The sequence below is a fragment of the Dolichospermum sp. UHCC 0406 genome, assembly GCF_009712025.1.
Lineage (GTDB): Bacteria > Cyanobacteriota > Cyanobacteriia > Cyanobacteriales > Nostocaceae > Dolichospermum > Dolichospermum lemmermannii.
On sequence record NZ_VILA01000017.1, the window covers coordinates 113,022 to 170,692 of the forward strand.

At 38.4% G+C, this 57,671-nt stretch carries 50 protein-coding genes, 1 tRNA gene and 1 pseudogene (2 of these 52 cut by a window edge); 24 read left to right on the top strand and 28 right to left on the bottom strand.

Annotation, left to right across the window (positions count from 1 at the left end):
• The 3 genes from FJR09_RS16660 to FJR09_RS16670 form a co-directional block, all read left to right on the top strand.
• Window positions 1–883, top strand: the 3' portion of a protein-coding gene (locus FJR09_RS16660; RefSeq protein WP_168653561.1) for a Glu/Leu/Phe/Val dehydrogenase. It extends 407 nt beyond the left edge of the window; 883 of the gene's 1,290 nt are visible here — the last part of the coding sequence; its start codon lies beyond the left edge, outside the window; its stop codon occupies window positions 881–883.
• A gap of 120 nt (window positions 884–1,003) precedes the next feature.
• Window positions 1,004–2,107 carry an AAA family ATPase gene (locus FJR09_RS16665; protein WP_015078418.1) on the top strand — a complete coding sequence of 368 codons (1,104 nt, stop codon included), beginning with the start codon at window positions 1,004–1,006 and terminating at the stop codon, window positions 2,105–2,107.
• The gene (locus FJR09_RS16670) at window positions 2,107–2,796 is read left to right on the top strand and encodes a DUF4276 family protein (RefSeq protein ID WP_015078419.1); all 690 of its coding nucleotides are present in this window, start codon (window positions 2,107–2,109) and stop codon (window positions 2,794–2,796) included. The genes FJR09_RS16665 and FJR09_RS16670 overlap by 1 nt, the downstream gene beginning before the upstream one ends.
• 186 nt (window positions 2,797–2,982) lie before the next feature.
• Here the strand turns inward: FJR09_RS16670 and FJR09_RS16675 are convergent, their stop codons facing one another.
• Window positions 2,983–4,233 carry a hypothetical protein gene (locus FJR09_RS16675; protein ID WP_015078420.1) on the bottom strand — a complete coding sequence of 417 codons (1,251 nt, stop codon included), beginning with the start codon at window positions 4,231–4,233 and terminating at the stop codon, window positions 2,983–2,985.
• A gap of 881 nt (window positions 4,234–5,114) precedes the next feature.
• Here FJR09_RS16675 and fmt point away from each other — a divergent pair.
• On the top strand, window positions 5,115–6,116 hold the full coding sequence (fmt, locus tag FJR09_RS16680; protein WP_168653560.1) for a methionyl-tRNA formyltransferase: 1,002 nt from the start codon (window positions 5,115–5,117) through the stop codon (window positions 6,114–6,116).
• 7 nt (window positions 6,117–6,123) lie between these two features.
• On the opposite strand, the gene FJR09_RS16685 is transcribed toward fmt, so the two are convergent.
• The 3 genes from FJR09_RS16685 to FJR09_RS16695 are packed head-to-tail and all read right to left on the bottom strand — an operon-like array spanning window position 6,124 to window position 6,713.
• Entirely contained in the window at window positions 6,124–6,291 is a 168-nt protein-coding gene (locus tag FJR09_RS16685; protein WP_168654133.1) for a hypothetical protein, read from the bottom strand.
• The gene (locus FJR09_RS16690; protein ID WP_168654134.1) at window positions 6,236–6,373 is read right to left on the bottom strand and encodes a hypothetical protein; all 138 of its coding nucleotides are present in this window, start codon (window positions 6,371–6,373) and stop codon (window positions 6,236–6,238) included. Before FJR09_RS16690 ends, FJR09_RS16685 begins: the two co-directional genes overlap by 56 nt.
• Window positions 6,363–6,713 carry a DUF6464 family protein gene (locus FJR09_RS16695; RefSeq protein ID WP_015078422.1) on the bottom strand — a complete coding sequence of 117 codons (351 nt, stop codon included), beginning with the start codon at window positions 6,711–6,713 and terminating at the stop codon, window positions 6,363–6,365. Before FJR09_RS16695 ends, FJR09_RS16690 begins: the two co-directional genes overlap by 11 nt.
• A 205-nt stretch (window positions 6,714–6,918) precedes the next feature.
• On the opposite strand from FJR09_RS16695, the gene FJR09_RS16700 reads away from it, so the two are divergent.
• Window positions 6,919–7,803, top strand: coding sequence for an ABC transporter permease (locus FJR09_RS16700; RefSeq protein WP_168653558.1), 885 nt, complete (start codon window positions 6,919–6,921; stop codon window positions 7,801–7,803).
• A gap of 21 nt (window positions 7,804–7,824) precedes the next feature.
• Complete coding sequence (locus FJR09_RS16705) at window positions 7,825–8,229, top strand: hypothetical protein (protein WP_168653557.1); 405 nt, start codon at window positions 7,825–7,827, stop codon at window positions 8,227–8,229.
• 175 nt (window positions 8,230–8,404) lie between these two features.
• Here the strand turns inward: FJR09_RS16705 and FJR09_RS16710 are convergent, their stop codons facing one another.
• Entirely contained in the window at window positions 8,405–8,842 is a 438-nt protein-coding gene (locus FJR09_RS16710) for a peroxiredoxin (protein ID WP_015078425.1), read from the bottom strand.
• Window positions 8,843–8,990: 148 nt separating this feature from the next.
• On the opposite strand from FJR09_RS16710, the gene FJR09_RS16715 reads away from it, so the two are divergent.
• From FJR09_RS16715 to FJR09_RS16725, 3 genes are all read left to right on the top strand, one after another.
• The gene (locus FJR09_RS16715; RefSeq protein WP_015078426.1) at window positions 8,991–9,395 is read left to right on the top strand and encodes an Npun_F0494 family protein; all 405 of its coding nucleotides are present in this window, start codon (window positions 8,991–8,993) and stop codon (window positions 9,393–9,395) included.
• A 196-nt stretch (window positions 9,396–9,591) separates the two neighbouring features.
• Window positions 9,592–11,064, top strand: coding sequence for a cobyric acid synthase CobQ (gene cobQ / locus FJR09_RS16720; RefSeq protein ID WP_015078427.1), 1,473 nt, complete (start codon window positions 9,592–9,594; stop codon window positions 11,062–11,064).
• 506 nt (window positions 11,065–11,570) lie between these two features.
• Window positions 11,571–14,405 carry a DUF4347 domain-containing protein gene (locus FJR09_RS16725; RefSeq protein ID WP_168654135.1) on the top strand — a complete coding sequence of 945 codons (2,835 nt, stop codon included), beginning with the start codon at window positions 11,571–11,573 and terminating at the stop codon, window positions 14,403–14,405.
• Between the two features lie 588 nt (window positions 14,406–14,993).
• On the opposite strand, the gene ftsH2 is transcribed toward FJR09_RS16725, so the two are convergent.
• On the bottom strand, window positions 14,994–16,880 hold the full coding sequence (gene ftsH2, locus FJR09_RS16730) for an ATP-dependent zinc metalloprotease FtsH2 (protein ID WP_041457570.1): 1,887 nt from the start codon (window positions 16,878–16,880) through the stop codon (window positions 14,994–14,996).
• Window positions 16,881–17,347: 467 nt separating this feature from the next.
• Here ftsH2 and FJR09_RS16735 point away from each other — a divergent pair, with 467 nt between their 5' ends.
• Complete coding sequence (locus FJR09_RS16735; RefSeq protein WP_015078431.1) at window positions 17,348–17,566, top strand: type II toxin-antitoxin system HicB family antitoxin; 219 nt, start codon at window positions 17,348–17,350, stop codon at window positions 17,564–17,566.
• A 363-nt stretch (window positions 17,567–17,929) separates the two neighbouring features.
• Here FJR09_RS16735 and FJR09_RS16745 read toward each other — a convergent pair whose 3' ends face one another.
• From FJR09_RS16745 to FJR09_RS16775, 7 genes are all read right to left on the bottom strand, one after another.
• Window positions 17,930–18,442: a hypothetical protein gene (locus tag FJR09_RS16745; RefSeq protein ID WP_015078432.1), complete on the bottom strand. Its 513-nt coding sequence runs from the start codon at window positions 18,440–18,442 to the stop codon at window positions 17,930–17,932.
• A gap of 654 nt (window positions 18,443–19,096) precedes the next feature.
• Window positions 19,097–19,696, bottom strand: a complete 600-nt coding sequence (locus FJR09_RS16750; RefSeq protein WP_015078433.1) for a Uma2 family endonuclease — start codon at window positions 19,694–19,696, stop codon at window positions 19,097–19,099.
• A 600-nt stretch (window positions 19,697–20,296) separates the two neighbouring features.
• Window positions 20,297–20,779, bottom strand: a complete 483-nt coding sequence (locus tag FJR09_RS16755; RefSeq protein WP_015078435.1) for a hypothetical protein — start codon at window positions 20,777–20,779, stop codon at window positions 20,297–20,299.
• A 139-nt stretch (window positions 20,780–20,918) separates the two neighbouring features.
• Window positions 20,919–22,364, bottom strand: a complete 1,446-nt coding sequence (gene gltX / locus FJR09_RS16760) for a glutamate--tRNA ligase (RefSeq protein WP_168653722.1) — start codon at window positions 22,362–22,364, stop codon at window positions 20,919–20,921.
• A 98-nt stretch (window positions 22,365–22,462) separates the two neighbouring features.
• Window positions 22,463–22,536, bottom strand: a tRNA-Asp gene (locus FJR09_RS16765).
• Between the two features lie 225 nt (window positions 22,537–22,761).
• Entirely contained in the window at window positions 22,762–23,943 is a 1,182-nt protein-coding gene (locus tag FJR09_RS16770) for an esterase-like activity of phytase family protein (protein ID WP_015078437.1), read from the bottom strand.
• Window positions 23,944–23,965: 22 nt separating this feature from the next.
• Entirely contained in the window at window positions 23,966–25,426 is a 1,461-nt protein-coding gene (locus tag FJR09_RS16775; protein ID WP_015078438.1) for a TM0106 family RecB-like putative nuclease, read from the bottom strand.
• 607 nt (window positions 25,427–26,033) lie between these two features.
• Here FJR09_RS16775 and acsF point away from each other — a divergent pair.
• Entirely contained in the window at window positions 26,034–27,110 is a 1,077-nt protein-coding gene (gene acsF / locus FJR09_RS16785) for a magnesium-protoporphyrin IX monomethyl ester (oxidative) cyclase (RefSeq protein ID WP_015078439.1), read from the top strand.
• Between the two features lie 371 nt (window positions 27,111–27,481).
• Here acsF and FJR09_RS16790 read toward each other — a convergent pair whose 3' ends face one another.
• Genes FJR09_RS16790 through FJR09_RS16800 form a run of 3 tightly spaced genes read right to left on the bottom strand, consistent with a single transcriptional unit; the run spans window position 27,482 to window position 29,150 of the window.
• Window positions 27,482–28,060, bottom strand: coding sequence for a TIGR04376 family protein (locus FJR09_RS16790; RefSeq protein ID WP_015078441.1), 579 nt, complete (start codon window positions 28,058–28,060; stop codon window positions 27,482–27,484).
• Window positions 28,061–28,089: 29 nt separating this feature from the next.
• Entirely contained in the window at window positions 28,090–28,305 is a 216-nt protein-coding gene (locus tag FJR09_RS16795) for a hypothetical protein (protein ID WP_168654136.1), read from the bottom strand.
• A gap of 8 nt (window positions 28,306–28,313) precedes the next feature.
• Window positions 28,314–29,150: a D-alanyl-D-alanine carboxypeptidase family protein gene (locus FJR09_RS16800; protein ID WP_041458202.1), complete on the bottom strand. Its 837-nt coding sequence runs from the start codon at window positions 29,148–29,150 to the stop codon at window positions 28,314–28,316.
• Between the two features lie 235 nt (window positions 29,151–29,385).
• On the opposite strand from FJR09_RS16800, the gene FJR09_RS16805 reads away from it, so the two are divergent.
• Entirely contained in the window at window positions 29,386–30,219 is an 834-nt protein-coding gene (locus tag FJR09_RS16805; RefSeq protein ID WP_015078444.1) for a carbohydrate ABC transporter permease, read from the top strand.
• Window positions 30,220–30,329: 110 nt separating this feature from the next.
• Window positions 30,330–31,667, top strand: coding sequence for a lipid-A-disaccharide synthase-related protein (locus FJR09_RS16810; protein WP_015078445.1), 1,338 nt, complete (start codon window positions 30,330–30,332; stop codon window positions 31,665–31,667).
• Here the strand turns inward: FJR09_RS16810 and FJR09_RS16815 are convergent.
• A complete protein-coding gene (locus tag FJR09_RS16815; RefSeq protein WP_015078446.1) occupies window positions 31,644–32,366 on the bottom strand; it encodes a response regulator transcription factor in 723 nt (240 codons plus the stop codon). The genes FJR09_RS16810 and FJR09_RS16815 overlap by 24 nt on opposite strands.
• A 1,361-nt stretch (window positions 32,367–33,727) precedes the next feature.
• Here FJR09_RS16815 and FJR09_RS16820 point away from each other — a divergent pair.
• Together FJR09_RS16820 and FJR09_RS16825 are read left to right on the top strand one after the other, a co-directional pair.
• Entirely contained in the window at window positions 33,728–35,035 is a 1,308-nt protein-coding gene (locus tag FJR09_RS16820; RefSeq protein WP_168653224.1) for an ATP-binding protein, read from the top strand.
• A gap of 18 nt (window positions 35,036–35,053) precedes the next feature.
• Window positions 35,054–36,172: a hybrid sensor histidine kinase/response regulator gene (locus FJR09_RS16825; RefSeq protein ID WP_168652272.1), complete on the top strand. Its 1,119-nt coding sequence runs from the start codon at window positions 35,054–35,056 to the stop codon at window positions 36,170–36,172.
• A 3-nt stretch (window positions 36,173–36,175) separates the two neighbouring features.
• Here the strand turns inward: FJR09_RS16825 and FJR09_RS16830 are convergent, their stop codons facing one another.
• Entirely contained in the window at window positions 36,176–36,634 is a 459-nt protein-coding gene (locus tag FJR09_RS16830) for a response regulator (RefSeq protein WP_148763928.1), read from the bottom strand.
• Between the two features lie 653 nt (window positions 36,635–37,287).
• Between FJR09_RS16830 and FJR09_RS16835 the strand changes: the two are divergent.
• From FJR09_RS16835 to FJR09_RS16845, 3 genes and pseudogenes are all read left to right on the top strand, one after another.
• Window positions 37,288–38,081: pseudogene (locus tag FJR09_RS16835) on the top strand (hypothetical protein).
• A 77-nt stretch (window positions 38,082–38,158) separates the two neighbouring features.
• Window positions 38,159–39,457 carry an amino acid permease gene (locus tag FJR09_RS16840; RefSeq protein ID WP_168653743.1) on the top strand — a complete coding sequence of 433 codons (1,299 nt, stop codon included), beginning with the start codon at window positions 38,159–38,161 and terminating at the stop codon, window positions 39,455–39,457.
• 680 nt (window positions 39,458–40,137) lie between these two features.
• Entirely contained in the window at window positions 40,138–40,704 is a 567-nt protein-coding gene (locus FJR09_RS16845) for a Uma2 family endonuclease (protein ID WP_168653742.1), read from the top strand.
• Between the two features lie 118 nt (window positions 40,705–40,822).
• On the opposite strand, the gene FJR09_RS16850 is transcribed toward FJR09_RS16845, so the two are convergent.
• Complete coding sequence (locus FJR09_RS16850; RefSeq protein WP_168653741.1) at window positions 40,823–41,008, bottom strand: hypothetical protein; 186 nt, start codon at window positions 41,006–41,008, stop codon at window positions 40,823–40,825.
• Between the two features lie 19 nt (window positions 41,009–41,027).
• On the opposite strand from FJR09_RS16850, the gene FJR09_RS26220 reads away from it, so the two are divergent.
• Entirely contained in the window at window positions 41,028–43,679 is a 2,652-nt protein-coding gene (locus FJR09_RS26220) for an SUMF1/EgtB/PvdO family nonheme iron enzyme (protein ID WP_371416438.1), read from the top strand.
• A gap of 840 nt (window positions 43,680–44,519) precedes the next feature.
• Here FJR09_RS26220 and FJR09_RS16860 read toward each other — a convergent pair.
• From FJR09_RS16860 to fdxB, 4 genes are all read right to left on the bottom strand, one after another.
• Window positions 44,520–45,116: a heme-copper oxidase subunit III gene (locus FJR09_RS16860; protein ID WP_015078454.1), complete on the bottom strand. Its 597-nt coding sequence runs from the start codon at window positions 45,114–45,116 to the stop codon at window positions 44,520–44,522.
• 179 nt (window positions 45,117–45,295) lie between these two features.
• Complete coding sequence (gene ctaD / locus FJR09_RS16865) at window positions 45,296–46,969, bottom strand: cytochrome c oxidase subunit I (protein ID WP_015078455.1); 1,674 nt, start codon at window positions 46,967–46,969, stop codon at window positions 45,296–45,298.
• Between the two features lie 49 nt (window positions 46,970–47,018).
• Window positions 47,019–47,954: a cytochrome c oxidase subunit II gene (coxB, locus tag FJR09_RS16870; RefSeq protein WP_015078456.1), complete on the bottom strand. Its 936-nt coding sequence runs from the start codon at window positions 47,952–47,954 to the stop codon at window positions 47,019–47,021.
• Between the two features lie 431 nt (window positions 47,955–48,385).
• Window positions 48,386–48,679 carry a ferredoxin III, nif-specific gene (gene fdxB, locus FJR09_RS16875; RefSeq protein WP_015078457.1) on the bottom strand — a complete coding sequence of 98 codons (294 nt, stop codon included), beginning with the start codon at window positions 48,677–48,679 and terminating at the stop codon, window positions 48,386–48,388.
• Window positions 48,680–49,500: 821 nt separating this feature from the next.
• Between fdxB and FJR09_RS16880 the strand changes: the two genes are divergently transcribed.
• Together FJR09_RS16880 and FJR09_RS16885 are read left to right on the top strand one after the other, a co-directional pair.
• Entirely contained in the window at window positions 49,501–51,087 is a 1,587-nt protein-coding gene (locus FJR09_RS16880) for a 4Fe-4S ferredoxin (protein WP_015078458.1), read from the top strand.
• Between the two features lie 314 nt (window positions 51,088–51,401).
• Window positions 51,402–52,130: a hypothetical protein gene (locus FJR09_RS16885; protein ID WP_015078459.1), complete on the top strand. Its 729-nt coding sequence runs from the start codon at window positions 51,402–51,404 to the stop codon at window positions 52,128–52,130.
• 101 nt (window positions 52,131–52,231) lie between these two features.
• Here FJR09_RS16885 and FJR09_RS25385 read toward each other — a convergent pair whose 3' ends face one another.
• The 3 genes from FJR09_RS25385 to FJR09_RS25395 are packed head-to-tail and all read right to left on the bottom strand — an operon-like array spanning window position 52,232 to window position 52,575.
• Window positions 52,232–52,402 (bottom strand): hypothetical protein, encoded by a 171-nt coding sequence (locus FJR09_RS25385; RefSeq protein WP_235081931.1) that lies wholly within the window; start codon window positions 52,400–52,402, stop codon window positions 52,232–52,234.
• Window positions 52,347–52,490: a hypothetical protein gene (locus FJR09_RS25390; RefSeq protein WP_235081933.1), complete on the bottom strand. Its 144-nt coding sequence runs from the start codon at window positions 52,488–52,490 to the stop codon at window positions 52,347–52,349. The genes FJR09_RS25385 and FJR09_RS25390 overlap by 56 nt, the downstream gene beginning before the upstream one ends.
• Window positions 52,435–52,575, bottom strand: a complete 141-nt coding sequence (locus tag FJR09_RS25395; RefSeq protein ID WP_254433133.1) for a hypothetical protein — start codon at window positions 52,573–52,575, stop codon at window positions 52,435–52,437. The genes FJR09_RS25390 and FJR09_RS25395 overlap by 56 nt, the downstream gene beginning before the upstream one ends.
• Here FJR09_RS25395 and proB point away from each other — a divergent pair, their 5' ends adjacent.
• The 3 genes from proB to FJR09_RS16905 all read left to right on the top strand — a co-directional run bounded on the left by proB (window position 52,576) and on the right by FJR09_RS16905 (window position 56,281).
• The gene (proB, locus tag FJR09_RS16895) at window positions 52,576–53,685 is read left to right on the top strand and encodes a glutamate 5-kinase (RefSeq protein WP_015078460.1); all 1,110 of its coding nucleotides are present in this window, start codon (window positions 52,576–52,578) and stop codon (window positions 53,683–53,685) included. It abuts the gene before it with no gap.
• 102 nt (window positions 53,686–53,787) lie between these two features.
• Window positions 53,788–54,975 (top strand): FtsW/RodA/SpoVE family cell cycle protein, encoded by a 1,188-nt coding sequence (locus tag FJR09_RS16900; RefSeq protein WP_148763946.1) that lies wholly within the window; start codon window positions 53,788–53,790, stop codon window positions 54,973–54,975.
• Between the two features lie 289 nt (window positions 54,976–55,264).
• Complete coding sequence (locus FJR09_RS16905) at window positions 55,265–56,281, top strand: sulfate/molybdate ABC transporter ATP-binding protein (protein WP_015078462.1); 1,017 nt, start codon at window positions 55,265–55,267, stop codon at window positions 56,279–56,281.
• Between the two features lie 85 nt (window positions 56,282–56,366).
• Here FJR09_RS16905 and FJR09_RS16910 read toward each other — a convergent pair whose 3' ends face one another.
• Both FJR09_RS16910 and FJR09_RS16915 read right to left on the bottom strand, forming a co-directional pair.
• Window positions 56,367–57,362, bottom strand: a complete 996-nt coding sequence (locus tag FJR09_RS16910) for a protochlorophyllide reductase (protein WP_148763948.1) — start codon at window positions 57,360–57,362, stop codon at window positions 56,367–56,369.
• A gap of 215 nt (window positions 57,363–57,577) precedes the next feature.
• Window positions 57,578–57,671 carry the 3' end of a hypothetical protein gene (locus tag FJR09_RS16915; protein ID WP_015078464.1) on the bottom strand. It continues 911 nt past the right edge of the window, so 94 of the gene's 1,005 nt are visible here — the last part of the coding sequence; its start codon lies off the right edge, out of view; its stop codon occupies window positions 57,578–57,580.

The following is a 57,671-nucleotide window of genomic DNA, read 5'->3' on the forward strand; positions in this document are numbered from 1 at the left end:
TAGTCGTCGTTATATTAGTGAATTAATTAAAGACATTGGACCATCCGTAGATATACCCGCACCAGACATGGGAACATCAGCGCGGGAAATGGCATGGATGATGGATACTTACTCTGTCAATGTTGGTCATTCTGTCCCCGGAGTAGTTACAGGTAAACCCTTATCTATTGGTGGTTCCCTGGGACGAGAAATGGCGACTGGACGCGGTGTGATGATTATTGTCCGTGAAGCACTTGCAGATCACGGTAAATCCCTCGTAGGAGTCAGGGTAGCAATTCAAGGCTTCGGTAATGTAGGTGGGGCAGCCGCCGAATTGCTACACCAAGAAGGAGCAAAAATTATCGCTGTTTCCAGTGCTAGTGGGGGTATCTTTGCCGAAAATGGTCTTGATATTTCCGCTGTCAAAGCCTACGCTGCGGCAAACCATCGCAGTGTGGTGGGATTTCCCCAAGGAACACCCATTAGTAATGCAGACTTATTAACTTTACCTTGCGATGTCCTGATTCCTGCCGCTTTGGAAAACCAAATTACCGCAGAAAATGTCCATCAAATCAAAGCCCAATTTGTCGCAGAAGCGGCTAATGGTCCAGTGACTTTGGAAGCTAACCGCGTTCTAGAAGCCCAAGGTGTCACCGTGTTACCGGATATTTTAGCCAATGCCGGGGGTGTGGTGGTCAGTTATTTAGAATGGGTACAAGGTCTTTCTTACCTATTCTGGGACGAAGAACGAGTCAACCGGGAAATGGAACATTTGATGGTTCAGGCTTACCGCAAGGTGATTCATGAGTCGCAAGCACGGGGGGTAAATCTGCGATTAGCTGCTTATACTTTGGGTGTAGGTAGAGTCGCGCAAGCTTTGAATGATCGGGGTTTGTATCCTTAGTTGTATTTGCAATTTAGTTTAATTGGGGTGTGTTATGGCTTTAGCCTAACGCACCTTTTTTTTAATCCCTGTACATCATCTACATATATAATCATTTTGTATAAATACTGATTGTTGATTATGCTACAACGAGTAATTATCAAGGGCTTCAAGTCCATTAAGACAATGGATCTTGAGTTGCGTCCCTTAAACATATTGATTGGAGCTAATGGAGCAGGTAAAAGTAATCTCATTTCCTTTTTTAAGATGCTGAATGAGATGATGGCCGGGCGACTTCAACAATATATCGGCATATCCGGTTACGCTCAATCCTTATTGCACTTTGGACCTAAGATAACACCGCAAATCGAGGCACAACTAGAGTTCAAGATTGACAATGGGAGTTTGGATATTATCTATACCATGTGTCTAGGTCATGCGGCAGGTGATACTTTGATATTTGCTGAAGAAACAGCGACGCGAAACGGCTTACACCTACCTCAACCTTCAACCACTTACTCGTTAGGTGCAGGACATCAGGAAACAAAAATCAACAAAGCAGCACAAGAAGGTACGCCAACAATTGCCAACGCTATCAAACATTTGCTCAATGGCTGTTGTGTTTACCACTTTCACGATACGTCATCTACCGCGCGAGTTCGTCAATCCTGTTATATTGATGACAACCGCTCGCTGGTGTCTGATGCTGGAAATCTAGCCGCATTACTTCTGAGATTTCGTGAATATCATAATACAGCCTATCAGCGTATTATTAAAACTATCCGTTTGATTGCCCCATTTTTTGATGATTTTGTTCTTGAGCCTAGAGCGAATAATGTTATTCTCAACTGGCAGGGAAAAGACTCAGATCAAGTATTTGGTCCACACCAGTTTTCAGATGGTACGTTGCGTGCTATATGCCTTACCACGTTGCTTTTGCAGCCAGAAGATGAACTCCCAAAACTAATTGTTGTTGATGAACCGGAACTTGGTCTTCATCCCTACGCGCTCAATGTTGTAGCTGCGATGTTTGCTAAGGCTTCCTATCATACACAAATTCTCATCAGCACCCAATCTACTTCTTTTTTAGATAACTTTAATCCTGAAGATGTAATTACAGTAGATAGAGTGGGTAAAGAATCGCAATTTAAGCGGTTAAATTCTGAAGAATTAGAAGCTTGGTTAGAAGAATATAGTTTAGGAGAAATTTGGGAGAAAAATATCATTGGTGGAGGTCCACACTAATGGTAAGACTCTATTTATTTGCAGAAGGACAAACAGAACAAACATTTGCTTCTATTATCCTGCAACCATATCTGACTCAATATCAAGTATTTATGCACCACCCTAGACTTATTGCTCATGGAAGAAAAAAGGGTAAAACTAATCGTGGTGGTAGTGGTTATGGTGATTATCAGCCAATGAAGAATGATATTTTGCGATCGCTTGCGGAGGATAAAAATACAGATGTTTTCTTTACAACGATGATTGATCTGTATGCAATTCATCATAATTTTCCGGGATTAGATGAAGCTGAAATCATGCGCCAAAATCCCACAAAGCGAGTCGAGTTTTTGGAGAAAAGCTTTGCTGATGATATTAATGATCCTCGATTCATACCGTACATTCAATTGCATGAATATGAGGCATATCTTTTTTCTGATCCTACTTGTTTTGAGTCCTGTTATGATAATTGCTCAGATAGGGTTGCAATTCTCAAGACTATTGCTGATAAACATGAAACTCCTGAGTTAATTAATGATAGCAGGGCAACAGCCCCCAGTAAACGTATTATTGCTCAATTTCCTGATTATGAAAGAGCAAAATCTACTTATGGTCCGCTATTGGCTGAATCAATTGGATTAGAAGTAATTCGGAATAAATGCCCTCATTTTAATTCATGGCTATTACGACTCGAATTATTGGGTAAATAAGGCATTGATACCCCGAACATTAATGGGGGTACATTTTTCTGTTCACGAAATGCGATCGCAGAATAAATTCTAATACAATTCATTGAATTGTATGAAGGATAAAAGCAATGAATCAGGGTAAAGCGCAATGCTAAACCCCTATCTAGAGAATCACAGGATTAAGCCATTTTGAGGGCAATTAATCAATTAGCGCGAAGCAACTTGTGGATCTGCCCAAATGCTACCTTTTTCACCAAAAGTCACAGCCTGATCACCTTCTGCCGAGATATCTACAGTTCTGCCATCATTAGCTACTTGTAACAAAGGCCAATTTTCTTCACCTAATTCACCAGCACGGAATAATACATTATTAGGCTGCTTTTTACTCCAACCTAACAAAATAGCTATTTTTTCGTGATCATCTTGTGATTGTACCGGACTAACCACATTGAGATGATCCTGTTGACGATTCCAAATTACAGCCTGATCTGTAGCATCTGCTGTATTAAAAATAGCCACAAACTTACGGGCGAGAAAGCGATCGCCTTTTTCAGACCAGCTAACAGGCACTAATACCCCAATTTTACCATCATTATCCCCTTGTGCTGACAAAATTGCCTGTCTTTTTAACAGGGGATCAATCACCACACTGGTTGATGTCATCACCCGTAACCGCTTAGTTTGTCTATCCTCCACAAACAACACGCTATTAACTCGGCTATTGTGCATTTCCGGTTTTACTTCCATTTGCACCCGACTATAAATCGCATATTTGCCATCAGGAGAAATCACCGGAATACTCCGATAGTAGCGAACACCAGAACCACCTTTAGCACCAATCGCTTCCTGAGTAGCCAGAATCCATTGCCAAGGTATCGGATGGGGACTACCTATAGGGTCAGTCTGTGCCATTTCCGACTCATTTGGCCGTTCACTAACAGGTATTTCTCCATTTTTAGGAGTAACTGTTGATATTGCTAATTCTTGAGATTGAGAATTCCCACTGACTGGAGAATTTAAATCAGTTTCTTCTTTGGCATCTTTTAATTTTTGAATTAAATTAGCTTGATTAATAGATGTCTTGCTTTGAAGTTGTGCAACATTAACTGATGGTACAGTTTTGCTAACAACATCATCCCCCAGTTGAGAATTTTCTCTTTCTGCCCCTGAAATAACTATATCTTTTGGTAATGACTGTATTCCTTCACCAACAAGTATTTTTCCTGTGTGAGAGTTAACTTGAGCAAATTGTAAATTTAACTGCCTCGTAGCAGCACTTTCTGCCAATTTTATCTGAGATTTGCTATTTTTCGCCCTACTATTTGCTACTTCTGATTGTTTCGCTAAGGTAGCATGAATAGACATTCCCAGGAAGGGTGAAATTACTATAACAATGGCAATGTACTTGAGAAATGGTTTAACACGGAACCATCCTGACACCAAAAGGGGTTTAAGCATGATGAGACTCTCTAGGGGCAGTTGCTAAGTGCGGGCAGTATCTATACAGGAATGAAAAAAAGCTATGACTATATGTTTACCAACAAACCAAAAGCTTCGACAAGATAATTGATTCAAATGTTGTATTGCTTTACAAAAGTTTTAGTATCACCATTTACCCCCTCATAATCTTTACATAATATCCAAAATAACGGGATTAAAGTTAACAGTAAATTACATCTGTTAATAACTGCCGTTATTATTGTTAGCATCAGTAACATCCATATTCAATTTAAGTGGAACATAGATGAATTTTTAATTGACTAAAGCTAGTAGCCAAGATTTAGAGATGCTCTTGCTCTTGAAAACATTCTTAGCTAAAGCCAGTCTAAAATAAGATACCCTGTTTATAGCCGGACCAACAGCGCGGGCTTTACCCAACTAAAACCTATCTATTGCTGGCAACTTGAGATTAACCGCTGCACAATCAACAATAAACAAAAACATTAAATTCATACACCCAACCTACAAACTGAAGTTTAGACTCGTAAATGCTGCGATTAAGCAAATACAGTTTATTTTTAACTTGGGTAATTATTGAATAATTTTGATTTCGTAGAGAAATAACTGACTGCAAAACACAGATAGACACACAAAAATCATCAATAGTAGATGCAAATGGCGATAGTTCAACTAATTACCGAAAGTATTATAATGTATTGAGGCTGTTTTCGCTGAACCAATAGTAAACACTATACCATCAAACTGCGAAAATTCCTTGCCCTTAATCAAAAATTCTCAACATAATTCTATTAATATTCAGATGTCGCAGTTGTCAGTGATGAGGAACACACTTACCATTGATTAATGACTCATGACTCGTAATTAATAATTAATAAGTAATGAAAATAGTATTTTTTGGCACTCCTGACTTTGCAGTTCCCACTTTGGAAAAACTCTTAGAAAACAAGGATTTTCACGTGATGTCCGTAGTCACTCAACCGGATAAACGTCGAGAACGAGGGAATAAATTGACACCTTCACCAGTAAAAGTCTTTGCTACAGATCATCATATTCCAGTATGGCAACCGGAAAGAGTTAAAAAAGATGTTGAAACCTTAACACAACTCAAGCAGATAGAAGCAGATATATTTGTGGTTATTGCTTATGGGCAAATTTTGTCTAAGAAGATATTAGATATGCCTAAGCTAGGTTGTATTAACGTTCATGGTTCAATTTTACCTCAGTATCGAGGGGCTGCGCCAATTCAGTGGAGTATATATAACGGAGAAAAAGAAACGGGGATCACAACTATGCTCATGGATAGGGGCATGGATACAGGGGATATGCTTCTAAAAGCGACTATACCAATTCAATTACTAGATAATGCTCAGGTTTTAGCCGAAAAGTTGGCTATTACTGGTGCAGATTTACTCATAGAAACCCTATACAAACTAGAACGTCAAGAAGTTACACCGATTCCCCAAGATCATGCCGCAGCTACTTACGCATCTTTGATTCAGAAGCCAGATTATAACTTGGACTGGGGACAAAGTGCCATCCAATTACATAATCAAATTCGCGGATTTTATCCTAACTGTACAGCAACTTTTCGCAACCAAGCATTGAAAATTACTGCTACTGTCCCCCTATATCCTGCGTATATTCACGAGTTACCAGAGCCATTACTAGAAAAAGTTCATAAAATACCCAATTTGTCAACCATATCAGGACAGCCTGGAGAGGTAGTTAATATTACTAAAGGACTAGGAGCAATTGTCCAAACAGGGGTAGGTTTATTGCTATTGCGAGAAGTACAGCTAACGGGTAAACGTCCCCAGTCAGGATGGGATTTTGTCAATGGGACTCGGTTAACTGTCGGTGAGGTAATGGGTAATGGGTAATAGGTAATTAACAACGAACAACTAACAACTGACAACGAACAACGAACAACTGACAACGAACAACTGACAACTGTACGGGCGAAGCATTTAGAGAACTATTTTTGGCAATGACCGATAATTTATCTTCCAAATGCTTCGCCCCTACTGACAACGAACAACTGTACGGGCGAAGCATTTGGAGAACTATTTTTGGCAATGACCGATAATTTATCTTCCAAATGCTTCGCCCCTACTGACAACTGACAACTAACTTTCATAGAACCGGCAAGATTTACAAGGTCCTTCTGGATTAACTGCACAACGCATAATTTCTGAAAGAGCATTATAGTTACAGGTAGCATCACCTATAACCCAACGTCCTTCTACTAAACTTTTCTGTTCTGGTCTTTGGGCTTTTTGTACGTAAATAGCGATATTGTGTAAACTATAGCGTCCTCCTTTAAGCTGATATCTATGGCAACGCTCTAAAACTACGTAGGTTTTTTCGGCAAAATCAAGATAATTTCCCGGTTGGGGTGTCCAATCAAGTTGTAATTTACCAAGAGACTGACGCGGATGTGTCAAAATTACCTCTGTCGGTAAGGAATTTAGCTCCATGATCAGTTTATATTATGTGATTTATGTATAGAGTATAGTATCGCAGTATTTTGGCTTCGACAGTAACAGCATCAAAATGGCAATTTCTCTACTTTGATCTTGTTGGGGATTCGTTGTAATATAGGGTTAAGAATTATAAATATTTTTTGCTAACTAACAAGTTGCAGGAATGTTTATGATTGATGCCTTTTAATTTTTACATTCTATGAGTAATGATAAAGTAGCTGTGAATTGGCAACAATTAACCTCATCTTCTGTAGTTGCTGATACAACCTCCAATTTTTTCGCAGAAATTGTTCAAGAAACTTTTGCCTTAACTCGTCGTCTGTTTATTCAACTCCAACGCCGCCCTTCTAGCCTGATAGCCGGGATTATTCAGCCCGTCATGTGGTTAGTTTTATTTGGGGCATTATTCCAAAATGCACCCACAGGCTTATTTGGTAGTACGACAAATTACGGAAAATTTCTAGCAGCAGGTGTCATAGTCTTTACTGCTTTTGCTGGGGCTTTGAATGCTGGTTTACCTGTAATGTTCGATAGGGAATTTGGCTTTTTAAATCGGTTGCTAGTTGCACCTCTAGCCTCGCGCTTTTCAATTGTTTTTGCTTCTGCTATTTTTATTATTAGCCAAAGTTTACTACAAGCAGCGGTAATTGTGGCAGCAGCGGCATTTTTAGGGGCTGGCTTACCTGATTTTACAGGATTATGTGCGATCGCTCTCATTGTCTTTCTACTGGCTTTGGGTGTCACCGCTATTTCCTTGGGTTTAGCCTTTGCATTACCCGGACACATTGAACTTATCGCCGTAATTTTTGTCACTAACCTCCCATTATTATTTGCCAGCACAGCCTTAGCGCCTTTATCCTTTATGCCCGGTTGGTTACAGGTTATTGCTACCCTCAACCCTCTCAGTTATGCGATTGAACCGATTCGCTATTTATATCTACACAGCAGTTGGGGATTAAATGATATAGTAATGCACGCCTTTTGGGGTGATGTTACCTTTGGGGGAGCGTTGTTAGTGTTACTAGGTTTTGCATTAGTGGCTTTACTGAGTATTCAACCCCAACTACGCCGGAGTCTTGCTTAAAAATATATAAGGAGAAATTTCATGAAAAGACCATTTTTACCAGTTCACAAAATTATCGTTGCCACTATCGTCGGGATTAGCTTTGTTTCTATCCTAGGAGGAGAACCTACCTTAGCTGATACTAATCAACCCTTTGGTAGTTTGGAAAGCGATACCTTGGGTCAGCAAGGCTATCGCAGTAGTAATCCTTTATCTGGCAATGGCTCAGGTTTCGATATGATGAACATGATTCATCAAGCCAACTTTGGGACTATTCAATGGAATGCTGATGAACAAAATCAACAGCTAGACCTAGCCGCAGCCACATTTAAAGCTGCACAACAAAAACTTCTTCAGCCTCAACTAAAACAAAATCCAGGATCTTCTGCAATTATCCCTGGACAAAATCTACTTCCCTTACAGATTTTACCATCATCAGGTAAATAACACTTAAATGGGAAATAATGGGCGCAAGTCCTGCGCCCCTATGGAGTTATACTAAACACGGGTGAGATTTAAACTTTTGCCAAATGACAAAGAACCCAGATGTGTAGGGGTTTACCACTGCTAAACCCCTAGGTTTAGAATCAAACAGTCAAGCCGTTTTGAGTATACTTAATGATCAAAGTCCCAGTTTTGCTAAAACATCACTAGCTTGAGTAGTAGTGTTAACAGCAGCATCAACATCAATGATTTTGCCATTACCATCAATGATGTAGGTAACACGCTTGGCGTAACCACCACCATCAACATCATAAGCTGTAATGATGCTTTTCTGGGTATCAGCTAATAAAGGGAAATTCAGATTATATTTATTGGTGAATGCTTGATGAGAAACTTCATCATCAGCACTTACTCCCAAGACAACTACATCTTTGTCTTTGTATTCAGCTTGAGAATCACGGAAACTACAAGCTTGTTTGGTGCAGCCTGGTGTGTCATCTTTGGGGTAAAAGTAGAGAACTACTGTTTTACCAGCAAAATCAGATAATGAAATTGTATTGCCGTTAGTGTCTTTGGCGGTAAATGCAGGTGCGTCTGTACCAACTGATAGAGGCATAATTCACCTTGTCCTGTTTAAAAATCTTTATGCAATCAAGATTTTACAATAATTTACAATATTTAAATAACTTGCTTACGGAATATTCTGCCAAAGAGGTATTTATTTTCAAAGCATTGACAAAAAGCACAACTTAGAGTAATGAAAAATGTCTACTGTGGATTCCCCAAACCTTAAACCCTTAGTTTATACTAGTGAAGCCCTAGAAAGAGCCGAGCGATCGCTAATCTGTTCGCCCTTCAACCTCAATTTGTTTATAGCCATGACTAGCCAAAGTATCCAACTAGGTGCTATAGCAATGGAGAAAGGAAATCAGCAAAGTTACACCAAGCAACCCTTATCAGAATTGACCTGTGAAAACGCTTTAGCCTGGTTAATTGATGTAGGAGTATTGCGGCGAGAAGTTGATGGACAGGGCATTACAGACAGTTTTCGCCTAACTCCCTTGGGTCATCAATTGATTGTCAAGTTAAAAGATCAGAAATTGCGTCATCCTTCCCTGAGCGATCGCTACAATGATTTTATGACTCGTTGGTTACGTTTACCCTTTTGACAGTTTGACCTCGTTCCTAGCCTCCGGCTAGGAATGCCAATGCTGAGGCTCTGCCTCATGTCACTAGCGGCAGAGCCGCCATCTACATTCCCAGTCTGAGACTGGGAACGAGATAACGAGATATGCAAGTTTAAAAAAATAACAGCTTATTTACAGATGCACTACTTAATATCAACATACTAAAATATAATTAAAAATGAAAGCAATCATGGTAGTGGGAACAACATCCCACGCAGGGAAATCACTGATAACCACAGCTATTTGTCGGATTCTTTCCCGGCGCGGGTTGCGAGTATCCCCCTTTAAAGGTCAAAATATGGCTTTAAACGCCTATGTTACCGCCAGTGGTGGCGAAATAGGCTATGCTCAAGCAGTGCAAGCTTGGGCAGCGGGAGTAGTACCCTTGGTAGAAATGAATCCAATTTTACTTAAACCCCAGGGGGATATGACATCCCAAATCATTCTTAAAGGTAAAGCCATCGGGAAAGTTAGTGCCACAGATTACTACGAACAATATTTTGAACTCGGTTGGCAGACCATCAAAGAATGTTTACAATACCTATCTACAGAATTTGAAGCCCTAGTTTGTGAAGGTGCTGGTAGTCCCGCCGAAATTAATCTCAAACACCGGGATTTAACTAATATGCGGGTTGCTAAACATTTAAATGCACCTACTTTATTAGTAGTTGATATTGATAGAGGTGGAGCATTTGCTCATGTCGTCGGCACATTAGAACTATTAGATCCAGACGAACGCGCCTTAATTAAAGGAGTCGTCATTAACAAATTTCGAGGACAGCGCTCAATTCTCGAACCCGGAATTAAATGGTTAGAAGAACGGACAGGTATACCTGTGGTTGGTGTTATTCCCTATTTAGAACAAGTTTTCCCAGCGGAAGACTCCCTAGATTTACTAGAACGCAAACCAGCAAAAGCTAACTCTGAACTAAACATTGCGGTGATTCGTTTACCAAGAATTGCCAATTTCACCGATTTTGATCCCTTGGAATCAGAACCATCAGTAACGGTAAAATACTTGCATCCTAAGCAAGAGTTAGGACATCCAGATGCAGTAATTATCCCAGGAACAAAAACCACAATTGCTGATTTAATAGCTTTGCAAAAAAGCGGCATGGCAGAAGCAATTCAAAACTATGCAGCTTCTGGTGGCACGGTTTTAGGCATTTGTGGCGGTTTCCAAATGTTGGGGCAGTCTATAGCTGATCCAGAAGGAATGGAAGGACAATCTGGTAAATATCCAGGGTTAAATTTATTACCTATAAAGACAGTAATTACAGGACAAAAAGTCGCCCGTCAGCGTCAAGTTACTTCCAATTATCCCCAAGCGGGTTTACCTGTGACTGGGTTTGAAATTCACCAAGGGCGCTCGCGCATAGAAAACCCAGCAGATCAAAAATCCTGTCAACCCTTATTTGATGATGCTAATTTAGGGTTAGTAGATAGTTGTCAATCGGTTTGGGGAACTTATCTACATGGAATTTTTGATAATGGACCTTGGCGACGGGCTTGGGTAAATCGTCTCCGGCAACAACGGGGTTTGAAATCTTTACCCACAGGTGTGGCTAACTACAAAGAACAGCGAGAACAGATGTTAGATTCTTTAGCTACTCAAATTGAAGAACATTTAGATTTAATACCGTTTATATAGATTAAAATGCTTGTTAGTTCATCTGATTTGAGTTGAATCAATAGAAAGTTCAATAACCCCCATTTTATTGTTATAAATGGGGATTTAATTTTTGATTCGTACTTAATTTTGGCAAGGGAGGATTTAAATTTTTAATTGCATATATGTCACATACGTGAACCTAAATATGTGTCGTAAAAAGATTATTTATAACTTAAAGATCACGGTTGTGTTTACAAATAACACATCCTACCATCATATACATATTTAACCTGTTTGGATAATAATTTGTAAAGGTTTACCACTGCTCAACAGTGTCCAGTACCTCCAATCCAGGGAATTAATTCCCTGTCTAAAAGCTCAAGTCGGTTTTAACCGACTATTTTAGCGGTATTTGTTTAAGAAATAGGATAATTTTTGATTTCGATGTCATCAGAGTACGTTTTAACGTACTTTAGCTATTAGCCTGGAACTTCAGTTCCAGGGCGGGTATGAAAGCTTAGTTACCAAGTGAAAAGGAAAAAAATATGTTAAAAAACTCTTTTCTCCGTCAAACCGCGACAACTATTGTTTTTATTGATGCCTCCGTTTCCGACTATCACACCCTACAAACAGGAATTGTAGAGGGCGTAAAATCAGTTATTATTTCCCCAAATCAAGACGGGATTGAGCAAATTAGCCAAATTTTACAACAACATCCCCACATCACCACCATTCATATCCTTTCCCACGGTTCACCGGGATGCTTGTATTTAGGCAATAGTCAATTAAACTTAACCAATATTCACAATTACACCCAACAGTTACAACAGTGGCAACGTCAGAATATTTTACTATATGGCTGTAACGTCGCTGCGGGGGATGCTGGGGAAGAATTTATTAGAAAGTTATATGAGATTACCAACGCAACCATTAGCGCGTCAGCCACAAAAACAGGAAATGCAGCTTTAGGGGGAAATTGGGAGTTAGAGGTTAATATTCCCGCTACAGAGACGTTCCATGGAACGTCTCTACATTTGTCAGATATTATTGCACACACCCTCAACAGCTACCAGGGAGTATTTGCACCCACATTAGTGGGCAATTATGATACATCTGGCGAGGCTAGAGGTGTGCAAGTAGTCGGTAACTATGCTTACGTAGCTGATAGAGATTCAGGACTACAAATCATTGATATTAGCAACCCCACAACCCCCACCCTCAAGGGCAATTATAATACATCTGGCGCAGCTGAAGATGTGCAAGTAGTGGGTAACTACGCCTACGTAGCTGATTATGAATCAGGACTACAAATCATAGACATCAGCAACCCCACTACCCCCACCCTCAAAGGCAATTATAATACATCAAGCTATGCTTATGGTGTGCAAGTAGTCGGTAACTATGCTTATGTTGCTGATTCTATTTCAGGACTACAAATCATAGACATCAGCAACCCCACAACCCCCACCCTCAAGGGCAATTATGATACTTCTGGCAATACTCTTGATGTGCAAGTAGTCGGTAACTACGCTTATGTGGCTGATGATAATGGTGGCTTAAAGATTATTGACGTGAGTGAATTTATTAACCTATACACCGCAATTGAATCAGCAGGTAATACCAAATTAGTCAAAGATTCAACAAACAAATACTTTACCCAAATCGGAACAAACACCCCAATCGCTATCAAAAATGGTGGACAACAAATCTACCAAGATATCTACGGTTCAGGATGGCAAACTATAGCCGCAGAAACCGTTAATGGAGATAACCAAGTTCTCTGGAAAAACGTTTCTGGAAACTATCTGCATATTTGGCATTTAGATAATAACTGGAATTGGGTTTCTTCTGAAGGAAATTGGGGATTAAATTCTGCTGATGCTTTCACCCAAGAAACTAAATTTGGTATAGATGCTAATGGTGATGGTGTCATTGGCAATCCTTACACTGCAATTGAAGCAGTAGGTAATACCAAATTAGTCAAAGATTCAACATACAAATACTTTACCCAAATCGGAACAAATACCCCAATTGCCATTAAAAACGGTGGACAACAAATCTACCAAGATATCTACGCAGGATGGCAAACTATAGCCGCAGAAACCGTTAATGGAGATAATCAAGTTCTTTGGAAAAACGTTTCTGGAAACTATCTGCATATTTGGCATTTAGATAATAACTGGAATTGGGTTTCTTCTGAAGGAAATTGGGGATTGAATTCGGCGGAAGCTTTAACTCAAGAAACTAACTTTGGTATAGATGCTAATGGTGATGGTGTCATTGGCAATCCTTACACTGCAATTGAAGCAGTAGGTAATACCAAATTAGTCAAAGATTCAACATACAAATATTTTACCCAAATCGGAACAAATACCCCAATTGCCATTAAAAACGGTGGACAACAAATCTACCAAAATATCTACGCAGGATGGCAAACTATAGCCGCAGAAACCGTTAATGGAGATAATCAAGTTCTTTGGAAAAACGTTTCTGGAAACTATCTGCATATTTGGCATTTAGATAATAACTGGAATTGGGTTTCTTCTGAAGGAAATTGGGGATTAAATTCTGCTGATGCTTTCACCCAAGAAACTAACTTTGGTATAGATGCTAATGGTGATGGTGTCATTGGCAATCCTTACACTGCAATTGAATCAGCAGGTAATACCAAATTAGTCAAAGATTCAACATACAAATATTTTACCCAAACCGGAACAAATACCCCAATTGCCATTAAAAACGGTGGACAACAAATCTACCAAAATATCTACGCAGGATGGCAAACTATAGCCGCAGAAACCGTTAATGGAGATAATCAAGTTCTTTGGAAAAACGTTTCTGTAAACTATCTGCATATTTGGCATTTAGATAATAACTGGAATTGGGTTTCTTCTGAAGGAAATTGGGGATTGAATTCGGCGGAAGCTTTAACTCAAGAAACTGTTTTTGGTATAGATGCTAATGGTGATGGTAAAATCGGTAGTCCTTCTAGTCTAACTCTGACAGGCACTAGTGGTAACCATATCCTCATCGGTGGTGCAAATAGTGATACCTTCAATGGTGGTTTAGGTAACGATACCCTGTATTTAGGTTTAAATGATAATGCTGTGGATAATGTTAACTATGCTTCTGGTGATGGTACAGACACAGTTTATCAATTTGTGCGTGGTGACGGTGGCGATAAACTGAATTTTACAGGTATTGCCAATCTTGATGTGGTTACATTGGGTGCAAATACAGAAGTCCGAATTGGTGATGGTATTGCTGCTAATACTGGTTTTGGCACAGGACAGTTATTGATTACTTTATCAAGTACAACTGGTTTGAATAACGCTGATGTGAATGTTAATTTGTTTGGTAGTAACTTCCTATTTAACTAGTTGGTAATTTATCTACCTAGTACATCACGGCGTAAATAAAGCAACCATATTCAATCGCCAAAAAGCCTACTGTATATTAGTTTTGACTTTTGACTTTTGACTTCCGCCCTGCGGTACTAGTGGTCTGTCAAGCTAAAAATTGTGAAATTGAGGGAAATTAGAGAGGCTATTAACTCTAAACCTCATCCATACAGCACTTTCCGGTGTTATGAGGTACATATCCAGCGGGCAAGATGCCCGCACTACAAGAGTTTCATAATTCAAGTTTGTACCTCATTAGAGCGAAATATGCTGTAAATAGAAAATTGACAGACCACTAGTCGGTTTTAACCGACTTTAGCTATAAGACAGGGAATTTATTCCCTGGCTTCCTGGCTTACTCCCCATAAACATAATCACCCCATCATGTTTCGCCAAAAAGCGCAAAAACGCCAACCCAAAAAAGAGATTTATGGTATTGACAAACAATTTTAAAAATGTTATCATGAGGTTGATAAGGAAGAACTATCTTGCGATAATAATAAATAAAACGACAAGATCCCCGACTTCTTCAAGAAGTCGGGGATCTGATTGATGCAAAATCAACCCTTACAGCATAGGTGCAAACTGAGATTTATCAGGTACTTCCGCGTACTCAGCCACAATTTGCCTAAGTTCGTCACCATTAATGGTTTCTTTTTCAATCAACAAATCAACCAAACGATCTGCGAGACTGCGATGATCACGCATGATATTCTTAGCGTTGCTATAGCATTCTTCCACAATCATTCTCACTTGGGCATCAATGCGACAAGCGATCGCTTCGGAATACTCGGAACGGGTTGTCCAGTCACGACCGAGGAACACTTCACCCTGCTGGCTTTCCAGAGATAAAGGACCTAAATCAGACATTCCGAACCGTGTTACCATTTGTCGTGCCATTCCTGACAACTGCTGTAAATCTCCACCAGCGCCAGTTGTAACTTCTGCACGGCCAAAAATTACCTCTTCAGCAGCCCGACCACCTAAAGCCCCTGTAATTCTAGCCTTTAGCTGAGAACGGCTAATTAAACCTTGTTCTTCATTAGGCATAAACCAAGTTAAACCCTGGGCTTGTCCTCTGGGAATCAGAGTCACTTTTTGTACCGGGTCATGGTCTTTGAGTAAAGTCCCGACCAAAGCATGGCCGATTTCATGGTAAGCAATCAACCGCTTACTCTTGCTATCCACCAGGGGAGTACCTTCCATACCAGCAACTACCCGATCAACAGCATCATCAATTTCTAGTAAAGTGATGCCTTCCTTGCGTCTTCTCGCTGTGAGAATCGCGGCTTCATTGAGGAGGTTAGCTAAATCTGCACCGGTAAATCCAGGAGTCCGGCGAGCGATCGCTTCCAAAGATACGCTAGGATCTAATTTCTTATTTCTAGCATGAACTTGTAATACTTCCAAACGGCCTTTAATATCCGGTGCATCTACAGTTACTTGTCTATCAAAACGACCAGGACGTAATAAAGCGGCATCTAGGACATCAGGACGGTTAGTAGCAGCAATAATAATAATGCCAGTATTGCCTTCAAACCCATCCATTTCTGTTAATAATTGGTTGAGGGTTTGTTCCCGTTCATCATTCCCACCACCAATACCCGCACCCCGTTGACGACCCACCGCGTCAATTTCATCAATAAAGATAATACAAGGAGCGTTATCTTTCGCTTTCTTAAACAAGTCACGGACACGGGAAGCACCCACACCCACAAACATTTCCACAAATTCCGAACCGGAGATAGAGAAGAAAGGTACACCAGCTTCACCCGCAATGGCTTTTGCCAGTAAAGTTTTACCAGTTCCTGGAGGTCCAACCAATAGTACACCCTTGGGAATGCGAGCGCCCACAGCAGTAAATTTCTCAGGTTGTTTGAGGAAAGTAACAACTTCTTGTAATTCTTCCTTAGCTTCTTCAATTCCCGCTACATCGTCAAACTTCACCCCTGTTTTCGCTTCCATTTGGAAACGAGCGCGGGACTTGCCGAAATTCATCGCTTGTCCAGGACCACCGGGAAGATTATTAGAGCGCCGGAACAAAAAGAACAAGCCAGTAATCAATAAAACTGGGAAAATTAAATTACCCAAAAGTCCCCAGATTGCCCCATCATTGCGGATGGGATGGGCATCAAAACTGACTTGCTTTTCTTTGAGCTTTTGAATTAATTCAGGAGCATTCACGGGCAAATCTACCCGCCAGCGTTGGGTGCGATTTTCGATGTCTTGGTCATTAGCTTCGATAATTGCGGTTCTACCACCATCGTATAAATCCACATTGGTAACGCGGTCTGCATCCAAGTATTCCAAAAAGCGCCCATAGGTCATACGGGTATTGGCGGCATTTTTGCCTGTGTCCGCAGGAGCGCCTGCAAAAGCCCCTTGCCAGAAGAAAAAGCCGATTACCAAAGCCAGCACTGACCAAAGTGCTACGACTCTCCAGGAGAATTTCATCTTTAATTTGCCTTTAGATACTAATATGACTGCTTTTGTAACGGATGTTTATAAATCCATTTTGTAATTTGAGCCATAAAACGTCGGTTTGCTTATGGCAGATTCATGAAGTTTGTCTAGAATCTTAATTAAATTTAACCTAATTCTCATACTAATACCAATTAAAAATTAAAAATTAAAAGTTAAATATTCCCAAAATCAGACCCAGTAAGGATTTGGGGCTAATTTATATTTTGCTATCTCTATTACTAATTTTATGCCGGACTGCACAGGATCACCAAATTCATTTATATTATTCATGCTTCAAAGCTTAATACAACGCAGAGGTTACGAAAAATGAACCACTAAGAAGCGAAGAAGCGAAGGTAAGAGTTTTAGAGAGATTTTTCGTGCTGGGTGATAGTGTCATCGCTGATCTTGTAACTAATCATCGTTTAAAATCTAGTAGACTTCTTGTGAAAATTGTTATGAAAGCAGAGTTAACAGCCATCATTGAGAGAGCAACGGAAGGAGGATACTGGGCAATTTGTCCAGAAATTTCTGGTGCTAATGGTCAAGGTGAAACCATTGAGGAAGCGAAAGAAAACTTGAAACTTGCTATTCAATTGATTATTGAAGATCCTATGGCACATATCCGCAGGGGAATCACAGAAGATGCGATAGAAGAGACTATTTTAATTCCATGAAACGTAAAGAATTAGAAAAAAAGTTAAGATAAGCAGGTTGTTACCTAAAACGAGAAGGTGGTTCTGATTCTTTATGGATTAATCCTCAAACAGGTGTCATTGAGGCTGTACCAAGACATATAGAAATTAAGGAATTTTTAGCCCAGAAAATTCTTAAAAACTTAAATGCCGAATAAGTAGGTGAACACAATAAGGGACTTCCAATTAAAAAAATACCCAAAAATTTCTTGTGGTGCGGGACGAATTGCCCGCTAATCATCAAGGACGGGCAGGACTTGTACTGAGCCTGTCGAAGTATGCCCATCCCACAAAATTGGGTAATTTATTTTTTGGTGTTCCCTAGAGAATGCAGTAAATGGATGATTATTTAGCAACGGCCATAACCTGTTGGGGTTCTCTCTGGGTTTCTTCAACCTGGCAGCGATCGCTATTTTGATTAGTGCTACCATTGGCACTATTCTCAGTAGAAATATTGTCCGTAGTATTATCAGTAACTTTCACCTGAGCAAGTTGACTTTTTAGCTTAATTTTTAACGCATCGGTAAGGGGTAGAATATCAATTTCCCTGTAAAGGGCTTCTTCCGCTTCCGTTTTGCGACGCTCAACATAAACAGTAGTAAGAATCATCTCGATTCCGTAACCCGTCAAATTGTCTCCGATAACACCAATTGAACCCGCTAAAGCAGTGGCAAGAGTAACGGTTAGACCCGTACCCCCAAAAGAGGTGAATGCTACAGCAAGAATGATACTAGGAACACCGATAGAAGCTGTCTTTTTAGCGATCTCGTCGAAAGAAATTCCCATAGAGGAAAGTTGTTTTGAAATTTCTTCAGGAGAAATGCCAAAAGCACTCAGTTGTTTATTAAGTTCGTCCATAAAATAAAGACCTCTTAGATGACCGTAAATTGTTTAGTTAGAGTTTAATCGCCACCAATTGTAACAGAAGATCAGTTTTTTGATCCAGACTTAACTCAATCAGTGAAATATTAGTCTGTATCGTACAAACCGATACGAAAAACTTTCGAGTTGTACAGAGAAAATGCTATCTGTCCGTTCGCTCATTTTGAATAGAGAAAAAGAATTAAAACTTGGAAGGAAAAGGAAGACAGAGATTTTGTTTTTTACATAGAGAAAGAAGCATTGAAGCGGGAGAGGAGTAGGTTATTATCAGGGGAGTTGAGGGGAAGGGGAATGAAAAGATGGAAATAAGTTCAGAGCGAATAAATGACAAGGACTCCGGTTTGATTCTTGAATTTTCCTGCGTAGGAAGGCAAGAGGCAAGAGGATTTGAGAATATGAAGGTGTACCGAGTTTTGTTCAAAAATCAAATAGGAGTCCTATAGATGAATATTGTGCAGAGTATAAAGACCTGTTTAAAGAAGTAAGAAATTATGAATGTTTCAAATATTTACATTTAGGAATAATTTCAGCAATCAAGTTTTCAAACAACCTCTGAGATTATCAATTAATTCTTTAATTTTACTGGCAAAATCTAAACTGTCTAAATGCTGCATAGTTGAGAATCTATATCTAAAAAGATAATTCTTGAAATAACTCTATCAAAGGCAAATTAAAATTAGGAATAACATCTTCTCCATCAAGACTATCTTCCAATTGCAAAAGCTGGGATGGCTTAGGTTTGCGATAAACTAATACACATTCTTCATCTGGCAATATTACCCATGCTAAACGAGTGCCATTTTCAAAATATTCTACTAATTTATTATGAATTTCTTCAAAAGTATTATTAGGAGAAATAATTTCTACAGCTAAATCAGGAGCGCCATCAAAAAAACCTTTGGGTAATCGCTTTAAACCTGGCAATCTTTCCTTAGAAACAAAAGCAAGATCGGGTGATCTTTTGTTACCAGTTTTCATTTTAAAAGCAGTGCTAGAATCACAAGTTATTCCGAGTTTATGATCACGCACAAAGCCTGTTAAAAAATATCCAAGAGTTAGAGCTAAGTAGCCATGTTCTACACCTGAATTTGCGACTATAATTAGCTCTCCATTCACATATTCATAAAGATTATCATTTTCTTGCAATAACATAAATTGCTCATCTGTTAAAGCCTGATGATTAGCTAAAGGTTGAATTAATTCTAAATTTGTGATTGCAGCTTGTGTCATTAGATTTAACTCCCCAGATGAAACGCTATATCAATGATTATATACTTAATTAACAGATCCCCGACTTCTCACACTAATTTATAATTTATTGACATCATTATCCTCAAAACGGCTTAATCGTTCGATTCCATCGGTAGGGGTTTAGCACTGCTAAACCCCTACAAATCTAGGTTTTCCCTAATCTTGTAAATCGTATTTTCTCGTGCTTCAATTAGAGGATGTTTTAAAAGTTTTTAATGTGTAAACAGACCCCTCTCCAAACCTCTCCCCTACCAGGGGAGAGGCTTTAAAACCCCCATTCCCTTGTACGGAAGGGGGGGAGGGGGGTTAGGTTTTTGGAGATTATGGGTTTCATATAATACTTTTCAAACAACCTCTTAGGATTGCTATAATTATTTAAACATAATGCTGGGATACAGACTGGAAACATCAATTTTAGCAATGTGTTTGTGAAAATCTAGTACAGAAATTACCAATTTTTAACGCTAACCTACTTAGACATCTCCGAAAATATTGTAGAGCCGAGAATCCCTACCCAGGTCACTTCTCTACAAGGGTTTCAAGTCACACACATTTAATTCTCACAAGATGTCTAATCATTTACTTACCTTCCGTAATTTTCAAGGTATAAGGTAGGGATTCATTTTCCTTGTAAGAACCAATCCAAATTTGATAAGTACCTGGTAGCCATTCCCCAACAATACCGGGGTTTTTACCGTCAAAATCATCATTGCACCAAGTTCCACCGGGTCCTTTAACAATCATGGTGGTATCCGCAGGACTTTGGACTACTAATTTCAGGTAGTCAAATTTACTGGTGAGTTTCACAGTATGGTCTGGTGCTTCATCCATAAATCCTTTACATGGTCCTGTTGGTGGTGTTTCTGCTTTTCCTGCTATTTTGCTCCCCGGTATTGCACCACCACTCATTCCTCTCAATATCAAGGGATCTGAAGATAATGGATGTTGAATAGTCGCATCTCCAAAAATTGGCGCGGCTGTTTGAGCATGAGCCACTGGATTAAACCCGGCTGTAACGCAGAGTACAACTATGATTCCTGTAGGAAAAGCTGTTTTTGACATTGCAATTAGAGAAGATTCCTAGATATCTTATAAAGACATCAATCTTAGGTCTCAAGTTCCTTTGGAGAAAAGACTTGAGTACCGCAGGAGGAAATTCAAAATTCAAAATTAACGAGAACTCCTACCCATTACCCATGACTTAGGGTTTGCTGCTAATTGCTTGATTTAAACGGGCTTTATCTAAACCAATCTGATTTAACAGTAACCAAGACTGAATTAAATCTGGTCCATGTACATCCCCAGTTAATCCTGCTCTGAGCGATCGCATGACTAAGCCTTTTTTCACATTTTCCGATTTCACAACTTGCTTAATAATACTTTGGGCAATATCTGCTGACAACTCTGGCTGACTTTCTAAAGCTGTAATAATTGCTTGCAGTACAGTCTTGACACCCTCTTGCTGTAGTTGTTGACTGCCTTCTTCAGTCAATTCTACCCCATCAGTAAAAAATACTTTGGTCATCTCCACCGCATCCACCAATCGAGTCAAACTAGCAGCAATTAACCCCACTAGCTGCTCTAACCAAGTCCGTTCTCTCCCACCTGTAAATTGACAACCAGCTTTTTCCCAATAGGGAATAACTAAATCTGTCAGCTTATCAATTGGCATATTATGGAGATATTGGCTATTTAACCAATCCAATTTATCCCAGTCAAATTTAGCACCAGCTTTATTTACCCGCTCAAAGCAAAAATCCTTAGCTGCTGATTCTAAATCAAATATTTCTTGAGTAGAATCCGCTGGCGACCATCCCAGCAAAGTCATATAATTAACTAAACCTTCCGCAGTAAAGCCCATTTCCTCAAAGTCACAAATGGAAGTTACTCCATCCCGCTTCGATAATTTGCGCCCTTCTTGATTCAAAATCAAAGGTGTATGAGCAAATTCGGGAATCTTCGCCCCCAAAGCTTCATACAGCAGGATTTGTTTAGCAGTATTGGCGATATGGTCTTCACCACGAATGACATGAGTAATTTGCATATCAATGTCATCCACAACCACCACAAAATTATATAGTGGTTGACCTGTACCATCACTAGCAGCGCGAGCAATCACCATATCACCACCCAAATCGCTACCCCGCCAACTCATTTTCCCCCGGACTAAGTCATTCCAGACAATTTCCCGGCTATCGGCGATTTGGAAACGAATTACAGAAGAACGTCCTTGAGCTTCAAATTCAGCCCTTTGTTCTGGGGTGAGGTGACGGTGACGGTTATCATAGCGGGGTGCTTCTCCTCTGGCTTTTTGCCCTTCTCTCAAAGCGTCTAATTCTTCAGATGTGGTGTAGCAGCGGTAAGCTAATCCTTGATCTAGTAATTTTTGCACCGCTTCTTTGTAAAGATGAAGGCGTTGAGATTGGAAAAATGGACCTTCATCCCAATTCAATCCTAACCAGCGGAGTCCAGCTAGAATATTATCTGTGTATTCAGGACGCGATCGCTCTAAATCTGTATCTTCGATTCTTAAAATAAAATTGCCATCATGGTGACGAGCAAACAAATAGTTAAATACAGCAGTTCTCGCTGTACCAATATGTAGATTTCCCGTAGGACTCGGAGCTATGCGGACTCTGACGGTCACAGTTGATTCTCTCTTTTACAAATCATGATTACACCTACTGAAATTAAAGGTATGAGCATTTTTAATCAACTCGTTATTCAATATTCAGCATTTTAGAACGGGACTGACGGGGCTCGAACCCGCAACTTCCGCCGTGACAGGGCGGTGCTCTAACCAATTGAACTACAGTCCCTCGAGTTCGGTTTGAACTTGCACTCTCTCTATTATGCCTAGTCTTTTTCTATTTGTCAAGTAGTCTGAGAAAAAATATTTTTGCAGGGAATTTGCTCATGGAGAAAGAGAGGAATTTATTCCTCATTTGAGGGCTGAAGCCCTTACTACGAAATCATCTCCAGATTTTTTACATTACTTAATCTACTTTGATTTATTTTCGTCTACTTACTTAGAACCATTATTTTTAAAAGTTAGGTATTTTTAAGCGGCGTAATAATCTAGTCAATGGAGATTCGATTTTCAGCTTAAAGGCTAAAATTTGGGTTTGTTGTAGTCCATTAAAATTATTGTCGCTGATTAAAATTAGTGATGGTTGTCCGTCGGGTAATTTTGCACCCAAGGTCAATCCCTCAATATTATCTAATGATACATCTAAAGTTCGTAGATCTAACAGGAGTTTTTTCTCTACTGGCTTGATTTTATCAGGGTCAATTTTGGCAATGCTGTCAAAATTATGAATGTCTGTGGCGTTTTCTAAGGAAATCTCAAATACAAAAACTGTAAATCCCAAACCGGTGAAACTTCTTTCTATACTGAGAAAGTTTCCTTGATTATTGAGTGCTAGTAAATCTGGTAAGCCACTGGCAAATTTACCAGTAGGATTAAACAAAGATGTAACTGGTTCTGTTTGATAGAGAAATTCCCGTTCTGGCTGCTTGGTTAAGAGGTTATATTCTAAAATTCGAGAGGAAGTACCAACACCGGATTTAGCCGCTGGTCCATCTTGAATTAAGGCGTTTTCGGTGGCTGTAAATAAGAATTTTTGATTAGGTGTAATGGTGAGACTTTCAAAGGCTAAGTTGTTACGGATGCCTTTTTGCTTTTGGGAATCTGGTAAAAATTTATCTGGTATGGGTAGGGTACTAATTGTTTTTCCAGAAGCCAGCGCAAATTCTTTAATAAAGGGATTGATAAGTTTGTCTACATCACCTTCAGAGGAAACAAATATGGTATCTTGATTGGTGATAGCAATTCCTTCTGTATCAGTGGTATTGGGAGGGAATGGTTGATTGCTGGTATTTAATAAGTTTGTGACACCTACGGGAATAACATCGTTGTTGGTTAATTTACCTTTGCTGAGGTCAATTGTGAAAGTATAAAAACGAGGTGTTGCTTTTTGCCCTCTGTCATCTGATATTGCATAATATAGGTTATTTCTGACATCATAAGTTATTCCCGATAACCCACCAACTTCGGTTTTTTGGAAAATTAAACCTGTGGGTAATGTAGCTTGGCCAATAAATTCTATACTTTCGATTATTGAAGAGGCAGAAGCGAAATTATTAAACAGAAAACCAATCAGAATTAGTGGAATTATAAAGATGAGAATTAGGGATAGTTTCCGAGGTTTTGGGAGACGTGGCATAGAAGAACTGGAGTAAAATTTTTTATAAGGTAATATTACCCGATTCAGCCTCAAAAAAGCTAACTAGCCAATCTTTGACAGTACGGGTGGCGCGACAGTCATCTTCGTTGTAGTCTTGAATGATTGCTAATAAGGTGCGATCGCCTGTTTCTAACCACTTATCATACCAGTAAATACATTTAGCACCATTGGCTTGTTGTTCACGCCATTCAAATCCTAGCCAACGAGCAATAGTTTTTAAGGCATAACTATCTATTGGTAAAGCCACACTTTGAATTAATTGTTCATAGATATCAATAAACCGATTCAGGATGGGATGAATTTGGGCATAAGGTGTGCGATACAATTTACCAAGGCGTTTGACTGTATCTACTTCATAAGCACAAAAATGATAAATTGGGGCTTGAGGATATTGATTAACTAAATTCAGAAATTGTTGCCAAATTAGTGGTTCTTGTTCGGGTTGTTCCGCTAAAAAAGCATAAAATTGTTCGGTATTAGCGACTCTATCCACCACTAAAACACCTAAAAGATAATTTAAATTTAAATCTGGTTGGGCTTCAATATCAAAATAAAGTTCAATGGGGGCTGTAAAAGTTAGATATTCTAAAGAAAAGGAATTTGCAATAATTAATGGTTGTTTGGTGAATACAGATTGGGCTTGAATAACTAATTTAGCAGCTACATTACTATCAAATCCTGTCAAGTTTTCTAAAGTGCTAGGATGGGTCTGTGCCAGTGCTTCTAAAGTAGTAATAGCTAGATTTTGCAGTTGAGTATAGCGAATCGGTGTTACACCTGGTAACAGAGAAAGGTGTTCTTGATATCTCGCTTTGGCATGACAATAATTATACCAAGGACAAAGACTACATTTTTGCCGAGAAATAAAAATTTCTGGTGCTTCCACCGACTCAATAACTTGAATATATTCCTCTAAAATATTCAACATTTGTGGTGTCCATTTATCTAAATCCACCACATAAGTTTTATCTTTATCCCGCAATATCAGCCCGGCTTTACTGAGAATCACATCCTGAACCGTGGCTAAAACTTGGGCGTGAAAAGCAATAACTACTTGATATTCTTGCTTGGGACGTTTACCCAATTCAATATTAACTGGGACATAGTTCCAATTCCCAAACCGAGATTTTCCCGGCTGTTTGACCAGTAAATCTGGGCGACTCAGCAAAGTATATTTTTCACGGTAGCTAGTTAATATTACACCACGACGAATATAACTCACCCCTTGCTGCATCAGTTCTAGAGTTGATGCTGCTCCTGCTTCCCAATCCCGTGACAGATAATCAGGTTCATAGTAACTTAACTTTTTGACTATTCGCTGATGATGAGCAATTTTGTCCTGTTGTACCTTCAGGACTAACTCATTGGGAATCTCCCGCTGAAGATAATCACCGTGAACATCTAAAAAAGGTCGCCGCTCACAGCGTTGAAATTGTAGTAAAAGTTGAGCATTAATTAACATCCTTTTAAGCTAACAATAATTCAGAAATTACAGGACAGTTAAGAATTGCATTGTTCAGCCAAATACTGTAATCCTGATTGTGATTTTTCATGTTCAATAACAAAAACATTATGTCCCACCAGAGTAACCAGTACAGAATTTTCAACATTATAGTATAAAACATCACTGTTGGCGATATTTTCCCAGACTATATTACCAGCCCCAGCAATAATGGCTTGATAATTCGTTGGTATTGAACATACGAGGTTTTCAAACTATATGTTTAATATATTCAGGTTTTTTAGCTGGCACTGTAGGAAAGCGAAATTATAACTGACAAACAGTTATTTTCCCAGCTTACATGATTTTCCTGGGTTTTGGCTAATTTAACGTTTCGCTCCTCAAACACGGCATCAAACCCATTATCCTCATCAGACCTAAATCAAGTGGAAATCGTTTTTTGTGGATTTTTGCAACTATTAATCATTGATCTGCTGATTTTTGGGCTAGATATTGCTACACTGAATTTCATACAAAATTATAATTTTTGTTCCCTGCACCTTGTGAGAGCATAGAATCAGCTTTCTGGTGTCATCAAGAAAAGAAAGATAAAAGAGCAAATCAAAACATGGTAGAATCCCTCAGAAAACCAGGCTTTGACGAAATCCGTTCTGGAATTAAGTCCCCTGCTAAGGAAACCCTTTTAACACCAAGGTTTTACACAACCGATTTCGATGAAATGGCACGGATGGATCTTTCCGTCAATGAAGAGGAATTGGAAGCCATTATTGCAGAATTCCGCATTGACTACAACCGCCATCACTTTGTTCGGGATGCTCAGTTTGAAAAATCTTGGGACTCTATTGACGGAGAAACTCGCAAATTGTTCGTTGAATTTCTCGAACGTTCTTGTACAGCAGAGTTTTCCGGCTTCTTGTTATACAAAGAACTCGGTCGGCGCTTAAAGGATAAAAGCCCTCTTTTAGCTGAAGGCTTTAACCTGATGTCACGGGATGAAGCCCGTCACGCTGGGTTCTTGAACAAAGCTATGTCAGACTTTAATCTTTCTTTAGATTTAGGGTTTTTGACTAAGAGTCGTAGTTATACGTTCTTTAAGCCCAAATTCATCTTCTACGCGACCTATCTTTCTGAAAAGATTGGTTATTGGCGCTATATCACTATTTATCGTCATTTAGAAGCCCATCCTGAAGATCAAATTTATCCAATTTTTAACTTTTTTGAGAACTGGTGTCAGGATGAAAACCGTCACGGTGATTTTTTTGATGCGGTTATGAGAGCGCAGCCACAAATGTTGAATGACTGGAGAGCTAAACTATGGAGTCGCTTCTTCCTGTTGTCAGTATTTGCAACTATGTATCTCAATGATATTCAACGCAAGGATTTCTACGCTTCCTTGGGCTTGAATGCGCGTGAGTACGACATTCATGTAATTAAGAAGACCAATGAAACCGCTGGTAGAGTCTTCCCAGTTATGTTGGATGTTGAGAATCCAGTATTTTATGAGCGTTTAGATGTTTGCGTCCAGAATAACGAAAAATTGGCAGCAATTTCTAGCTCTAATACGCCTAAATTCCTGCAATTCTTCCAAAAACTTCCAATCTATCTATCTCATGGTTGGCAGTTATTACAATTGTATCTGATGAAGCCTATTGATGCGGCTTCTGCTCACGGTCAAGCTCGTTAATTTGAGTTTGATTTTTGTTTGAGGTGGTTTTGTCTTGGACAGAACCACTTTTTTTGTTTCTATTTTGTTTCGCGCAAAGACGCTAAGGAGCAAAGACGCAAAGGGAAGAGTCCTAAGTTTAAGTAAGGACTTGTTTGTAAGTTTACAACAATTCAATCTTTCCAAAAATAAATGGCAAATCCGTCAAGGGGCAAAATCTTTACTTGCTATTGGTTCTCTAATTGCTGATGAATATTGAGAGTTTGAACGGCGGTTAGATGGGAATTTTAAATTAGTTTGGTCAGAAAAACAAAACGGTGATATAGTAGGAGTCAGGATTAAAAGCACAAGTGAGTTGTGTTTTAAACAACTGACAACTGACATTCTCTCAATTATTTTCCCATCTTGCGTTTGAGTTTTTCTAATTCGTCTTGAGTTTCCCAATTGCGAAATGTATTTTCTAAGTCGTCAAAATTACTGTGAGAATTAGCAGCAGTATTCCAGCCAGGAGTTTCAGTTTTTAATCTTTGCTGGGTTTGTGCTTTGGTTCTGGCTGTTTGTGCTTCGGCTGCTTTTGTTTGTACTTCTTGACGACGTTGTTGAATTTTGCGAAGTAGTTCTTGGGACTGGTTAATGCGTTCTTTTAAACCTTGCATTTGTCCCCACATTTGATTTCCTTCTCGCAGTAGGGCTGCTTCTCGTTCTTGGGCTGGGGTGGCTAAGTCTTGTCTACCTGCGGCTTGGGCTTTTTGAATCCGAATATGCCATTTTTGGATTTCTTGGGCTGTGCTGAGAATTTCATCTTGCGATCGCTTCTCTTGCAATTGTAACTCGGCAATTAACTTTAATGTATCTTCTTCTTGTTCCCGCAGTTGTTCTAAAAGTGCTTCTAACTCTAAATGAGGGTTATTCCGCAAGAACTCTTCTAAACGACTTTCTAAAAACCGACTTAAATCATCAAATAAACTCACTGTTAAAACTCCAACTATCAGATATATGACTATTTTATAACAGAGAACAGGGAAATTTCCTTCTTTCTCCTAACAACTGACAACTGTACGGGCGAAGCATTTGGAGAACTATTTTTGGCAATGACCGATAATTTATCTTCCAAATGCTTCGCCCCTACTAACAACTGTACGGGCGAAGCATTTGGAGAACTATTTTTGGCAATGACCGATAATTTATCTTCCAAATGCTTCGCCCCTACTAACAACTAACAAATTAAATTGGTGTTACCCAATATTTAATTCCTTGGATAGTTTTTTGTTGTAATCCAAATTTGGGTAAATCATCTTCACTCTGGCTTAAATAAGTCCAATGGGGAAGATCACTAACTACAGTTTGAAACCAACCATTTTCATTTAAAGCCTGTCTTTGGGTTGATGTTGATACTTGTAAATCAATTGCTAATCCCCACAGATGTTGTGACGTACCGGGGGGTGCAACTAAACCGAGAATTTTTGTTTCTTTTCCGGCTTTGACTCTTGCTAATGTTTCACTATTTGCGTATTTATTCCAAAATCTTAAATTAGTGGCAAAATTGCGAAGACAATCACCAGCATAACCTGATTTAAGGGGAATATTTTCTAAACTTTTCGCCTTATTTAAAGCTGCTGCTGCGGTTTTTTGTAAATAACATTCTTGAGTGCCATCTACTAAAGCTATACTCATTGTCTTCTGAAAAGATTTTGTTTCTGATTCGTTATCTAAAATCACTTTTTGTGGTAAATTAATTCCTGACTCTTGATTAATAAATACTGTTCCATAGGAACGTAGTAAAGTATATTCAAAAGTATCATCCTGGGGAATTGTGGGGATTTTTTGGGCAATTGTTGCTAAAAACCGTTGTTGATCATCTAATTTCTGATCGGGAATAAATGGTATATTTATAGATGACTTTGAATTGTCACAAGGTAAGCTGGAATTAGTTAAACATTCCTTGGCAATTTGGGGAGTTATTATTAACTGATCTCGAAAAACTTTATGGACAGAAACCAAGGTAACACTCACAAAAATAATTATAGTTACAAATGCTGCTATTTGCAGAATTGGTTTCATAAAAATATTACTTATTTTGAAAATTTCGATTTCATCATATCCCACAATTTCCTAGAATTTATGTTATTAAGACACAATGTCAGGACTCATATCCCCAACTTCTTCAAGAAGTCAGGGATCTGGTTTTTTGTCACTTGAGGTAAAATTAGTGTGTATAATTATAGGATAAAGTTTATTTGTTAGGTTACAAATAGTTATATTAACAACCTTTACACTTAATCATTTTTAACAAAATATGAAGTTAAAAAACTCCCGCATCCAAACTTTAATTATTTATAGCATACTCAGTGCGATCGCTATCGTGATGCTGTTTCCATTGTTATGGTTAATCAGCACAGCACTAAAATCACCAACGGAAAATATTTGGCAGTCACCACCCCAATTATTACCTAGTCAGCCAACACTAGAAAACTTCTCTAAAGTTTGGCAATTTTTACCATTCGCAACTTATTTATACAACAGTATCCTAGTATCAGTATTAACAGTTGGTTTAAATTTGTTGTTTTGTTCCTTAGCGGCTTATCCCTTGTCCAGACTATCATTTGTGGGCAGAAATGGGATTTTCATAGCCATTGTCTCCACAATTATGATTCCCTTCCAAATTGTCATGATTCCTTTATATATTTTGACAGTGCAACTAGGGTTGAGAAATAGTTACTTAGGAATAATTTTTCCTAGTTTGGCATCTGCCTTTGGTATATTTTTATTACGGCAGGCTCTAATAGGTGTGCCAAAGGAAATTGAAGAAGCGGCTCGTTTAGATGGTAGTTCTGAGTTAGGATTGTGGTGGCACATCATGCTACCTGCCATTCGTCCAGCGCTGATTACTTTGGCTATCTTTGTCTTTATTGGTGCTTGGAGTGACTTTTTGTGGCCTTTAATTGTCATCCAAGATGAAAGTTTATATACTTTACCCTTGGGGGTAGCTAAGTTAGCGGGAACATTTTCTTTAGATTGGCGGTTGGTAGCTGCTGGTTCAGTAATTTCTATTACTCCAGTGCTATTATTGTTTTTGTTTCTACAAAAATATATTGTTCCTACGGATACAGGGAGTGGAGTCAAGGGCTAAAAATGCCGATAAACAAAGAGCTTAAATTTAGATTTAGAGCGAATTATTATTCCTTGTCCTATTACATTGACAAGTGATACCTATGCCATTAAAGCGTATTTTAAAAATCAATGACCAATTCTCGTTTACAGTTATTAGTCTTAAGCAATGGTCACGGAGAAGATATCATTGCTGTTCGGATTATCCAGGCTCTACAACAATTATCTTCTCCACCAGATATTTTTGCTTTACCAATAGTAGGTGAAGGACGTGCTTATCAACAAATAGACATTTCTATGATTGGTAAGGTGCAGACTATGCCTTCTGGTGGTTTTATCTATATGGATAGCCGCGAATTAATGCGCGATCTGCGGGGTGGGTTGGTGCAGTTGACTCTTAATCAAATTCAATCTATCCGCAGTTGGGTAAGTTCACAAACCAAGTTAGGTAATCCCAAAGCTATTCTAGCGGTGGGGGATATTGTTCCCCTGTTGTTTGCAGCAGTGAGTGGTGCTAATTATGCCTTTGTAGGTACTGCTAAATCAGAATACTATGTGCGCGATGAAGCGGGATTATTACCGAGAAAATCAAAGTCCGCATGGTGGGAAAATTTTTCTGGTTCAATTTACCATCCTTGGGAAAGATGGTTGATGAGTCGTGGCCGTTGTCGGGCTGTGTTTCCTAGAGATGCTCTGACTACGGAAATTCTCAAAAAATGGCGAATTCCCGCTGTGGATGTGGGGAATCCCATGATGGATGGTTTGCAGAAGATTTTTACCGCACAACAGTTTTATCGTCCTGATGCTGAACTCGAAGAAGTGATTCGGCCTTTGATTGTGACTCTGTTACCCGGTTCTCGTGCGCCGGAAGCTTACAACAATTGGGAAATCATCATGATTGCTGTATCTGCGCTGACGGCTAGTTTACGACAACCAGATTCCATCTTTCGGGCTGCGGGGACGATGATTTTTTTAGGGGCGATCGCTCCTGGTTTAGATTGTAGTATTTTATCCCAAACTTTACACATTCAAGGTTGGCGACGGTGTGATCAATCTCCTTTAGCAATTTCTGACCCTGATAGCTTGACTTTTAACCAAAAAAATGCTTATTTTATCCTGACCCAACAAGCCTATAATGAATGCTTACATTTAGGTGATCTGGCGATCGCTATGGCTGGAACAGCAACAGAACAATTCATCGGTTTGGGAAAACCAGCGATCGCTATTTCTGGTCATGGACCTCAATACAACCCCGCTTTTGCAGAAGCTCAAAGTCGGCTTTTAGGAATATCTCTCACCCTCGTCAACCAACCATCACAAGTTCTCCCCGCTATCCAATCTCTACTCAAAAATCCTGACCTCTTACATGAGATTGCTGAAAATGGGTTGCAGCGCATGGGACGTGCAGGTGCAGCACAACGGATTGCAGAATGTTTGCAGGAAAAATTAAACTACCAACCCAGAACGTAAAGCCCGCACGGCTGCTTGGGTTCGATCATCAGCACAGAGTTTATTTAAGATATTGCGAACATGAGTTTTTACTGTACCTACAGTAATATATAATTTTTCGGCGATTTGGCCATTGCTGCAACCACCCACAATCAATTCTAAAATTTCCAGTTCCCTTTGGGTGAGGGGATAAGTTTCTAAAACTTGTTCATATTCTATTTCCAGAGCTTCGATTTTTACAGTTTTTGGCTTGTCCAATGATTGATGATCACCGGGGACACCTTGACGCATTTTCCGTAATACGACACTAGCGATCGCTGGATCAATCCAAGAATTACCATGAAAAGTTGCTTCTACAGCTTCAGTAAATTTATTAATACTTGTTTCCTTCATATAATAAGAATCTGCTCCCGCCGCAAAAGCCGCTAGAACTGCATCTTCAGTATTATTCATCGTCAAAATCAAAATTTTCGTCTGAAATTGTCCCGTTTCTGTCTGATAACGTCTAAATTTACGCGTTAGCTCAATTCCACTCATATCAGGTAAACCAATATCTATCACAGCCACATTTGGCTTGATTGTTTCTAAAAGTTTTAGTCCTTGAGTCGCATTGGCTGCCTCACCAATCACCTTAAAGCCGCTGTGTGACTGCAATTCAGTTTTGAGTCCCATGCGGGTTAAATCGTGATCTTCAATTAATAGAATACTAATCTCACTCATAAGAATACCCGGTAAGTGGGAAACTCAGCGGCTTTAGCCCTGAGAGGGATGGTATGGCTAACGCCACGCTACGCTATCGATATGGCTCACCAGCCACGGCACGGGCAGTTCGACAAGTGTTACAGTGAGCTTGTCGAACTGCTCACTGACCACGGTTTTAACCGCTTTGAATATTTTTTCATTACCGCCTTGGAGTTAAGAAATTCGGGGTACTTTTGTGGTGTACTTTCAACGGGACAATTACCGATTCAAATTTCCCAACTCTGTACGCATAATGTGTTGCTCCGAAGAGCCTCCCTTTCGGGGTGATGTTAGCTTCGTCAATGTTTTAAGAGCTTTTTAGACTTGCAACACTGTTTCAGTGACTTTAAAACTGTTTAATTGCAAATGACAGAGCAGGGAACTAGCTTCGCATTCCAGGGTGTCGTGACTCAAAAAACGTAGTCAGTGAAGACTTAGACTGGTCAGTACAGCTTGTAATAAATTACAAGCTCAGTCCCTTTAGGGCTGAGTTACTGACTATTACACCCATGATAATTAGACTACCTCTGAAGTAGTGCTAATAGACAGAAGGTTTTGTTTTTTAAGAATTGTATTCAATTTACCCAACCTTGAGCATATACGATCTGTGAACCATTAAACATCTACCAATAGGAATAATGAATAATTGATTTTTGAATTTCAATAGATGCAAAAATCTAGCTAAAGACATATAGATATTTTTCCCAAAACAAATGAGATTATTGAGACAAATCAGAAAAATTACAGTTACACCATGATCACCAAATTTACAATGGACTCAACACGGCAGTTCCGCAATGCGGAGGTCAAAAATCAAAAATTAAGTAGGTTAAAAAGCTGATTAAGTCAGCTTTGCAACTAAGTAGGTTAGCATTGAAAATCGTCGTTATGGCACTAGGCAAGAGGCAATACTTCGACTTCGCTCAGTAACCAGAGGCAAGAGTGAAGAGGGTTTGGGCGATTTTACTTTTCGTTACATATTACTCTTCGAGAAGCCGCTCCGCGTCTACGGTTTTTTTCCGTTCACCTACTTACCTGCTCTAAAAACCAATTCATCCGCAGGAGGTAAGTGATCCTTATTTAGCAATTATTCCTACTCTTTAAGTTTAAATACTTACGCTAATGGTACATAATGTTTCCATGCAACTCTCACTAATGGGTGAGGACAGTTAATGAATTAGTAATTTACAATGTTTTTAACTGGATAAAGTATTTTATTTTATTTGGGAATAAATCTGCTAATTCAGCAAAAAATCATGTTGATTATTTGTACAATCTAGAGACTGTAAAAACAGAAATGCTGAACATAAATCTGTATTTAACAGCAAAAAGAAAAACCGATGGAAGAACCGCTAAAAATTTTAGTTGTAGAAAATGATCAGGTAGACGGCTTAATAGTAAGTTTAGCTCTGACTAAAACAGGTATTAAGATGGAAATTGATGAAGTTAAGGATGGGAGTCAAGCCTTCTTTGCCCTAATCCATAATCACTATGATTGCATATTTCTCGACTATCACTTACCAAATCAAGACAGCTTAACATTAATTCATAAATTACAATCTTCAGGGATTAAAGTTCCTTTAGTAATTCTCATAGATTCAGGAGATGAAAAAATAGCCCAAGAGTGGATAAAATTAGGTGCTACCGAGTATTTTATTAAGTCTAAATTATCTCCAGAAACCATAGCTCAAATGTTACGCAGTGCAATTCGTATTCACCATACGGAAATGCAGCTAAATTTAGCAAATCAACAGCTTAAAGAAAGTCGTGAACAGCTAATTTTACAGCAGAAAGAATTCACAGCACAGCAGCAGCATATTCAAGAACAAAACCTCAATATTTTGGAAGCATCCAGTTTAAAATCACTATTTTTAGCCACCATATCCCATGAACTAAGAACTCCCATGAATGCGATTATTGGATTTTCACAGATTCTATTACGTCCTAAATTTGGTGAATTGACAGATCAACAACTGGTCATGGTAGAGAAAATTCTCAATAATGGTAAAGAGTTACTGATCAAGATCAATGAAATTCTGGATTTTTCTCAGCTAGAATCTGGGAAATTAGCACTAAAGCCAGAAATATTGGATTTATCAGCAGTTGTTAGTAACGTAGTTACAGAAATCCGCCCCTTAGCTGAGGCCAAAAAGTTATCTTTGTTAGTCAAAACAGACTTAGAGAATACATCAGTATTTAATGATGCAGCCCGATTACGGCAAATTTTAACTAATTTACTGACCAATGCTGTTAAATTTACAGAATCTGGCAATATTTGGGTAGAAATTCGAGAAACACCTAAAAATCAAGTTACAATAACTGTTAAAGATACAGGAATTGGGATTGCTTCTCAAGATTTTCAAAACATTTTTGCAGCATTTCATCAAATTGATCAAGGTATCAGCCGTAAATATTCAGGGACAGGTTTGGGTTTGGCTATTATTGATTCACTAGTGGGGATAATGGGAGGAAAAATATGTGTTGAAAGTCAATTAGGAGTGGGTTCAACGTTTAAAATAGAATTACCCCGAAGAATCAATTTAGCAGCAGATTTAGGTAATGTAGTTTTTAGTTCTCATCAGCATCATTTTCATTCTGTATATTCCCCGAACAAAGCTGCAATGAATTATCCTCATATCAGGTTGTAGATTACCAAGAAGTTAACTATGTCTAATTTAAAAAAAGACCGAATTTTGTCTGTTGATGATGTCCAAGATAATCTCGATGTAGTGAGAACACTTTTAGAAAGTGAGGGATATCATGTTGATTCAGCTACCAATGGTCAAGCAGCTTTAGACAAAGTAGCAGAATTACCACCGGATTTGATTATTTTAGATGTGATGATGCCGGGAATAGATGGTTATGAAGTTACACTACGGATTCGGAATAATCCCGAAATCAACTATATTCCGATCTTACTCCTGACAGCTTATAACGAATCTAGCGTTGTTAAAGGTTTAGATGTTGGTGCTGATGATTTTATTTGTAAACCCTTTGAGACAGAAGAACTATTAGCAAGAGTGCGATCGCTGTTAAGATTAAAGCACAGTATTGACGAACAACGAAAAATGACACTACAGCGAGAAGACTTTGTTTCTCGTCTCACCCATGATTTACGTACTCCCCTAGTAGCCGCTGATCGAATGCTAAATTTATTTCTGCAAGAAGTCTTTGGTCAGATTCCTTCAGAAATGAAACAACCGATTCATGTGATGATTCGCAGTAATCAAAATCTTCTGGAAATGGTAAATACATTGCTAGAAGTTTACCGTTTTGAGGCTGGGAAAAAAACCCTCAACTTTGAATCATGTAACTTAACAACAATTGCGGCTGAAGTAGTCAGTGAACTAACTCCCCTAGCACAGGAGAAAAACTTAATTTTAAAATTGGATACCCATGAATTAAGCCCAACTGGAAATAATGGGGGCATAGTTAACGGCGATCGCTTAGAATTACGACGAGTGTTTAATAATTTAATTGGTAATGCGATCAAATTTACTGATACAGGTAGTATAGAAATTCGCATTTTTGAAACCTTATCCCCAATCAATCATCTTAGTGAAATAGTCATCGAAGTTCAAGATACAGGTTATGGCATTGCGGCAGAAGATCAGGGAACAATTTTTGAGCGCTTTCACCAAGGCCAGAATAAAAGATCAGGTAGTGGTTTAGGACTACACCTTTCCAGCCGGATTGCTGAAGCACACAGAGGTAAAATAGAACTTTTCTCCGAACTGGGTAAAGGTAGTATATTCACAGTCAAATTACCTAAAATCACTGAATAATTATTAATGAATGTGCTGCACTTCTAAAGTTGAGCATAGCTCAAATTTTCTACCTAGTAATCGGTAGATAATTGCTGCCAATTCCTCAATCATATAAGGTTTAGTGATGTAATCATCAAACTTTGCTTCTAGAATATGTTGTTTATCTTCACTCCCAGTTAAAACAGTAACAGCAACCACGGGAATATGACAAGTTAATGATTCTTGCTTTAGATATCGAATAACGTCTAGTCCACTCATACCTGGTAAAAAAATATTTAATAAAATTAAATCAGGTTGGTGTTCTTTCGCCATAAATACTGTTTTTGAACTTTCTTTTTGACAAATAGACTGACAACCAAGTAACTCAAGGGTATAACCCATTAGCAGTAGACTATCATCATGATTTTCTACCACTAAAATTAAAGGCTGTTGATGTTTTTTCCGTTTCTCATCACTCATGAATGAATGCGCTAGATACATCTCGTCTCCAGAGTAGTTAATGGGGAGTAGTGGTTTTTTTGGGCATAATAGACAAACTTGTAAATCCTCATTGGTTATTATCTCAACCGATTTGTAAGCATTCAGCTATCAGCCAAAAGCCAGAACAGCAAAAAAGAGGAAGTGTTAATTTCCTGTATTTCTGGATTAAAAGCTGTATCAGATGACAACTGACGGCTAAATCCTGACACCAATTTGAACAGGAAATAAAAATCCAGCTTTAATACTTTTAGCAGATATATTTTGATTATATGCAAAATTGTCAATAAATTTATTTAGAAAAATCAACAAATTCATAACTCGTGTAAAATAGTTGACACAACCTCTTTTTGTGTAATCTAGCAGGTTACCCTAAGAGGATGTTTGAAAAGTATCAGAATTAATTGAGATCCCCCCAACCCCCCTTACAAAGGGGGGCTAAATTCCTCAAAGTCCCCCTTTCCAAGGGGGATTTAGGGGGATCTGCGGGTGTCAGATCCCACACGAAAAAGTTTTCAAACAACCTCTAAGGACAGGCTACACCAACAGCGGTAGGCAGTAAAACCTTTTTGGTGTAATGCTATAGTATGTTACATAAATAAGTGTGATCAAAAAGTTGTGCATCATTGCCTGTTTCAACAGAGAATAATTTGACTATGGATTTTGACTATTTCCGAACCAACGAAAGTAATAACACCAATAAGAACTTTCAACACTTGTTATCTAGTGGTTGGCGGCCATTTCACAGAGATTTTGATTGGGAATACTTCGGTAAAATTTTATTTCATGATACTCAAGAATTAACCCAGAAAAGTATTAATTTAGCCAGCTATTATGCTGATGCTCTAGCGAGAAAAGAGTATGCTTGGTGGGCAAATATTTTAAATTTAGCTTCAGATTATACCCGTGGTGAATTCCAAAAATATTGGAATTATATTACACCAGATATGCTCACCCCAGAACATCGCCATAAAGACTTTTTGACAACAGAAACACCTCTCGTTCAATTTGTCAGTCGTAATAGTATTCCCATTGACTATGTTCTGAATCTTCTCCAAGAAATAACCGTTTTACGAGTTTTGAAACTATTAGAACGTCCTGATGTTATCACTCAATATTACTCAGAAAGAGACTTTTATTTCCCCGTTGAAAAATTTGTGAATTGGGAAAGGTTAGATGTAGTTAATACAGTTTATGCCTATTGGTCAGAACATGATATTTGGCTACAGATTGAAGCTTATGAAAGAGGTAGAAGAAACTACACTTTAAGCATATTCTAGCCTTATTAGATGGGACATTATACCAAAGCGTAATTGATGAATCTGTGATGCAAATGCAACAAAAATTAGTAATACTAATGACTTGTAATACCACAGGAAGATTAGATCCAGCCATGTTACGTAAAGGTAGGGTAGACTTAATCTGTGAGTTTAGCAAAAAATTTGTTTAATAAAACAAAAAACAAGAAACAAGATCCCCGACTTCTCTAAGAAGTCGGGGATCTAAATAACACTAATTACCTGCACTATGAATAAACAAGAACAACCAGTAACGCGATTATTTTCTCACCTAAAGTTTGATGATAATAAATTTCAACATCAACCTGGTAGTGTTTTTGGAAATACAGCTTTAATTGTCGGAACTACTATTGGGGCGGGGATTATTGGCTTACCTGCGGTAACTTTACCATCTGGGATTATACCATCTACAATCCTACTTATTACTGTATGGCTGTATGCTTTAATTTCCGGTTTATTAGTTGCAGAATTGACTTTAAATGTGATGAGAGTTGAGGGTATTTCTCATATAGGTTTATTAGCAATCATAGCCAAGATTCTCGGTAAACCAGGAGCGAGAATTGCCGGAATTGCCTATATATTTAACCACTATGCCCTCTTGGTGGCATATATGACTGAAGGTGGAAAAATTTTAATAACCACAGTTGATCAAGTTTGGGAATTAGAACATATTTCACCTCAGTGGGTAGGAACAGTAAGTTTTTTTCTAGTATTTGGTAGCCTAATGTATTGGGGTAAAGATAGATTAGTAGAAAAGATTAATGGTATATTTATTATTATTTTACTAATTGCTTTTTTCGGTTTATTAATATTAGGGGGAATGCAATTCCAAAACTCTCAACTTCTAGTCCAAAATTGGCAATCTATTGGTAATGCTATTGCTGTTATTTATGTAGCAATGTTCTTTCATAGTATTGTTCCATTGGTTGTAACTCAATTGGAAGGAGACATTCGCAAAATTCGCCAATCTATGATTATTGGTTCAGTGATTCCCTTGTTCATGTTTCTAGCTTGGAATGCGGTTATTTTAGGCTGCATGACTCCAGATATTTTATCGCATAATCTCGAAAATGAGAAAGTATTTGATCCACTGGAAATTCTGCGAACTGGTCAATCAGGAGAATGGTTTGCTGTGTTATTATCAATTTTTTCTGAATTTGCAATTGTGACATCATTTATTGGGATTACTTATGGGTTAACAGACTTTTTTCAAGATATTTCCATCATTACCAAAAGCGAAATTTCTCGTTTACCTCTCTATTCCTTAGTGTTGCTTCCACCTCTGAGTTTAGGAACATTTAATCCTACCATCTTTTTTCATGCTCTAGAATATACTGGCGCATTTAGTGCTTCCATTTTAGGAGGAATTATGCCAGCATTAATGAGTTGGAAACAAAGTCAAACACCAGAATTTACTAATGGTAACTATCAAACCCTAGTTCCTGGGGGAAAAATAACATTAATATTGATTATGGTCGGGGCATTATTTTTAATATGTAGACAAATTTTGGTAATATATCAATTCTAAAAATGAATAATTTTCGGTTAATGAAAATTAGCAAATTTCTGAGTAAGCTGATAAAAAGTGAATAAAACCTCTCTTATCGGATAATGACAAGAGAGGATTTGGAGCTAAAGTCCGGTAGGGTAATCGGGCTACTTAATATTTAATATTTATTCGGCTTGAATCCAGTCCCCCCTAAGATATATAAAATGATGATTATCATCTGCAATTGGTATCATTTACGAATTTGCATAAAAAAATCCCTTGTTTGTATAGTGCAAACAAAGGGATATACTGTTAAAGTTCGTCAGGTGATCGGAATATTTAATTATTTAATATTTATTGGGTACGTCTTGATTCCTCCATTGGGTAGATAAAAATTTGTGATATGAAGATATTGTTGTATATTTTTAGACTATTAACATAAATACATTTATTCATATATCATATTCATGAAGAAATCATGAATTTATCGGCGTTGCTGAATTGAGGTATGAAATTCCCAAATTGAACCTTTAAAACTCAAACCTCAGTGCGTCTTTGCGCCTTTGCGTGAGACTAAAATTCATACCCTTAATCAGCAACGCCCTAATGTGAAGGTCTACAATTTTCTGGTAAGTGAATTACATTTAATTTCGTGCAGAGACGTAAAGAGAAATCAAGAGTGTTAAAATCTAACTAAGACAATAGATGGAGTAACTCTGATGCTACAAGTTAAACATCAATTTCAAAGCTTTGAAGAATATTTATCTTATGATGATGGTACAGAAAAACTTTATGAATTGTTTAATGGAGAGTTAATTGAAATGCCCCCAGAATCAGGAATCAATGTGCAAATTGCTACATTTTTATTAATTCAATTTGTCTCTCTCTTGGGTCATAAAAGAGTGCGGGGACATGGTTTGGAATTGGAAGTCAGAGGAGAACCGAGAAACCGTTATCCTGACCTGACTATTATTCGAGAAGAGCATATTCAACAATTAGCAAATCGGAACACTATTCGCCTATCAATGCTACCACCTTTATTGGTTGTTGAAGTTGTTAGTCCTGGGGAATTACAAAGAGATAGAGATTTTATTGCCAAACGTCTACAATATCAAGATTGTGGTATTCCTGAATATTGGATTATTGACCCCCAAACCCAAAGCATATTAGTTTTAGAGTTAATTAACGAAACTTACACTGAAATGGGGATTTTCTCCGGTGATGATTTCGTTATATCTCCACAATTTAATAGTCTAAATTTAAAAGTATCACAAATTTTTGCATAAGGATAAACAAGAACATCCTGTTAATCCTGGTATGGCTTGCGCCACGCTACGCTACCAGATAATATATTCGTAGGGATAAAGCGTAATTCTCAACCCCTACCAGCTTTTTCACGTCAATTTACTCTTCATCCATTTTAGCCATTAACGCTTTAATTTGCTTATCTAAGCGAGATTGATTATACTTGGCAAAGCTACCTACTGAAATCTGCGATAACACACCTGCAACTGTGGTTAATGAACCATCATGGATATTACCAGTAAATACTAAACCGATACCTACTGAGATGAGGATGAGATGAACCAAAGAAGCGGTAAAGTTAGCAATTCAATTAAATCGGCCTTTACTATTAGAAGGTGAACCTGGATGCGGAAAAAGTGAACTTGCGCGCGCTGTATTTTATGAATTTAGTCAAAGAGAAGGAGAAAATTGGCATTTCCGACTGTGGAATATTCAATCAACTAGCAAAGCGCAAGATGGCTTTTACACCTATGATTATATTGGCAGATTACAAGCTGCACAAATAGCAAAATTAGAAAAATTAAAGAGTACAAACCCTGAAGATTATTTAGAATATGGTCCATTAGGTCATGCTTTTTTAGAACATGGAGAAACAGATAATATCAAATCTAGAAATATCGTCTTAATTGATGAAATTGATAAGGCTGATATAGACTTTCCCAATGATTTATTATTAGCTTTAGAAGACCAATGTTTTGAAATTAAAGATGTGCGTCCTCGACGGTGGTTAACAGCTAATAAAGATGCACCACCAATTATTTTTATCACTTCTAACCAAGAGAAAGAATTACCTAATGCTTTTCTCAGACGTTGTTTATATCATTATGTGGAATTTCCTGATAAAAAGGCATTAATAGATATTATCAATGGCAGATTTTCAGCACCTCCTGAAACATTAATAAATGCTGCAATTGGTCGTTTTTTGGCTTTGCGAGAAGATATGAATGATAACAAAGAAGAAACAGATAAAAAAGTCAGTACCAGTGAATTAATTGATTGGTTTCAAGTCTTAAACCTTCATATTTGGCAAGGTCAATCTATTACATCTATATTATCTAAATTTTCTCCACAACATACTCTAGTAATTATTATCAGTGATGCTGGCGCTGCGCGTGGCCGCACTGTACCCGATAGGTGGGAAGAAACTTATGATTTTATTACACAATTAATTCCTAAAACTAAAAAAATAGCTTGGTTAAATCCTTTACCCTCTTCCCGTTGGGTAGATAATACGGCTGAGGAAATAGCTAAAATAAATCCTTCAGTTCCTATGTTTGCTTTGGAGACTGGGGAGTTTCAAAGAATGGTGAAATGGTTATCAAGTCGAAACCTAACCCCCCAACCCCCTTCCCTCCCAGGGAAGGAGGAGGAAGAAAGAGGTTCTTCAGATGATTTATGGAATTATGGATTTGATGCTAATGGTAGAATAGCGGTATTTGAAAAATTATTAGGAAACTCACATTTAAAATTTGCGTCTTATGCTGCTTTTCCTTTGGTTTTAACTCCAGATTTACTTTATTGTTTATACCGTAAATTCTTCTATCAAACATCTGATCTTCTCTGGTATGTGGTTGCTGATTTATTATTATCAGATTTATGTCAACAGGTTGATTTTGAATTATATGAAATGGAACGAGAAGTGAGAAATGAATTACTCAAAAGATTTCCTGAAAGCAACCGCGAACAAATATTAAAAAAACTTTCGGATTTTCTGATTCAATATATTAGCCGCCAAGTTAGTAACCAAAATCAAAATAATGACTTAAATCAAGTGCAACAATGGGCAGCTTTGAGTTATGTTGAAAAAGGTAGTCAAGCTGCAAAGGAATTAGCGCGAAAATTACAACAGGCTTATTTAAGCAATAATAAAGGTGAGTTAGTGCGGTTATCGTCGGTAATTGAAACTTTAGCTGAACCATTAAAAGAAAACTATCAACCTTTACTGAAAATAGCACAAGGTTATCGTGCTGTTGTCAGGGGTGATGATAAGGGAGTAGAAGCAAGTCGGAAAATATTCAAGTCAGAAACTATTGAGGTTGAGGGAGTAAAGTTAAAACGTCCAGAAATTAATTTTGGAAAAGTCCGGTTACAAAGTTTTGATTTTGATGTCATTACTGTTAACCGTCGTGGTGAAGAAACGAAACGAGAAACTCAACAAAATTATTATTTTCAAGAAAGTCTTCCAGGAAATATCACATTAGACATGGTTGCTATCCCTGGTGGTAAATTCCTTATGGGTTCACCGGAAGACGAACCAGGAGGCTATGATGATGAAAGTCCCCAGCATGAGGTGACGGTACAACCTTTCTTTATGGGGAAATATCCTGTGACGCAAGCGCAGTGGAAAGCAGTCGCAACCAACTGTCCACAGGTAAACCGAGAACTTGAACCGAACCCGTCAAACTTCAAAGAAAATAAACAAGAAAATAATTTACCTGTTGAACAGATTACGTGGTATGATGCAGTGGAGTTTTGTGAAAGGCTCTCTCAACTGACTGGTAGAAAATATCGTTTACCGAGTGAGGCTGAGTGGGAATACGCTTGCAGGGCTGGAACGACGACACCTTTTCACTTTGGGGAAACTATCACAGGTAAGTTAGCAAATTATAGTGCTTCTATTATCTATGGTGAAGAACCTGAAGGTGAATATAGAGAAAAAACAACTCCGGTAGGTAGCTTTACAGCTAACGCCTTTGGGTTGTATGATATGCACGGGAATGTTTGGGAATGGTGTGATGATCATTGGCACGATGATTATAATGATGCTCCCACAGATGGATCGGCATGGATAGAATCCAATAGCGTTGAAGAGGGCGCAATACGGCTGCTGCGCGGTGGTTCTTGGTACGCCAACCCTAAGTATTGCCGTTCTGCGGATCGTAACGACTATTACCCAGGTTACAGGAACGACGGCAATGGGTTTCGGTTAGTAGTTTCCGGCGCAAGGACTCTTTAGTTCTTTACACTCTTGCCCTTTTGCACTTTACGCTTTTTTCTTTTCCCTTCTTCTGGTTGTCGCCTCTGGCGACTCGATTTTTTTGCTTTTAATTTTTGTAGTCTTGGCACGACTTACATATATTATCTATGAGGTATGGGGATTTGTCAAGTATTTTTTGTCTGAATCAGGATTTTCTGGTTACTGAGCGATAGCCTGCGTGGCGTAGCCATAGTCGAAGTACAGGATTTGATATTACTTAGGAATATGAATTAAATAAAGTGCAAAAGTAGGGTGTGTTAGCGACAGCGTAACGCACCATTTCAGGTTAAGTCAGAATTGCAGGTTATTAAATTTGCGTTCCTTACCTATTTGCAGAAAATATCAAATATGTATGAGGTGAAAATAACGTCTTGTGTAGGGGTTTAGTAAAACCTGTAGCCCGCCTGGGAATGAATTCCCAGTCTAATAGCAGAAGTCATCTGAAGATGACTAAGCATTAGAGGATGTTTGAAAAGTATCAGAATTAATCGAGATCCCCCCAACCCCCCTTACAAAGGGGGGCTAAATTCCTCAAAGTCCCCCTTTTTAAGGGGGATTTAGGGGGATCTGCGGGTGTCAGATCCCACACGAAAAAGTTTTCAAACATCCTCTTAGGAAAATTTATTAGTCCGTTTTAACGGACTTGAGCTATGAGACAGGGAATTTATTCCCTGACGGGTGTGGAAGCAAACAGATAAGCCATTTTTAACTTAAGTTGACACCAATGAGCTTTTGCTTTACCCCTACATTTGTACTGAGGATTGGGATATTTTTTGAGTAGAAATTCTTTAAACTCCAGTAATTCCTCATTACCCATGGTTACAAAATATTGAGCAGGTACACCAATGTGAAGAGAATGATCCAAATAATATCCACAAAGTGCCAATAAATTTCCGCCATTTCTATGCCTGTATGTTTAGTAGCAGAATAATGACCACGACGGAAAGAACGCCATAATACACCCAAAATTAATAACAATCCAATAAAGACGTGCAAACCGTGAAAACCGGTCATTAAATAAAAGCAATTCGAGAAAACATTGGTAGTGAATCCATAACCTAAGTTCATGTATTCATAAACCTGACCAGCTAGGAATACAGCCCCCATAATTGCGGTGATAAAATACCAAAACCGCATCCAACCCACACTATTTCTTTTAATTGCCATATCACCAAAGTGAATGACAAAACTACTAGAAACGAGGATGATCGTGTTAATGGCTGGGATAAATAATTCTACTTCTGTTCCTGCTGGTGGCCAAACTGCTGTAGTCCCTTTAAAAAACAAATAGGTGGCGAAAAATCCACCAAACATTAATGATTCAGAAGCGAGAAATGTGATTAATCCCCACACTCGTAAATCTGGATGTTCTTCATGCCCGTCGCTATGATGTTCAATTGGTGTAATTGCAGTCATATGATTATTCCTAGTATTTGGTTCTCAATTAGCTTCCTCACCCGTCTGGGAATAAATTCCCAGTCTCATAGCCCAAGTCCGTTAAAACGGACTAAAATTCCAATTTTCCAGTCGGGTTTAACCGACTTTTACTATTAGCCTTGTACTTGAGTACAAGGCGGATAAATTATGTTTGCGTTTCAACTGACGGGTTCTGTTAGCGATGATTTATCATGTCCATAGTCATAAGGTCCATGAGTAACAACGGGTAGAACTTCCCAGTTTTCAATGATGGGTGGGGAAGAGGTTGTCCATTCTAAAGTTAAACTTTCCCAGGGGTTATCACCTGCGAGTTCACCGTTTTTCCAACTGAAAATGGCGTTTAAGGCGAAGGGAATGACAGAAATACCCAAAAGGATTGCGCCAATGGTGCAAAGCTGGTTTAAGCTGGTAAATTGGGGGTCATACATGGCAACTCGGCGGGGCATTCCTTGTAACCCTAGTTTGTGCATGGGTAGGAATGTGAGGTTTGTGCCGATGAAGGTGAGGACAAAATGAACTCGTCCCCAGGTTTCGTTCATCATTCTGCCGGTGATTTTGGGAAACCAGTGATAGATACCTGCGTAAATCCCAAAGACTGAACCACCAAATAAGACGTAGTGGAAATGACCGACTACATAATAGGTGTCGTGAACGTGAACGTCAAAGGGGGCTGTTCCCATTGTTACGCCGCTTAATCCGCCCATGACGAACATGGAAAGTAATCCAATAGCGAATAACATGGCACTGGTGAAACGGATTTTTCCTCCCCAGAGAGTTGCTACCCAACCGAAGATTTTCACACCTGTGGGGACTGCAACTATGAGTGTGGAAATGGTGAAGAACATCCGCATCCAACCGGGTGTACCACTGGTGAACATATGGTGAACCCAGACGAATAAACCAACGACACAAATAGCGACTGTGGAAAAAGCGATCGCTTTATAACCAAATATCGGTTTTCGCGCATGGGTGGGAATAATTTCGGACATAATCCCGAAAATCGGCAGAATCATTAAATAAACCGCCGGATGGGAATAAAACCAAAATAAATGTTGGTAAATAACGACGTTGCCACCTGCATCTGGTTTGAAGAAGGATGTGCCGAAGTTAATATCAAATAACAGCAAAACTAAACCGGCTGCTAATACAGGAGTAGAGAAAAGGGCAAGGATAGAAGTTGCTAAAATTGCCCAACAAAACAGGGGAACTTGATCCCATTTCATGCTGGGAACTTTCATCATCAAAATGGTGATGACAAAGTTAAGTGAACCTAAAATTGAAGAAGTTCCTACCAAAACAATCGCTAAAATCCACATTGTTTGGGCGTTGTTGGCGGTAACTAGACTTAATGGTGGGTAAGCTGTCCAACCTGATTGAGAACCACCAAAGATAAAACTACCTAATAATAATAATCCGGCGGGGGGATTTAACCAAAAGGCGATCGCATTTAATTTAGGAAAAGCCATATCTCTAGCACCCATCATCAAGGGGACTAGATAGTTACCAAATCCACCAATTGCACTGGGAACAATCCACAAGAAAATCATGATTGTGCCATGATTTGTCATGAAGGCATTGTACAGATTTGGATCAAGAAAGTCCGAGTCCGGTGTGGCTAATTCGGCGCGAATGGCGATCGCCATTAACCCACCAATTAGATAGAATGCAAAGGCTGTCACCAAGTATTGAATCCCAATAACTTTGTGATCAGTATTAAATGTGAAATAATCTCGAACTTTCCAGGCTGGGGGATGAGAACTATGAGTAATCAGCCGGGTTGTTGATTCGCTTGCATCAGGTGGGGGATTAACTGGAAAATTTACTTGTGTCATATTTTTGTGAGTTGTCTTTTGTCAGTTTTCAGTTATTAGCTAATAATTACTAATGACTCATAACTAATGACTGAAGATTTGTTGGAGTTACTTCCAAATTTTGAATGTAGGGGTCAAGAAATTCTGACGGCGATAAATTCTCCAAATTCACAGCTATTATATGATTTATATCTTGATTTTCTGCAATCTGGTTTTCATTCATCCAAGCATCAAAATCTTGTTGTTCATGAACAATTACCTCTGTCCGCATTGAACCATGATAACCACCACACAATTCTGCACAAACTACCGGATAAGTACCAGTTTTTGTAGCTGTAAATCGCAGTTGTGTAGGAACTCCAGGAATAGCATCTTGTTTCAGACGAAATTGGGGAACCCAAAAAGAATGAATCACATCATCTGCGGATAAATTCAATTGCACATCAGCACCAACAGGAACGTGCAATTCTCCAGCAGAAATACCACTTACAGGGTAATTAAATAACCACGCAAACTGTATACCCTTAACATCTACAACCAAATCAGCCGGTTTATTTTTGGTTTGCGGATTTTCACCAATCCCAATATTAGCTATTTGACTAACATTCATAGCACCTGCTGACTCATGGTGAGGATGACTACCGACACCAAAACCACCCATTTGGTTATAAATATCAACACTATAAATACCTAAAACAATCACAATTACCGTAGGAATTGCCGTCCAAAAAATTTCTAAACTCAAGTTACCTTCTACAGGTGTACCATCAGAGTTATCTCCTTTGCGTCGTCTATAGATAACTAGAAACAGCAGAATCGTCCCTTCAACAATTAAGAAAAGAGCAACCGCAATTGTCAACATGAGATTGAAAAAACCATCTACCAAAGGTGCTTGTTGCGATGCTGCTTCCGGTAATAAATGATGATTTTGACCAACCCAGATACTGATAGGGGCTATGATCATCCCAGCTAACAGTGTCCACAGCGAAACAGGAACTTTTTGCATGAATGCTACCTGCTTTGTAAACATTAATAAAACAATAGTCAGTGAAGATAGACTTTGTTTGTGTAGCCACAGAATTATTTTCTGAGGATAAGACAATCTTTGATATTTTCACTATTACTGTTCTAGCTTGTAACTAATAAAAAATGGGTAAACTTCCATATTTTTTCATATTGATAACTACAAAATCCCCGAGTTCTTGAAGAAATCGAGGATTTGAGAGTTGATATTTTCATAAATCAAATAGCAGCTGAAAAAATAGTAGCAAGTATGATTTTTTTAGATGATAACAACTGAAGATTTACGTTTCTGTTTACTGCGAACTTTTTCATCAGTTGCGATCAATATCGAGATTCCCCTCTAATTACCTTGCTGATAAACTTGACAAAAATAACCAGTGTTTTGCAAAACATCACACCGTATTACCAAGAATGTTATTTATCTAGTGTGTCATGACTGTAACAATTCTTGGAACAAATCCGAGCGCAAGCTTCACAACCAATACAGTTTTCTGGATTAGCAATAACCATTACTTTCCGTTCAACTTCTTCTTCATCTTCATCTACTACAAATTCACCTTCTTCATTCAAAGCCATTAAAGCTAAAACTTTATGACCACAAATTTTCATACATCTGCCACAACCAATACATTTTTCTTTATCTATTTCTTGAGCAAATTTAGGAGTCCAAGCATTACCACCATAAGTCAATCCTGTTAATGTAGCCATGAATAAAACCTCAGCAATTTTAGCTAGATGTTAGTTAATCCTTGAATCTTCATACTAGCCTGAGATTTCATTTTTTCAATCACAAAAATTAACTTTTTGTCAAATTTTGATGACTTGCTAAATAATATTATTTATTTTTAATTAGTTCAAAATATTAAATGATATTACTTATTGATAAATTTGGGTAGTGTGCTTGGATAGAAAGCTTATTAGTCAAAGGTTTCTAGAATTGTGTTTAAATTTATTTTTTCAATAAAGCTTGATAAATTAGCCTAAAGATATCTTATGTAACAAGAATAATAATCAATTATCAAAGATTATTATTTGCTTAATTGACTTCCTATTTGCAAATATTTTCTAATTAGATAAAAATATTCTCCTGAGAGTATTAGTAAACACAAACTTTAAAAAATCATTTCCTCTATTTTTGAACCATTTTGTTTTCTATTCTTTATTACCAATTACCCATTCCCGCCTATAAGATGTTACTCAAAAACATTTAGGATAATTTATATAGCCCAAACCAAACATTATGACAGTAAATATTCAGGTAAATATTAAGAAATCCTCCCAAGCTCATCCCGAACAATCTTATTGAAATCTTTATGAAAATTATAGTTAATGAAGAAGCAATGAAGCCTAACTTTGCAAAATATAAATAGCTACAAAATCTGGCTTCATTAACCATATCAGTAATTAATCAGGCGAGAAAAATATCTTCTCGTTATAGAGGTAATTTGGTAGCAAGTTATGAATCAATTGGACACATTAAGGGGAGACTTGAGCCAAACATCTCAACGATTAAAGTAGGAACAGTTCCTATGCCACATATAATTCCTAACAACAGTTGCGTGGGATGTGACAACTGCCGACCCCTATGTCCTACGGGTGCAATCAAAATCGAAGATGATGAATATTGGGTTGATCCTGCCCTTTGTAATAATTGTGAGGGTTATTATTTACAACCACAATGTGTGATTGCTTGTCCAACAAATGCGCCTATACCTACACACGCAAAAAAAGGAAGATGCAAAGTTGAACCACGTGATGCGACTAGTCCAGATTTGTTTTCTAATGGTAAGAATAATCCCTTTGCGTCAGCAATAGTTATTTGGGAAGCTTGTAATTTACTAGCGCAACGAACATCTTTACAATGGGAAAAAAATGAGGAGGGTAATTTACATTACAGTCGCTCAGTTAATCAAGGACGAGGGACAATTTCCTTTCAGATCCAAGACCTATTTCCAGCTAATAACCGCGCTGATAATTTACAAGCAATTGATTATCTAGACATTCGTGCTGCTTGTATCCATCTCATTTTTGCTGCTCAAATCACAGCCCTAGATCAACCTTGGGAAGAAGAATTTACAATTGATGAACGACAAATTGAACAGTATTTGGGCTTAGAAAAACGTAAAGACCTCAGCAAAAGCACCAAACTTGGTTTAATTAAAAACATCGTTTATCAAACTTGTTCTCTCATGGTTTCTATTGACTGGCCGCAACAGGGTAGAGTTCCCAGTTTTTCTATTAAAGATAGTTATCTATGGAATTTGACAGATACTCAGCACCATTTTCAAGAAGATGATCAAGGTTGTAAATATTTAGTCGGACTGACATTTACAGTCAAAGCTGGGATTTGGACACAACATTTCTTCAACAGACAAGGATGCAAAGAACGCACCACATTTTATCAGTATGGCAGTCTTCCCAAAACCCTATTAACCACAGTTATGAGTCTGTGGCAACAACATGAAGGGGCTGTGAGACTTATGCTTTGGTTATTATTTAAAACCAAAATGGGTAGAGAACAACGGATTACTATTCCTACCTTGCTGCGCGTTGCTTATGGTGAGGAAAAAGTGACTCAAGCTTCTAGACACAGGGAAGAACGTAAACGTCTCCTTAAAGCCTATGAAAATGATTTAGAAGTTCTCAATCATTATGGAGTAAAGCCATTATTTGATCCTGTTACCTATCCCCCAGAAATTCAACCTTTGTGGGCAAAATTAGTTGATATTCCTGAAGATCCAGAGGAAGCTTTAGAATTTTGGATTAATGATGGTAGTGGTGAAAATCGTCTCACAGACAGCGGACCACGTGGTAAATGGAATTTGCTTCTGAATGCCCGAATTTTATCTTTTGAACTCCCTCCAGACTGGGAAAACCGCTCAGAATCAGATAAAAAACAACGTCGCACCACTAAACCCAAAAGTAATCATCAACAAACAGGTAATTTATTGGGGGAACAGGTGACAGAAGGACGTAAAAAAATGAACCTTTCCCAAAGGGAATTAGCAAAGCTGATGGAAAAAAGCCAAAGCTGGATTCGTGACGTGGAAAAAGGTCGTTTAAAAGCGAAACTAGACGATCAAATGCTTCTGAGACAATTGCTAGATATCTCTTAAAACAATTAAGCAATACCTCCGCTATTTTTTGTAGGTTGGGTTAAGCGATAGCGCAACCCAACACATTTGTTTGGTTATGACGGATGCCTATAATTCCCGTATAAATACGCACTATTTTCCTCGCAACGCGAACAACCCTAAATATTAATCAAGGCTTTTTTCAATTTGGCAAAGGTATTGCTTAAACTGTTACCAATGCTCACAACTTAGTTAATTAAACAAAATCAAGATGCAAATTTTGATTTTTCGTGTTAAATGATGAGTATTAAGGAAATTTGTCAAGATGATGGTGTCAATCTTAAATCTAGTGAGGAGTGAACGTGAGTAATATTATTTTTCGTAAAAGTTTTTTAACCTTACCAAGTCTTGCAGCTTTGGTAATTTTAGGGAGCGGACTTTCCGTAAATGCTCAGACAGTTGAGCCAGAAACAATTATTCTTCCCACCCACCAAACATCAATATTCACCGTTGCTACAGAAGAAATAGCCAGTGGAACAATCACACCCATACCAGGAACAGTAGAAACTTCATCAGTTATGCTCAATTCTGGTTCTACAGAAGCCAGTGAAAAAACACAACCATCTAATCGCATCGCACAAAGTCCAATTGGCATAGGTAGAGCCACTCGTGGTGGTAGTAGCTACATCGGTGTTGGTCTCAACGTTGGTGCTTCCGGTGGCTTTTCAGACCTAAGTGATGGTAACTTTACTGTCATTAGTAAAATTGGTGTTACCAAAACTCTATCAGTCAGACCATCAGTAATACTAGGATCAAACACAACATTTCTCGTCCCTATCACTTATGACTTGTCTTTTAAATCACCAGATCCATTTACAGAAGCTTTACCCATAGCTCCTTATCTTGGATTAGGTGCAGTCATTAAAACAGGCGATAAATCTGAAACTGCTTTGTTAGTCACTGGTGGTATAGACGTACCTCTCAATAGTAGATTAACCGCCACAGCCGCTGTCAATGCTGGGTTTTTTAGTAAAACTGATGTCGGGGTTTTGTTGGGAGTTGGTTATAACTTCCGTGGGTTTTAGAAGATAGGACTAAGCAGAAGTTTAGACCTGCTAGACCTCTGCTAACACCTGAATTCTACTCCGTAGCATCCATTAAGGAAAATTAGCAAACAAGCAACTAGTTACTTGCCTTCACAAGAGAGGGATTGGCGCTGTACAATTTTTTGGTAACAACCGACAACTGACAACTGTACGGGCGAAGCATTTGGAGAACTATTTTTGGCAATGACCGATAATTTATCTTCCAAATGCTTCGCCCCTACTGACAACTGACAACTGTACGGGCGAAGCATTTGGAGAACTATTTTTGGCAATGACCGATAATTTATCTTCCAAATGCTTCGTCCCTACTGACAACTGACAACTGTACGGGCGAAGCATTTGGAGAACTATTTTTGGCAATGACCGATAATTTATCTTCCAAATGCTTCGCCCCTACCAACAACTGACAACTGACAACTGACAAATGACCAAAACAATCGTTGTTAAAATCGGTACTTCTAGTCTCACTCAACCAGAAACCGGACAATTAGCCCTTTCTAGCATTGCTACTTTAGCGGAAACTCTTTGTGATTTGAGACGACAGGGACATCGAGTAATTTTAGTTTCCTCCGGTGCTGTGGGAGTAGGTTGTGCGCGGTTAGGTTTAACGGAACGTCCCAAAACTATAGCTTTAAAACAGGCTGTAGCAGCAGTTGGACAGGGTAGATTAATGCGTATATATGATGATTTATTTAGTATTTTGCAACAACCAATTGCTCAAGTATTATTAACAAGGGCAGATTTGGTACAGCGTAGCCGCTATCTTAATGCTAATAATACTTTTCAAGAATTACTAGCTTTGGGAGTAATTCCTATTGTTAATGAAAATGATACAGTAGCTGTGGAAGAATTAAAATTTGGAGATAATGATACCCTTTCTGCATTAGTAGCCAGTTTAGTAGAAGCAGATTGGCTATTTTTATTAACAGATGTTGATAGATTATATTCAGCCGATCCTCGTTCTGTACCTGATGCTAAACCGATTAGTTTAGTTAGCAGTATGCAAGAACTGACAGATTTACAGATTCAAACTGGTGGACAGGGTTCTCAATGGGGGACTGGGGGGATGATGACTAAAATTTCTGCGGCCAGAATTGCGATCGCGGCTGGTATCCGCACAGTCATTACCCAAGGACAGTTTCCCCGGAACATTGAAAAAATTATCCAAGGGGAACTCATCGGTACACACTTTGCACCCCAACCAGAACCAACTTCAGCCCGCAAACGCTGGATAGCTTATGGTTTAATTCCTGGGGGAAAATTACATTTAGATGCGGGAGCGATCGCCGCTGTTGTCAAAGCCGGAAAATCCCTATTAGCAGCAGGAATTAGAGCCGTAGAGGGGGAATTTGACAATCAAGAAGCGGTGCAGTTATGTGATAGTAATGGTCAGGAAATTGCTAGAGGATTGGTGAATTATAATAGTGAGGAATTGCAGAAAATTTGCGGCCGACAGTCACGGGAAATACCAGCAATTTTAGGTTATGAGAAGGCAGATACTGTGATTCACCGAGATAATTTAGTTTTGATTTAAAGCAGGAGTCAGGAGAAGAAAGAAGAAAATTACCAATTACCAATTACCAATTACCAATTACCAATTACCAATTACCAATTACCAATTACCAATTACCAAATTGTGAATCTACTCCGTTTAATCCCAATTTTTGATAATTCCGTTTCTACTTGGGGACTAGAAGCCCGATTATTACGCTGGCTAACATTAACGTGGATGTTTATTGGCTTAATTATCCTCTTTTCCGCATCCTATCCCGTTGCTGATGAACGTCAAGGTGACGGTTTATATTATTTCAAACGGCAAATTCTTTGGGCTATAGCTTCTTTAATTATTTTCAACATCATTGTTAATTTGCCATTGCGGAAAATTTTGGGAGTATCTCATTGGTTTTTAATATTTTTCCTGATGTTAATTTTTCTGACCTTAGTACCAGGATTAGGAAAAAAAGCCTTTGATGCTGCTAGGTGGATATCCATTGGACCAATTCCTATCCAACCATCAGAACTAATTAAACCTTTTTTAGTTTTACAAAGTGCGACACTTTTTGGAAAATGGGAAAAACTGCGTTGGGGAATTCGTTTATCTTGGCTGGGTGTTTTCGGTCTTGTCCTCTTAGGAATTCTTGCCCAACCTAACTTAAGTACAACAGCACTTTGCGGCATGACAATTTGGTTTATTGCCCTAGCAGCAGGAATACCATATAAATACTTGGGAGGAACAGCCTTTGGTGGGGTAATGTTAGCAATAATCAGTATTAGTATCAAAGAATATCAACGCAAACGCATTATGTCCTTTATGAATCCTTGGGCTGATGCCACAGGAGATGGTTATCAGTTAGTACAAAGTTTATTAGCTGTAGGTTCTGGTCAAACTTCGGGGGTTGGTTTTGGACTTTCTCAACAAAAGTTATTCTATTTACCAATTCAAGATACTGATTTTATCTTCGCCATTTTTTCGGAAGAATTTGGTTTTATTGGCGGTATTTTACTATTACTAATGTTAGCAATATTCGCTACTTTAGGATTAATTATTGCCCTCAAATCCAAGAATCTGACATCTCAATTAGTGGCAATTGGTGTAGTAGTTGTTATGGTTGGGCAATCATTATTACATATTGGCGTAACTACAGGCGCTTTACCAACTACAGGCTTACCTTTACCCATGTTTAGTTATGGTGGTAATTCAATGGTTGCCAGTTTGATATCTTCTGCTTTATTAATTCGCGTAGCGAGGGAAAGTAGTGAAGCCGACGTAGTTCCATTACGAAAAACACTATCTGAAAATCAGACAAGAAGACGATTTTTTTAGCTTAACCGATTAGTATTGGGATTACTCTAGTACCGCAGTGCGGAATTAAAAATTAAAAATTAAAAATTAAAAAAGCAGATTACACAAGCTTTTGTCAAATTTTTAATGGTTGATTGACTTACGCCGTTGTGTACTAGTTTAGATTTAGTAAGAGAGTTCCAAATAAAAAAATCTCAAATTTGTTAAGTTCATGAATTTTAATGATAACACTGCAAATATTTGTGATATAAATATAAAATACGGTATTCCTACTTAAAAACCGTAGATTATTTGCAGAGGTGTAGCACCAGTGGGTATAGTAGTTGAAAACGTCTCTAAACAATTTGGTAGTTTCCAAGCAGTTGAACAGGTAAATCTGGAAATTCAGAGTGGTTCTCTGGTGGCTTTACTTGGTCCATCTGGATCTGGTAAATCTACCCTATTGCGATTAATTTCTGGTTTAGAAACACCAGATACAGGTAAAATATTTCTGACAGGTAAAGATGCTACTGATCAAAGTGTACAAGAAAGAAATATTGGCTTTGTCTTTCAGCACTATGCCCTATTTAAACATTTAACTGTTCGCAAAAATATCGCCTTTGGCTTAGAAATTCGCAAAGCCCCCAAAAAGAAAATTCAGGGAAAAGTAGAACAGCTATTGGAATTAGTGCAATTAAGTGGATTAGGCGATCGCTATCCTTCACAGCTTTCCGGTGGACAAAGACAACGGGTAGCTTTAGCCAGAGCATTGGCCGTAGAACCCAATGTACTATTATTGGATGAACCCTTTGGCGCTCTTGATGCCAAAGTCCGCAAAGACCTACGAGCTTGGTTACGTCGTCTCCATGATGAGGTTCATGTTACCACAGTTTTCGTCACCCATGATCAAGAAGAGGCAATGGAAGTTTCTGATGAAATCGTGGTCATGAATAAAGGCAAAGTGGAACAAGTAGGAACACCCGCACAAATTTATGATCATCCCGCATCTGCATTTGTGATGAGTTTTATTGGTCCGGTGAATGTATTACCCAGTTCTGCCAAAATCTTTCAAAGTAGCGGTTTTGAATCAGCACATCCAGAAACATTTTTGCGTCCCCAAGATATCATCATTGAAAACGTTGCTAATGGAACAACAGTACCAGCTATAGTCAGCAGAATCATTCATTTAGGTTGGGAAATTCAAGTTGAATTAACCTTAGATGATGGACAAGCAATGACAGCCCATTTAACACGGGAACGGTTCGATGAACTAAAATTAGAACCCCAAGAAAAGGTTTATGTTAAACCTAAAGATGCTAAATCTTTTCCACTTTATTATTCAATTTAGGAAACAGGGAAGAGAGCAGGGAGCAGGAAGCAGGGGGAAATTTTTTCCCCTTACTACTGACCACTAACCACTAACCACTGACCAATTAAATCAGAGATCTTGATTTTTCAGATGCTTTTCCTAATCCTACCAACTGGTAGCTAAGATCCCACATCCGCTTACCTTTTTCTTCGTCTCGTGCTTGGGGAGAGACTTTTTGCCCAAAAGATGCCCGATCTTTCTTTTGACGATTTCCCCAACTCCAATAAATACCAGATTGTTTGTATTCAGGATCAGCTACTACCATAGCAACGCGCTCTCCTGATAATTCCTCGGTGACAAATCCTCCAGTAATATACCTTTGGAAAAGAGGGAAAATTTTCTGGAAGAGAGGATAGTGATTGCGGAATAAAGCCGTTGTCGCTACACAACCAGGATAGAGAGAACTGAAAGTAATCCCAGTGGACTCATGAAAACGGTTATGTAGTTCACGCATGGTGAGAACGTTACATACTTTACTATCTTTGTAGGCTTTGACTGGTTCAAATTGCTTACCGTCAATCATTGTAATTGGATTTTGGAAACCCGCTGCAAAACCTTCAAAATTGCCTAAATCTGGACGAGGAGGAATTTTACCACCCAATTCATCTGGGTTGTGGGTAACAGTTCCCAAAATTACCAATCTTTTATCAGCGGCAGGTGATTTTTGTAAATCTGCCAGCATCAAATTACACATCAGAAAATGTCCGAGGTGATTTGTGGTAACGGTTAATTCAAATCCTTCGGGAGAAAATAACGGTTCTTTGATTAAAGGCATATAAATGGCAGCGTTGCAAACCAAAGCTTCCACGGTTTTGCCAGTTGCTCTGAAATTGTTGACAAACTGTCGAACGCTTTCTAAAGAGCCTAAATCAATTTGCATGAGTGTATAGCTATTTGCAGGCATTCCGACACTCTGGGCAGCTTTTTCGGCTTTGATTAAATCACGACAAGCCATAATAACGTGCCAGTTTCCTTTGTCAACGAGAGCCTTGGCTGCTTGCAAACCGACTCCAGAAGAAGCACCTGTGATGATTGCTGTTGACTTACGATTTTGTTCCATCTGTTGGGACTCCTTTAACTATGCGTTGATTCAAAATTAGTTTATATGATTTTAATGATCTCATACTTTTGAAACTTATATAATAATGCTCAATGAGTAGTGAACAGAATGTAATCAATCATAGATAATAACGATAAATAAACACATTTTCAAAACCTAAATGCAGGGATTTAGCATTCCTAAACCCCTAATCCTCTCCTCTGACTGTACTATTGTTATGCGAATTTAGCTAATAACTCCTCACGAGATAATTGTAGAAGTAAAGGAGTAAATTCTTCTCTACTCATGGCAATTAGAGGATTGATAATT

What these genes read in the sequence shown, in the direction of transcription:
- FJR09_RS16770 (WP_015078437.1), bottom strand. Translation starts at nt 23,943, where the DNA reads ATGCCACGTCTCCCAAAACCTCGGAAACTATCCCTAATTCTCATCTTT.
- ftsH2 (WP_041457570.1), bottom strand. Translation starts at nt 16,880, where the DNA reads ATGAAATTCTCCTGGAGAGTCGTAGCACTTTGGTCAGTGCTGGCTTTG.
- FJR09_RS16690 (WP_168654134.1), bottom strand. Translation starts at nt 6,373, where the DNA reads ATGAAAGTTAGTTGTCAGTTGTCAGTAGGGGCGAAGCATTTGGAAGAT.
- fmt (WP_168653560.1), top strand. Translation starts at nt 5,115, where the DNA reads ATGAAAATAGTATTTTTTGGCACTCCTGACTTTGCAGTTCCCACTTTG.
- FJR09_RS16685 (WP_168654133.1), bottom strand. Translation starts at nt 6,291, where the DNA reads ATGCTTCGCCCGTACAGTTGTTCGTTGTCAGTAGGGGCGAAGCATTTG.
- FJR09_RS16805 (WP_015078444.1), top strand. Translation starts at nt 29,386, where the DNA reads ATGAAGTTAAAAAACTCCCGCATCCAAACTTTAATTATTTATAGCATA.
- FJR09_RS16845 (WP_168653742.1), top strand. Translation starts at nt 40,138, where the DNA reads ATGCTACAAGTTAAACATCAATTTCAAAGCTTTGAAGAATATTTATCT.
- FJR09_RS16695 (WP_015078422.1), bottom strand. Translation starts at nt 6,713, where the DNA reads ATGGAGCTAAATTCCTTACCGACAGAGGTAATTTTGACACATCCGCGT.
- coxB (WP_015078456.1), bottom strand. Translation starts at nt 47,954, where the DNA reads ATGCAAAAAGTTCCTGTTTCGCTGTGGACACTGTTAGCTGGGATGATC.
- FJR09_RS16735 (WP_015078431.1), top strand. Translation starts at nt 17,348, where the DNA reads ATGAAAGCAGAGTTAACAGCCATCATTGAGAGAGCAACGGAAGGAGGA.
- acsF (WP_015078439.1), top strand. Translation starts at nt 26,034, where the DNA reads ATGGTAGAATCCCTCAGAAAACCAGGCTTTGACGAAATCCGTTCTGGA.
- FJR09_RS16675 (WP_015078420.1), bottom strand. Translation starts at nt 4,233, where the DNA reads ATGCTTAAACCCCTTTTGGTGTCAGGATGGTTCCGTGTTAAACCATTT.
- FJR09_RS16725 (WP_168654135.1), top strand. Translation starts at nt 11,571, where the DNA reads ATGTTAAAAAACTCTTTTCTCCGTCAAACCGCGACAACTATTGTTTTT.
- FJR09_RS16745 (WP_015078432.1), bottom strand. Translation starts at nt 18,442, where the DNA reads ATGGACGAACTTAATAAACAACTGAGTGCTTTTGGCATTTCTCCTGAA.
- FJR09_RS16705 (WP_168653557.1), top strand. Translation starts at nt 7,825, where the DNA reads ATGAAAAGACCATTTTTACCAGTTCACAAAATTATCGTTGCCACTATC.
- FJR09_RS16860 (WP_015078454.1), bottom strand. Translation starts at nt 45,116, where the DNA reads ATGACTGCAATTACACCAATTGAACATCATAGCGACGGGCATGAAGAA.
- FJR09_RS16775 (WP_015078438.1), bottom strand. Translation starts at nt 25,426, where the DNA reads ATGTTAATTAATGCTCAACTTTTACTACAATTTCAACGCTGTGAGCGG.
- FJR09_RS16665 (WP_015078418.1), top strand. Translation starts at nt 1,004, where the DNA reads ATGCTACAACGAGTAATTATCAAGGGCTTCAAGTCCATTAAGACAATG.
- FJR09_RS25385 (WP_235081931.1), bottom strand. Translation starts at nt 52,402, where the DNA reads ATGCTTCGCCCGTACAGTTGTCAGTTGTCAGTAGGGGCGAAGCATTTG.
- FJR09_RS16820 (WP_168653224.1), top strand. Translation starts at nt 33,728, where the DNA reads ATGGAAGAACCGCTAAAAATTTTAGTTGTAGAAAATGATCAGGTAGAC.
- FJR09_RS16810 (WP_015078445.1), top strand. Translation starts at nt 30,330, where the DNA reads ATGACCAATTCTCGTTTACAGTTATTAGTCTTAAGCAATGGTCACGGA.
- FJR09_RS16670 (WP_015078419.1), top strand. Translation starts at nt 2,107, where the DNA reads ATGGTAAGACTCTATTTATTTGCAGAAGGACAAACAGAACAAACATTT.
- FJR09_RS16830 (WP_148763928.1), bottom strand. Translation starts at nt 36,634, where the DNA reads ATGTATCTAGCGCATTCATTCATGAGTGATGAGAAACGGAAAAAACAT.
- FJR09_RS16840 (WP_168653743.1), top strand. Translation starts at nt 38,159, where the DNA reads ATGAATAAACAAGAACAACCAGTAACGCGATTATTTTCTCACCTAAAG.
- FJR09_RS16755 (WP_015078435.1), bottom strand. Translation starts at nt 20,779, where the DNA reads ATGTCAAAAACAGCTTTTCCTACAGGAATCATAGTTGTACTCTGCGTT.
- FJR09_RS16715 (WP_015078426.1), top strand. Translation starts at nt 8,991, where the DNA reads ATGTCTACTGTGGATTCCCCAAACCTTAAACCCTTAGTTTATACTAGT.
- FJR09_RS16825 (WP_168652272.1), top strand. Translation starts at nt 35,054, where the DNA reads ATGTCTAATTTAAAAAAAGACCGAATTTTGTCTGTTGATGATGTCCAA.
- FJR09_RS16880 (WP_015078458.1), top strand. Translation starts at nt 49,501, where the DNA reads ATGCCACATATAATTCCTAACAACAGTTGCGTGGGATGTGACAACTGC.
- FJR09_RS16800 (WP_041458202.1), bottom strand. Translation starts at nt 29,150, where the DNA reads ATGAAACCAATTCTGCAAATAGCAGCATTTGTAACTATAATTATTTTT.
- FJR09_RS25390 (WP_235081933.1), bottom strand. Translation starts at nt 52,490, where the DNA reads ATGCTTCGCCCGTACAGTTGTCAGTTGTCAGTAGGGACGAAGCATTTG.
- fdxB (WP_015078457.1), bottom strand. Translation starts at nt 48,679, where the DNA reads ATGGCTACATTAACAGGATTGACTTATGGTGGTAATGCTTGGACTCCT.
- FJR09_RS16750 (WP_015078433.1), bottom strand. Translation starts at nt 19,696, where the DNA reads ATGACACAAGCTGCAATCACAAATTTAGAATTAATTCAACCTTTAGCT.
- FJR09_RS16815 (WP_015078446.1), bottom strand. Translation starts at nt 32,366, where the DNA reads ATGAGTGAGATTAGTATTCTATTAATTGAAGATCACGATTTAACCCGC.
- proB (WP_015078460.1), top strand. Translation starts at nt 52,576, where the DNA reads ATGACCAAAACAATCGTTGTTAAAATCGGTACTTCTAGTCTCACTCAA.
- FJR09_RS16710 (WP_015078425.1), bottom strand. Translation starts at nt 8,842, where the DNA reads ATGCCTCTATCAGTTGGTACAGACGCACCTGCATTTACCGCCAAAGAC.
- cobQ (WP_015078427.1), top strand. Translation starts at nt 9,592, where the DNA reads ATGAAAGCAATCATGGTAGTGGGAACAACATCCCACGCAGGGAAATCA.
- FJR09_RS16910 (WP_148763948.1), bottom strand. Translation starts at nt 57,362, where the DNA reads ATGGAACAAAATCGTAAGTCAACAGCAATCATCACAGGTGCTTCTTCT.
- ctaD (WP_015078455.1), bottom strand. Translation starts at nt 46,969, where the DNA reads ATGACACAAGTAAATTTTCCAGTTAATCCCCCACCTGATGCAAGCGAA.
- FJR09_RS16700 (WP_168653558.1), top strand. Translation starts at nt 6,919, where the DNA reads ATGAGTAATGATAAAGTAGCTGTGAATTGGCAACAATTAACCTCATCT.